We start from the raw sequence: 57671 nt of genomic DNA on the forward strand, positions 1-57671 counted from the left end.
AATGCCTGAAGTGTTACCACTTATATGAATGAATCTGGAAATCAAGAAATCAGGAATGCATTTTTCTTCATGAGTTCCTGAGTTCCTGATTAAAACGTCTTCCTGAATTCTTTCAAACTCTCTTCTTCCTGATTTGATATGTTTCTTTGCATTTTTTATCATGCATTTTCAAAACGCTAAATTATTACGATTGTTAAGCGTTATCTCAAAACTGGTTATAATGTCCCTTAATGCCGTATATTTCTCCAAGAAATTGTGCGCGAGCTCAGGGAAATTACAAGGCTCCATTTCCGCCATATAGTACTCATGCATCTCTTTCAGGATGGAAAGCGGGCATTCTAAATCTCTTACCCTTTCCTCAATCTGCCTTAAGGATTCGATCATAACCTGGACAAGCGGGATATCCGGTTTGTCCCTTCGAAATTGATCGATTATCTTCTGACATAAAGTCCTTCCGTCTTCATAGATCTTTTTATAGGATGAACAAGCTGTTTTAATGGCGGCTAAGATTTCTTCTGTCCGTGGGTCCTTACCTTTCACTTCAACATCAACAGAGTCCGAGCGCAGGCCAAGCCAGTCATTCCAGAGGCTTTGGCTGACTGATGCTTTTAGATAGTGGAACGACCTCAGCCAGGGCAAAAAGCCGTCTGTATTGGGGCTGATCAACCGGTATCTCAATGTTCCGTCGGTATGGAAGGAAGATTTGTATAGGCTGGCTTCCGGCCCCGAAGCCGCTATCCCCTCATCCAGACCCAAACAAAGCCTCACCCCATGCTCCACGGTTTCAGGTTTTATGTTTTCTCTGCATAAGGGATAATAACACGCCGTTGAGCCTAGGCACGGCGCACATGGATAATTCGACTGGACGGCTACATGTCCGGCCCCATAAGGACCTGTCACCCCAAAATGGGCCGTACTAACGAAGATCCCGACCACTTTGGTTTCCACCGCAGCCGCGATGTGGATCGGACCTGTATCATTACCTATTAATAGATCGATCCCCTTAAAAAATGAACCCAGTTCCGAAAGTCTCGTCTTCCCGATAAGGCTTGTAAAGGGATAGGTCGCCTGTTCATGGAATCTATCGGCAAGAGTCAGGTCTCTTTCAGATCCGAAAAGAACGATTTGTGCATCCAGGTGCTGGAAAAGGAGTTCTCCCAATTTGATAAAATTTTTCAACGGCCACGCCCTGTTGGGCTTGCTTGCTCCAAGCTGAAAACCAATGGATAACTTTCCACCTCGAACTCCGAGATCGGATAGTTGAGAGGCGCATTTTTGATCTAACGCCGGATCAGTAGGCAAAAACTGCCCTGCCGGCCTGTTTTTTACACCAGCCATTCCCATGTAAATATCAACTAAATTTAGTAAGTTGTCTTTCTGATTTCTTGTCATAGCAAAAAGATATTTTCCCCATTTGCCGGAAACGACAATCTCATCTTTGTCCGAAAATATCCTGCCTCTCTTCTGCCTGGCCCTCACCCTCCCGGACAAGTAACTGCTGCCCCAATTATGGGTCAAATTGACTAATAGGTCATATTCTTCGGCCAACTCAGGAACCCTGTTCCATAATTGGTCGAGCGCATCCAGACTTCCTTCGCTTAACTCCCCCACAATAGAACCGATCTCCTGCCACGGAAGTGTCACTAAATTATCGATCCACGGAACATCAGAAAGAATATGGCAAAAATCCTCAATGCCAAGATAAGTGATTACGCTGTGAGGCTGCTCCTCTTTCAATAACTTTAATGCTGGAAGACTCTGAACCATGTCACCCAGACGACTGAGATGGATTATCAAAATTTTTCCATCGTCCATATAAATCCCCTTTCCGGGCTTCCCGTATCGTCAAAAGATTAACCACAGAGCACATAGACCTACGGTCTGCCGTAGGCAGAGAAAATAATAATATCAAGAACACCTTGGGTGTTAAACAGTCCTACATTCAGAAAGGGCTATCAATCTGGAACTCACGAACTCATGAAAGAACAGAGCAACCAGAAGCCGAACTGCTGAAAATCAATTTCTCAAAAATACTTTCCTGGTAACAATTTATATGAATGAATCTGGAAATCAAAAAATCAGGAATGGAACAGCATTTTTCCTGAGTTCATGAGTTCCTGATTATCAGCCTTATTTTCCTGGTTTCCTGAATTCCTGATTAAAACGTCTTCCTGAATTCTTTCAAACTCTCTTCTTCCTGATTTCCTGATTTGATATGTTTCTTTGCACTTTTTATCATGTATTTTCAAAACGCTAAATTGTTACGAACAGTCTCTTATGATAAAACACTCAAAACTTCCTCTGCGCGGTGTTTATATGTATGCTTTTTTAACACAAGCTCCTGAGCCCTTTCTACAATTGCCTCGCGCTCAGCTTCATGCTCAAGAAAATAGTCTATGGCCCGTTCCATATCCTCCCAGGTGTTCAAGGAAACCACCTCTTCCGCCGGATCAAAATGAAGTGTCAGAGGCTTTCGCATGTCGGTCAGCTGAAAAGCACCCAGTCCGGCTAATTCAAATGTTCTCGGATTTAAAAAGTCCCCTCCCTCAAATGTGTGCGGAAACGGGGATGAATGCAGATTAATATTTATGACCGAACGTTGATATATATCCCGCGCTTCACATTCCGTGATCCTACGATCGCCAACAACCACCGATGAGTTAGGATGTTTGTTCCATCCTTCGCCATATATCTGAAAGTCCGTCCTTCGCAGCTTACCAAAAAAATGAATGCGATTTGGATATGGGGCCCCCACAAAAGAAACGGATATTTTTGGCTTCTTTTCGCGGACCGGACATTCCAAATTGGAGTCGAACGCAGCAGGCAAGTAATAATAGTTATTGCAGCCGATCTGGTTTAACTGGTCCCAAAAGGTTTCTTTTTGTATTGTGAAAAAGTGATCAAAATGGGGTGCTATGGCCCTCCAGTACTCAAAAATACGATAGTCTTCCATAAACCAGTAGCACAGCCGTATGCCCGCCTTTTTGAATTCCCGCAAGATTTCGGAATCGTTAAGGGGAGACTGGGCAACGCCGAAAATGACATCGGGTTTGAAATTACTAACCCTTTCCAATAGCCTTATTCTAACTTTCAAATAAAACTGATATGATTTCTGCTCATCCCGTACGCTTCTTATCTCCAGCAGTTCTTTCTGAAGGTCTGCATAATCAAGAAAATCGGCCTCAAGCTTGATTTCATTAAAAGCCTGATAAATGGCCCGTCCCATGGGTACGGTACCGCCATAAATTGCCCCAACAACCAGGATACGCATCTATTGCCTCCGACAATATTCGTTCACCGTTGACCGCTATTGATCGTTCACCGTTCACCGTTGACCGACCGGATAATACACGGTCAACTGCTTATTAAATGCCTCAACCACTTCGTCCAGCCGCAACGCCTCAAAACAAGGACTCACTTCGGTCGGGGTAAAATCAACCTCCTTGCAGCCGCGGTGTGTTTCCAAACAAGGGCCCTTACACGTTTTGCCCTCGTACGTCGCCCTGATGCCAACGACAGAAGGATAATCGGCTACATGCGTTTCCGGGGGAAATGGCCCGAAAAGGGCTATGCCGGGTATGCCCATAGCCCCCGCCGCATGAACAATACCGGTATCAACAGATATGAAGGCATCGATCAATGACAGAGCCGCAACCGTGTCATGGTAGTCGTGAACAAGATGTGAAAGATTTATTATCGGCGCGCTTGAGGCATCAATTTCTTTTTGCATAAGCCTTGAAGCCTCTTTATCCTTAATAAGCAAGGCCTGGTATCTATCCTGTAGTTTGCTCGCTATCCTGGCAAAAAGGACCGGCGAGGCATTCTTATGTTGAAATCTCGATTTCCAATTAAGGCAAAGCAGCTTTTTGCCCGTTTCCTTTCGAATCTGGTCCAGTACAGGCTTAACCTTTTCTACCCTCTCGGTATCAGGTCTAATATAAGGTAAATCGATCCTTTCATGTGGATTCAGTTTAAGTATCTCAAGGCATGAGTCCTTCATCGATTTGTGCAGAGACCTCTGGTAGTTTACCGGAATAAAACTGACAAGAAAATCAAACACACTTAATTCTCGCAGGCTCAAGATATTCGGCCGCACGTCGGTCACATAAGGCACCCCGGGATAAGGAAAGTTACGAATCCAATTGCAGCCCAGGGTGATATACGGGGGATCGCCCTTCGCGATAGTCGTTTTGTATAAGGCCCTTAATGCAGGCTGGATCAGGATCATATCACCCCAGCCGTTCAGCATGAGAATCAAAACTCGCTTACCCCCAAGGTACTGGGTACCATCATAGATTTGGGGAAATTTAATGTTCTCAGGAGCCCCTATTGAGTTATAGAGCGAAACCCCGGGGATAGACCGCAAGCCAAAAAGCTTGACATGCATATCTGTCAAAACCAACACACGCTCCGGATCAAAATCATGGTGAGCCGAGGGCTGAATCGACGTCGTGCAGCCATCTGTATCAAACTCTAACGGAACAGATGAAGTAAGAAAACATACGCCTGGAATATTTAAAGTTGCCATAGGAGCTTAAGAGGCCTCTCTCATTGGCTCGGCCGCATCAGGCTATTGTGACTTATCTTTTATTATATTATAAAGAACCATAATAGTAACCTGACGATATTGTTGTTCTGGCAAGGCATTATTTCTTTTCTTTTCAGTTACCCGCACCCACTGTTCGATACCTGACTCATTTATTATTTTCGTAAACAAAATCGTATTTACTATCTGAAATCCCAGACGCTGATATAAAGAAACAGCCGGTTTATTGTCGGAAAAAACCTCAAGATTGATTTGCTCTAACCCGAGTTCCTGGAAGGCCCATTCCAGAAGCGTTTTGGCCGCAAAGGTCATTATTTCCTTTGGTGATCCCTTTTCACCTCGTATTATCCTCCCGAATTCCGCAGTTCGTTTGTCAAGATTAATATGATATAAGGCCATTTGCCCGACAGAAAAAGCGGAAGGTATATCGATAAAAAATATAATGTCGCTATAATCATGTTGATAACCCTTTAACCAGGCCAGGACATCTTTTTCAGAGGGTTTTATCGAGGTAAAAAAAGAATCATAATTATCACGGCGCCATTTTGAAATTTTCGCAGCATCTTCAATAGTGATCCGAACGGGCCTTAAGTGGCACATTAAACCATCTGGAACCTCAATTTTTAGGCAACCCATAGGATCAAAATTATTTTTTAGATCGCGGATTACATCAATTGATGTCATTTTTGATAGAAGGTTCTTATAGAATCGATGATGTAAGATACATTGTTATCGGATAAATCAGGGTATAATGGTAGTGTTAAGATCCTTGGAAAGACTTTTTCCGCATTAGGAAGTATGGGCCGATTTCCATAACAACGATAGAAATGAATGGGTTTATAATGTACTCCTGTATTTATTTGTTTATCACGCAGGAATACGCTCAGTTCATCTCGATTTTCGGCTTTGATTCCGAATAAGTGCCATGAGGAAATGAAATCACCGCCATCCTCAGGTGGAAGTTCAATTTGAAACAAATCTGTAAGTCCTTCCCGATATAACTTAACGATTTGCCTGCGTCTCTCATTCGCTTTTTCCAGTTTTCCCAACTGAACGAGGCCTATGGCCGCTAAAATATCGTTTAAATGTGATTTCAGGCCGATTTCATCTACGTTATACTCCCACCAGTAGCTTCTATCGAGTTTTGTCCTATCCCAAGTTCCCCTATCTATTCCAAGCCATCTGAGCCTTTTTGCTCGTAACACCATCTCTTCATTATTAAGTGTCAGGGCGCCGCCTTCGCCCATTGCTAAATTTTTCACCGCATGAAAACTAAAACAGCCCATGAAACCAATCCCACCTACGGGGACTCCTTTGTACTTTGATCCGCATGCGTGAGCACAGTCTTCAATAATAGGGATATTCCCCGAAACACTTTTGAGTTTATCCAAATCAACCGGCCTTCCGCCGTAATGGACAGGAATAATAGCCTTGGTTCGCGGCGAAATTTTACGAGCAACATCGTCAATATCAATATTTAATGTAGCCTCATCGATATCGGCAAATATTGGTGTGGCGAGATTGTAAACGACGCAATGAGCTGTTGATACAAAAGTCATTGTAGGCACAATAACTTCATCACCATGGTTTACGCCTAAGAGTTTCAATGCCATATCCAATGCCGCAGTACACGAATTCAATCCCACGCAATATTTTACATGACTGAACCTGGCAAATTCCTCCTCGAATCGGGCGGTCTTGGGTCCTAACCCTACCCATCCGGACAGGATAACTTCGGCCACTGCTTCGACTTCTTTCTGATCATAAGAGGGTTTAAATACCTGGATCATTTCTTATCCTTTGCATCATAAATCAACCTTGACTATTCAAAACATCTTTCAAGAACTCCACTTGACTTAGGCCCTTTATCAGAGAAAATCCTCTTTCTGCTATTTCAGCCCTTAAGTGGTCTTCTTTCAAGTATGATACACAAGCGCTGATAATATTATCATAAGGCGCAAACACAAGACCCCCCTTCAATGGTCCTTCCAATTCTTCATCGTTACCCTTTTCAGAAACCACAAAACGCTTATTTGCCAAGAGATAGTATATACGACCGATTTCCAATACTTTTGATTCATAAAAATGGATATTCAAAACAATTTTAGATCTTGCTATATATTGGTCACGCGCATCACCATATACACCAAAGAGAGAACATACATTTAAACCCATATCCCGGAGTTTTTCTAAGATATATATTCTGCGTTCATTAAGTGAGCCGTACCATAGAATATCTATATCTTCATTATTAGATGGGCGCATTTGCGTCAATTCCGGAACATAACCAATCCCACAATATTTTACATTTGTTATACCCAGCTTTTTCAATTCATCAATATTTCGCCTACTATAGTCCCACACATCATAAGAGCGGAGAAAATCAAGATATTTTTCATTTATCCATGGTGATCCAAGCAGAATTTGTTCTAAATTATAAATAATCGAGGTGTCCGGAATATGAATATTACCAAGAGATGGAAGCAAATTGCTGCCTATGATAACCGGATAGTCTGTAATATTTGCGATATCCCGAACGATTGGGGCTTGATACCCAAGCTCACGAAAAGCGCAATTCAGACTAAGCGCTAAATAGTCAAATGCTTGACTGTGAACATAACCAGGTGGACTTACAACCCAGATGCAATATTTTTTAGCCAATCTATCCCCTGTCTGAAAAGAACTTTGGCCCTAAGTTTAGCAACTTGTGTGCCAGAGGATATAAGATAGACAAATATGCATGATCTCAATGAGTTAGGCAAGCTGGTGATAACCCGGCAGGGGCAAATGACGTGGAAATACGGCCTTGTGGTAGGGGAAATAGTCATAATTTTGACGCTACAATAAGCATTCAGCTATCAGCGGTCAGCTTTCAGCAAATAACGAAACCTAAAGGTTAGTGGACTTTCCCCACATTTTTATGGAAACCATTGTTCCTGAGCGTAACTTGCCGGAGCAGTGGGGCACCCTTCGAGGGCGAGCAGGAAGGGGAAAACCAGCCCTTTAGAGGCTGGACGGGGCAAGCCTTCCCCGCCTGCGAGTCCCGAAAGGGTCACTGCGCAGGCCGTGAAGCGAAGGGATGACGGCTTCCATTTCTAGAATGCAAAAATTGGATAAAAATTAACACGTTGAAATAATCTGCTGAGATTCTTTGAGGAAAGTCCTAAGCATTCTTATCATTGACAAGGGACAGTCGATTTGTTAATCAAATAAAGTTTGTGTATAGGAAATGCCGTGAAGATTATCCTGGGCAACTCACATCCACAGTCACTCTTTGCGCAGAAAATAGAGGCGCTCAGCGGGCAGAAACTCTTTGCCTGCTACCAGTGCGGCAAATGTTCCTCCGGCTGTCCCATGGCTGAATCCATGGACCTTCTGCCCAACCGGGTCATCAGGGAAGCGCAATTGAATAATGGGCCTGTCCTTATGTCCTGCCGCGCGGTATGGTTTTGTTCCTCCTGCTTTGCCTGTTCGGTGCGCTGCCCCAAGGGGATAGATATAGCGAGGATCATGGAGGCAGTGCGTACACTGCAAATGATGGACGGCAAGCCCATCACAGAGCAACCATCCTGTGAGGATACCGGGACTCTGCCTCAGATCGCCCTCGTCAGCCATTTCCGAAAATTTAATGTGTAGTCAGGAGATAACCTTTCTTGCCTGAAGGTTTACGTGTAGGATATTTCCCCGGATGTACATTAAAAACCGACGCCCGTGACTTTGAGTCCTCCGCCCTGGCCGTAGCCGGGGCCCTGGGCATCGAAGTGGCCGAGCTAGGCCGCTGGAACTGCTGCGGTACGGTTTACTCCCTTGATGCCGTAAATCTCATGCCCAGGCTGGCTTCCGTTCACAACCTCATCCGGGCAGAGGAAGAAGGCTTTTCTGAGATAATGACCCTCTGTTCCATGTGCTATAACACCCTTAAGCGGACAAACAACCTTTTTACTTCAAAAAATAATGGTCTTGCGGCCATCAATGACTTCCTCTGTCTGAAGCCCGGCTACAGCGGCCGGGTAAAGATTTATCACTTCCTTGAATTCCTGCGGGAAAAGATAAAACCGGAACAGGTCAAAGACCTGGTGGTACGTCCCCTGGATAGCTTGGCCGTGGCCCCCTATTACGGGTGCCTGCTTCTCCGGCCAAAAGAGATGGCTATCGACGATCCCGAGAAACCGGAGATATTAACACCCTTCCTCTCGGCGCTCGGGGCGAAGGTAATAGATTTCCCTCTTAATAACGAATGCTGCGGCGCTTACCAGACTGCCATGCATCCGGAGGCCGTAGCCCGGCGGGCCTGCCGGATAATCAGTTCCGCGCAGTCCGAAGGCGCGGATATGATAGCCGTAAGCTGTCCCCTCTGTCACTATAACCTGTCCGCATTGCAAGGCATGGTGCGATCAACACATCCCGGTCTAAAGGCCATGCCCATTGTGTATTTTACCGAAATTATGGCCCAGGCTATGGAATTGGATTATAAAACAGAGGTAGAGGCAATTCCACGGGACGCGGAACCGGGACGGGAGGCCGTAAAATGACCCGCCTCGGCGTTTTTATATGTCACTGCGGAAAGAATATCGCCCGCACCGTGAATATAGAGGCCTTAAGGGAAAAGGTGTCAACCCTGCCCGATGTAGTTCTGGCCAAAGACTACCTCTATCTATGCAGCAAGCCCGGCCAGACCATGATTGCCGATGACATCCGCGAACACCGTCTGGACGGGGCGCTGGTTGCCGCCTGCAGCCCCAGGCTCCACGGGAAAACCTTTGCGCAAACCGCACAGCGGGCCGGCCTGAACCCTTATCTATTGGATATGGCCAACATACGGGAGCACTGTAGCTGGGTGCATATAGACGGGGCGGAAGGCACAGAGAAGGCCTTTTCTATCATCAAAGGAAGTCTGGGCCGACTGCGCTATGCCGAACCGCTGGAGCCTTTCCAGAGCCCAGTAACTAAAAGGGTGCTCGTGATCGGGGGCGGCGTCGCCGGCATACAGGCCGCCCTGGATATAGCCAACAGCGGCCACGAGGTCTATCTCGTGGAGAAATCGCCATCTCTGGGGGGACACATGGCCCAGTTGGGAGAGACCTTTCCCACGCTTGATTGTTCCTCCTGTATCCTTACGCCCAGGATGGTAGAGGTAAGCCAGAACGAGTACGTCCATCTTTTCAGTTATGCCGAGGCAACCCGCGTCGAAGGTAACATCGGCCAGTTCCAGGTCACCGTGCGGCTGAGGCCCCGCTACGTGGATGAGACGCTCTGCACCGGTTGCGGCGACTGTGTGCCAACCTGCCCGGTGGTCGTACCCAATGAATTCGACCAGGGGCTGGGGGCCCGAAAGGCCGTTTATCTGCCCTTTCCGCAGGCCGTGCCCGCGGTCTATACCATTGACTGGGACGCCTGCCTCAACACCGATAAATTAATTATCTGTGAGAACTGCTATAAGAGCTGCGAGGCCAGGGCCATAAATTTCCTCATGGAGCCCCGGGAAATAACCTTCGAGGTGGGGGCCATCATCCTGTCCACCGGCTATGAACTGATGCCCGTGGCCCATATCGGCGAATACGGAGGCGATGGGTATGAAGATGTGATCGACGGCCTGCAATTCGAACGCATGCTCTCGGCCTCCGGCCCCACCGGGGGCGTGGTGCGCCGGCCTTCCGACGGCCGCATCCCCCAAAACGTGGTCTTTGTCCAGTGTGCGGGTTCGCGCGACCCTGAACACGGAGTCCCCTACTGTTCAAAGGTCTGCTGCATGTACACGGCCAAGCAAGCCTTGCTGTATAAGCATGCAGTGCCGGACGGTCAGGCCTACGTATTTTATATCGATATCCGTGCCGCCGGAAAGGGACACGAAGAATTTGTGCAAAAGGTCATGAGCGAGGAAAGAATTCTCTATCTGCGGGGTAAGGTCTCAAAGATCTTTAAGTCCGGCGATAAAATAGTGGTCTGGGGAGCAGACACCCTGTCCGGCCGTCAGGTAGAGATCGAGGCCGATCTGGTAGTGCTGGCCATGGCTGTTATCCCGTCGTCCGGCAGTCAGAAGCTGGCCCGTACCTTACACATAGCCAGCGACCTCGGCGGATTTTTTAGCGAGGCGCACCCCAAATTAGGACCGCTGGAAAGCAATACTGATGGCATATTTCTGGCCGGAGCAGCGCAGTTTGCCAAGGATATTACCGACACCGTTTCCCAGGCCACCGGTGCGGCGGGCAAGGCCCTGTCTCTCCTGGCCAATGATTTTATAAGACTCGAGCCCACGGTATCCGGGGTGGAAGAAGGACTCTGCCGCGGTTGCGGGCTTTGCGCCTCCATCTGTCCCTTCGGCGCGGTAACGATGTCTCCGTCAGAAAAGACCGGCGCAATGGTGGCCGGTATCAACCCCGTCTTGTGTAAAGGGTGCGGCCTGTGCGCGGCCGGTTGCCTTTCCGGGGCCATAACCCTTAAGGGTTCTTCTTTCAGACAGATATTTGCCCAACTGGAGGAGATGGTCTGATGGACCCGGTAAAACGCAAATTATTCAATCTGGATCAATATCAGGTCCCCCGCGGCAAGGTGCAGATCATTTCCGAACGCTGCAAGGGCTGTGGCCTCTGCCTTGAGTACTGTCCGAATAAGGTCCTGGCCTGGTCAACGGACTACAACTTCAAAGGCTACCGTTATCCGGTGATCGAAGAGACAGAAGAGAAATATTGCATATCCTGCCGTTTCTGCGAAGAGGTATGCCCGGATTTCGCTATCTATGTGACTACAGAACCAGAACTCACCGCAAAGCCGCAAAGTACGCAGAGGAAGTAAGTGAGGAGACAGGAGTCAGAAGTCGGGGAAAGTGAGAGGATAGAGAAGGGAGAAGAAAAACAAGAGACAAGGGATGTCTAACATCTCGCGCCAGACGTTTAATGGCTGACTGCTGAGAGCTGATGTCTGGTTAGGAGGCCACAGAGGAGAGATATTCGATCTTTTCTCATTTATTGATATTCTTATTTTCTCTGTGTGCTCTGTGGTTAATTTTAATACGCAAAAAGGAGCAGGGATAACATGGGGAAGGATGTACTTACAGGGACTTATTTTCTGACCGGGAATGAGGCCTGCGCGGCCGGGGCGCTGGCCGCCGGTTGCCGTTTCTTCGCCGGTTATCCCATCACGCCATCCAGTGAGATAGCGGAACGGATGTCCATCCGCCTTCCCCAGGTAGGGGGAGTCTATATCCAGATGGAAGACGAGATCGCCTCTATGGCCGCCATACTGGGCGCATCCTGGGCCGGGGCCAAGAGTATGACCGCCACCTCCGGGCCGGGCATCAGCCTCATGCTGGAAAATATCGGTCTCGGGGTAATGACGGAAACACCCTGCGTCGTGGTCAACGTTATGCGCGGCGGGCCTTCCACCGGCCTTCCCACCCTGGTTGGACAGGCCGACGTCATGCAGGCCAGATGGGGAAGCCACGGCGACTACGAGATTATAGCCCTTTCTCCTTCCTCACCGCAGGAGGCCTTCGACTACACCATAAGGGCCTTTAACCTGGCGGAGACTTGGCGCGTACCGGTAATCCTGCTCATGGACGAAGTAGTGGGACACATGCGCGAGCGCGTGGTCATCCCTGAGAAAAAGGATATAAAGGTGGCGAACAGACGGGGGCCGAGCGAACCCCCCGGCAAATTTAAGATATTTAAGTCTAAAAAGGATCTCATCCCGGAGATGCCCGTGGCCGGACAGGGATATGCCGTTCATGTCACCGGCCTTACCCATGATGAACGGGGCTACCCGGCGATAGAATGGGAGGCGCAGGAAAAGCTGGTATCCCGTCTCGTGCAAAAGATCCGCCTCAATTCCGACAAGATTGCGGCATGGGAAGAAACCGGCGTGGAGGGGGCTGAGATTGTCCTTGTCTCTTATGGCATCTCCACCCGGATATGCCGCGCCGTTCGGGAAATGGCCCGTGAGAAGGGCCTGAATCTTGGCCTGCTCCGATTAGAAGTAATCTGGCCCTTCCCGGAAAAACGGGTACGAGAGCTGGCCGGCCGCATCAAGGCCTTTCTCACCGTGGAAATCAACTACGGCCAGATCGCTTTGGAGGTAGAGCGTTGCGCTGCCGGTAAATGTATAACGCGCCTCGTTGGACATGGCGGCGGAACGGTCCATGACCCCAAAAAAGTCTTTGAGGCCGTTGAGGAGATAGCGTCATGATCGAACCACAGACTTTAGACCATCCCAAGGATCTGCTCCTGCGTAAAGAGAGGATCCCACATATCTGGTGCCCCGGCTGCGGCCTGGGATCGGTGCTTTCGGCCCTGATGGATGCCTTAGGGAGTTCCGGCCTGGACCTTAAAAAAGTGGCGGTCGTCTCCGGTATCGGCTGCACCGGCCGCGCCGCCGGTTATCTCAACTTAGACGGTTTTCACACCACCCATGGCCGCGCTATTCCTTATGCCACCGGGCTGAAACTGGCCAACCCGGATCTGACGGTCATCGTCTTCAGCGGAGATGGCGATCTGGCCGCTATCGGCGGCAACCACCTTATCCACGCAGCCCGCCGCAATGTGGACATAAAGGTGATCTGCGTTAATAACTTCAACTACGGCATGACCGGCGGCCAGGGCGGCCCAACCACTCCCCGGCTGGCCCGGACTACAACGACCGGTTACGGTAACCCGGAAAGGCCATTTAACCTCATCCATCTGATAGCGGCCTGCGGCGCGCCTTATGTGGCCCGCTGGACATCCGCCCATCCTCATTATATGAAGATCGCCATGGGCGAAATGCTGAAAAAGGATGGTTTTTCTTTCCTGGAGGTTATTGCTCCCTGCCCGACCAATTTTGGGCGCCGGAACAAGATGCGCGAGATCAAGCTCCTCCAGCGTTTTCTGGAGCAGGCCGTCCTCGAGTCCCAACCCGACATCGCAAAGGCGGATATAGAACTGGATTCACCCATCCTGTGTGGTAAGTTCGTGGACCTGGAACGGCCTTCGTACCTGACGGCCCTCAGAGAGGTAATATCCGCCAAGGTCAAGGTCTATGACTTCCGGGGGGACGGACGGGTGCCGCTGGAGGAAGCGCCGGTGAAACCCGCAGCAGCCAAGGCTCCCGGGAAACCAGCGGAAGTTCCTGCGGAAAGACCCATAATCCAGCGCCCCGTACAGATCAAGCTGGCCGGTCTGGGTGGCCAAGGTATAGGGCTCTGCGGTCTTATCATGGGCCGGGCTGCCGCAATTTTTGACCACAACCAGGCCGTCTATACCCAGGAATACAGCCCGGAGGCGCGTGGCGGGGCATCGGCTTCCAGTATAATCATCGCCTCGGACAAGATCCATGCGCCCTACGTTACAGAGCCGGATATAATGGTTGTTATGGCCCAGGGGGCCTACAACAAATACCAGAAGGACGTGCGGCCGGGAAGCCGTCTCATCATAGATAAAGACTTGGTAAGGCCCAAAGACCTGCCTGATTCCGTCCAGGTACAGGCCATACCGGCCACGCGGCTGGCCGAGGAAATAGGACAAAAGGTAGTGGCCAACATCGTCATCCTCGGCTTTTTTACGGCGCTTGTTCCACACATCAGTTTAACGGCTATGCAGAAGGCCTTGAAGGGTTCAATCCCCAAAGGGACGGAAGAACTCAATCTGCGCGCCTTTGAAACAGGCTATGACTACGGCAAGAAAATGCAGGAAGAGGAGGCAGTGTAGAGATCATGGCTACTAAAGCCAGGGGGAAAGCGTCCGGTAAAAAGTCTTCAGAGACCCGGATGATCCCGATATACATAATGGGTAAAAAGTATGAGGTGCCTGAGACCTTAACTATCCTTACGGCTATGGAATACGCAGGCTACCGGCATATCCGGGGCTGCGGATGCCGTGGCGGTATCTGTGGGGCCTGTGCCACGGTCTATCGTCTCTCCGGGGATCATCGTCTCAAATTCGGATTGGCCTGCCAGACCGTGGTGGCCCCGGATATGTACCTGGCACAGATACCGTTTGTCCCGGCAAACAAGGCCATATACGATATTGAAAAACTCACACCGGACATAAACGGCATTGGCCGGATTTATCCTGATCTCTACCGGTGTCTGGCCTGCAATACCTGCAGCAAGGCCTGCCCCATGGGTATCAGTGTGATGGACTATGTGCAGGCCCTCCTCAAAGGCGATATCGCCGGGTGCGCCCGCCTTTCGCATAGCTGCACCATGTGCGGTATCTGCGCCCTCCGTTGTCCCGCCGAGTTGCAGCAATTCCACATGGCCATGCTGGCCCGCCGGCTCTATGGCCGTTACCTCCAGCCGCGAGCCAGGCACCTGGAACAACGGGTTAAGCAGATAAAAGAAGGAAAATTTGATTCCATGATGGACGAGATCATGTCTTTGAGTAACGATGAATTGAAACAACGCTACGCCCGGCGGGAATGGGAGCCGGAGTCCTATGAAAACCCGGACTGGCAGCCGGAAGAAACGAAATATCTGATATTAGATTAAACGGTGATGTCGGTTGATTGTTGTCTGTTGTCCGTTGCAACTGACCACTGACATTACTAAGAAAGCGCTTTGCGCAAATTCCAAATGTCAAAATCCAAAGTTCAAATAAAGTTCAAATGACAAATGTCATCCGCCTCCGGCGGACCATTTGAGCTTTGGGATTTGTCATTGATTTGAACTTTGAGCTTTGAATTTTGAACTTATTAATACTTTATTGTTTCTCTGTGTCCTCTGTGGTTAATCTTTTGACAATACGGTATGCTGACAAAGGAGTCCAAAATGGCAGAAGGGCAGGCCAGCGGTTATCCCCCGGAGCTGAAAAAATTTATCCGGGCAGTAGAAAAAACGAGACCTGAGCGCCTGGCGCGGGTAAAGGCCAACCAACATTTCCCCAGGCTAACCCGGGAAGAAGGCGAAAAAGTGCTCAAGTCTTACCACCCGGACTACAGGCCGGGTGGACGCCGCAGACTCAAGGTCGGCGCCAATAAAGGCGAAATTCTGGCTGATGAAGTAGCCGACCTCCTGGAATCATATAGCCGGATCGATCCGGATGCCTTCGATGACCGGCTGAAAAAACCTGATTACGAGACTGACGTCCTGATCCTCGGTGGTGGCGGCGCGGGTGCGGTAGCCGCCCTCTTCGCCCGTCAGAACGGCCTACGGGTCGTTATTGCCACAAAGCTTCGCCATGGTGACTCAAACACCATTATGGCCGAAGGTGGAATACAGGCGGCAGACCGGCCGGCTGACTCGCCATACTACCATTACCTGGATACCATGGGCGGTGGCCATTTTACCAATAACCCCCGGCTGGTAAAGGCCCTGACCATGGATGCCCCGCTTATCATCCAATGGCTGGAAGATTTGGGCGTTATGTTTGATAAGGATAACGAGGGTAATATGATCGAGCTTAAAGGCGGGGGTATCTGCCGGAGGCGTATGCACTCTTCCGCGGATATGATCGGGGCCGAGATAATGCGTGTTCAGAGGGATGAAATACGCAATCACCCGGAGGAAATACAGGTACTGGAATTCTCGCCGGCCGTTGAACTGCTCATTGACGAGACAAAGGCCGTAAGCGGAGCCGTACTCTATAATCTTGAAACCAGTGAGTACAGTGTGGTCAAGGCCAAGGCAGTTATTATGGCCACCGGTGGTTTTGGCCGCCTCCATATTCAGGGGTTTCCCACAACCAACCACTATGGGGCAACCGGCGATGGGTTAGCGCTGGCCTATCGTGCAGGCGTGCCGCTGGTCAATATGCGTTACGCACAATACCACCCTACAGGCACGGTATTTCCGGAACAGAACTTCGGCCTGCTCATTACAGAGAAAGTGCGCACCCTTGGCGCGCAGTTTATAAACGCGCACGGCAGGGAATTTGCCCATCCTCTCGAACCCCGGGACATTGCCTCCTCATGTATTATCCGGGAATGTACAGAGAAAAACAGTGGAGTTGTGGCTCCAACCGGCCACTATGGAGTCTGGCTGGATACCCCGATGATTGACCTGCTGCGGGGCAAAGGGACAGTGGAGAAGGAACTGAGCGCCAAGTATCTACAGTTCAAACGATATGGCATAGATATTTCCACCGAGCCTATTATCGTTTATCCGACTCTTCACTATCAGAACGGGGGATTAGAAATTGATGAATGGGGAGCGACCAGAATTTCCGGGCTCTTTGCCGCCGGGGAAGTAACCGGAGGCATACATGGCGACAACCGTCTTATGGGGAATTCCCTTCTGGACATACATGTCTTTGGGCGGCGGGTCGGGGTGAAGGTCAGCGAATTCATCAAGGCCGTAAAAAAGGGCAACCGGCTTTCTCTTGGTCATGTCAGGAGTTACCACGCCGGTTTAATAAAAACAGGCGTAAAGACAAAACGGGTTGCCCCTATTTTGCTTCCTGATTACGTCCGCCGCTCTGCGCCAGTTTATCCTCATAAATCGTGACATTCATCTCCTTGAAAAGCCTGGTGCGCAGGGCGCCAAGCACCTTCTCCTCCCGTTCCGCGCGGAGCCTTTGGATGATAGCCGGTTCTACCTTGCTATAGTCCACCGGTATGGCGGCCTTTTTATCTTCAATCAATATAATCACATAACCCTTTGCCGTAGGCATAGGCGCGCTAAACTCTCCCTTGCCTAACTTAAAGATAGTTTCGGCAAAATCAGGTTTCATCCGGTCGCGGCCTACCCATCCGATATAGCCGCCGTTTGCCTTCGAGGGATCGACAGACTTTTCTTTAGCCATCTGGACAAAATCATGCCCTTCCCGCAAGGCCTTTATAATGTCCTGCCCTTCCTCGGCCGTCCGGACAACAATCTGCCTCATCCTGACCTTTTCCGGCTCAGTAAACTGTTCCTTATGCGATTCATAATATTGCCTGGACTCCTTTTGCCCTGGAACAGGCTCTTTGGCCATCTCAGCCCTGAGCAGCCCTGCCGATAAGATTCGTTTTTTAATACCTTCTAACTGTTCCTTTATCTCCGGCTTCTGGTCGAGTTTAAGGCGCTCGGCCTCCCGGCTGAGAAGGACGGTAGTAATAAGATCGTCAAGGACATACTTCCGGCCTTCTTCAGTCTTAAACCTCTCCTGATAAGGCAACGGAAGGCGTTCAATAGCCCGGTCAAGCTGATTCAAGGTAATCTTCTCTTCCCCTATCTCGGCCAGCACCGGCGAGGCATCCGGTTGCGCAGGCCCTTCAGTAACCACAACATCTTCCGGCTGCTTCGGCTCTTCCTTGGTACAGGACAAGAACGTGACACACAACATAAGCATGAGAACCATATAACCTGATTTTTTCAGCATAAGGGACTCCTTCTCTGGATTTGTGGCATCATTTAGCACAACCCGGTGAAGTAAGCAAGGAAATCTTCATTCGGGCTTTCAGCTATCAGCTCTCAGCCGTCAGCATGTTTGTTATCCGTTATCCGTTAACCGTTGTCCGACATTTTCTTTCGGTAAACGGTCAACAGTGAACGGTGGACCGGCTTCATGCCGATAGCTGACTGCTGACCGCTCCATCCGGAAAACTAGTTGGCATAATCTCCTGAGATTTTTCGGGAAAGTCCTGAATAAAAAGCTTGACATAAATCCGCCCTCTCAGATAGTATTCATTTTCAACAGTAAAGGGGAGTAGCTGAATCGGTGGCTGTCGTCAGCACGTTCGCCTGAGGCGAGCCGGTACCGCCGGTTAGGTAAACCTAACAAGCGAGACCTTTACCACGATGATTATTCAATCGTGGTAAAGGTTTTTTTGTTTAATGAATAAATAACCACAGAGGACACAGAGACGAATAAATAATTTTCAAAAAAACATAATACAGAAATCAGAAGGCGGGGCTCTGTGCGCTCTGTGGTTAATCTTTTGACAATACGACGAGTCTAAGAGGAGGCTTATGCGCTGGCACCAGAAGAAGACAGGCGAGGTTATTGAAGACCTGGGTTCATCCCTTAAGGGCCTTTCTCCAGATGAAGCGGAGAAACGGCTCCGGGAATATGGGCCTAATGAATTAAAGGAAAAAAAGAAGAAGACCCCCTTCATGATGCTCCTTGACCAGTTCAAGGACTTCATGATCCTTGTCCTCATGGCTGCCGCAGTTATATCGGGAATCATTGGTGAGCCTTCAGATACCATCGCCATAGTGGTAATCGTCATTCTTAACGCCATCCTTGGATTCACCCAGGAATACCGGGCAGAAAAGGCCATGGCGGCCCTTAAAAAAATGGCGGCCCCGACGGCAACGGTCATAAGAAACGGAACGCCTGAAAATATCCCCGCATCCCGGCTCGTCCCTGGTGATGTGGTGCTCCTTGAGGCCGGGAAGGTTGTACCGGCAGACCTGAGACTTACTGAAGCCGCCCAGTTGAAGGTGGACGAGGCGGCGCTTACCGGAGAATCCGTGCCCGTTGAAAAACACACAAAGGCGCTCCATGACGAGCTTTTACCCATCGGTGACCGTAAGAACATGGCCTATAAAGGCACATTTGTAACCTATGGACGCGGCGTGGGTATTATTGCGGCCACAGGCATGGAGACCGAGCTCGGTAAGATTGCCACCATGCTACAGGAGGAGGAAGAGGTAAAAACGCCTCTGCAAAAAAGGTTGACGACCTTTGGCCGGAAACTGGCCATTGCCGTCCTGGCTATATGCGCTATTGTCTTTACCGTAGGCATTATGAGGGGAGAGCCGGTCTTTTTAATGCTCCTTACCGCTATATCCCTGGCCGTGGCGGCCATCCCGGAGGCGCTTCCGGCGGTAATAACCATATCCCTTGCCCTTGGCGCGAAGAAGATGGTCAGGCAGAACGCCCTCATAAGAAAACTACCGGCCGTGGAGACCCTCGGCTCTGTTACATACATCTGCTCTGATAAGACGGGCACACTCACCCTCAACAAAATGACAGTGGAGGAGATTTATGTAGATGGGAAGGTAGTAACGAGTGACGGGTTACGGGTTATGAGTCAAGACATCAGACAAACTCCGGAACCTGCCGCTCATCACTCATCACTCATCACTCTCTTCCGGGCCCTGGCCTTAAGCAATGACTCCCGGCCGGATTCCGGCGGGAATATAATCGGAGACCCGACCGAGATTGCGCTGTATAACATCGCCAGGGACAACGGCTTTGATAAAAAGGAACTGGAAGGGGATTTTCCGCGGGTTGCCGAGATTCCTTTTGACTCTGATAGAAAGTGCATGACCACCTTTCATGCAGTCAGCGGTCAGGAGACGGGAAAAAAGCCTGGATATATTTCCTTCACAAAGGGCGCTATAGATGTCCTGCTGGAAAAGTCAAAGGATATTTTGACATCAGAAGGGCTAAGATCAATAAACAGAGAAGAGATTCTCAGGGTAAATGAAAAGATGGCTGCCGATGGACTGAGGGTACTTGGCATGGCTATGAGAGAGTGGGATAGCCTGCCCGAGGATCTGTCCCCTGAGAGCGTGGAGACCGGGCTTACTATTTTAGGTCTTATAGGCATGATGGACCCGCCCCGGGAAGAGGCCAGGGAGGCGGTAGCATTATGTAAGACAGCCGGGATACGGCCGGTAATGATAACCGGGGATCACCCCCTTACGGCAAAGGCCATAGCCAAGAGGCTCGGCATTATTGAGGATGGCTCAAAAGCAATAATCACAGGGCGGGAACTGGAGAAATTATCGCTGGAAGACTTTGAAAAAAGGGTTGAGCATATCCGTGTTTATGCAAGGGTGGCCCCCGAACAGAAACTGAAGATAGTCAAGGCCCTCCAGGATAAAGGCCAATTCGCTGCCATGACCGGAGACGGCGTTAATGATGCGCCTGCCCTAAAAAGGGCGGATATCGGTATCGCCATGGGCATTACAGGAACCGACGTCTCCAAAGAGGCCGCCCACATGATCCTTCTCGACGACAACTTTGCCACCATTGTAAAGGCCGTCAAGGAAGGACGGCGCATCTTTGACAACATCCGCAAGTTTATAAAATATACCATGACCAGCAACTCCGGAGAGATATGGACCATATTCCTTGCCCCCTTTCTGGGACTCCCCATCCCCCTTTTGCCGATTCACATCCTCTGGATCAACTTGGTCACAGATGGACTTCCCGGCCTGGCCCTGGCCGCCGAACCGGCAGAAAAAGGAGTGATGAACAGGCCGCCGCGACACCCCCGGGAAAGCATTTTTGCCCACGGTCTTGGCGTCCATATAATCTGGGTAGGGCTCCTCATGGGCTTTGCATCCATCTTTACCCAGGCCTGGTCTATCCGGACCGGTCACGCCCACTGGCAGACCATGGTCTTTACCGTCCTCTGCCTTTCGCAGATGGGGCACGTCCTGGCTATCCGGTCGGAAACCGAGTCGATCTTTAAGCAGGGGATATTTACCAACCGTCCCTTGCTCGGAGCCTTTCTGCTCACCTTCGGGCTCCAGATGGCGACCATTTACATACCGCCGCTTAATGGTATATTCAAGACGCAGGCGTTGAGTTTCCCGGAGCTTATGGCCTGCCTCCTCCTGTCATCCGTGGTCTTCTGGGCAGTGGAGATAGAAAAATGGTATAAGCGCCGGAATATACAACAAAACCTTCTAACGTGAAAACGTGTTAATCCTGGCAAGATGAACGACTGGAAACACAAATTAATCCTCCGCCTCGGGCCGCCCCTCTTTACCTCCTTGTTGTCCGCCCTCTATAAGACTTGCCGCATTGAGGTATTCGGCAAGGAATATGATGAAGCCTTTGCCCGAAAAGGCCAACCCATGCTCTGCGCCCTCTGGCATTTCAGCCTATTCTACTGTACCTATCATTTCCGGCATCGGCAGGGTTTCGCCCTGGTCAGCGCCAGCAAAGATGGCGAACTAATGGCCCGCGCCATGCAGCGCCTCGGTTATACAACCGTACGGGGGTCAAGGACCAAAGGGGGGTTGAATGCCGTTAAGGAAATCATTAATCTGGTAAAAGCAGGACATGGAGGCGGAATCGTAGCCGACGGTTCGCAAGGCCCGGCCCGCGTAGTACAAAAGGGCGTAATGGTTATCGCCCGCGAGACCGGCGCCCCCATCGTCCCGGTCACCCATGCCGTGAAGGGGGCCATCCGGTTTAATAGCTGGGACAACACCGTCCTGTCCCTCCCCTTTTCACGCCTGGCCTTCTTTTACGGCGAACCGCTCTTCGTCCCACCCACCGCACGGGGCGCCGAACTGGAGAAATACCGCAAGGAACTGGAAGACAGACTGAACGCCCTGGTACAGAAGGCAGAGGATTATTTGAGGTAACCCATCCCGATAGTCCGCCAAAGCGCTGCCTTTGGGGACTGCAATTTCATTGACATTTAATCACCCCCTGCCCTACAATCCACAACCATATGTAATTGTTTAAACTGCTCAAACTGTTCAAGCGGTTTAAACTGCTAACCAGTTCAAACGGTTTCAACGGCTTGAACAGCTTAAACAGTTTCACCGGCTTAACCGGCTTAAACATTCATGGAGAGTATAGTCATGCCTACCAAGTATTTCGAAGACCTCGAAATCTGGAAATCAGCCAGGGAGTTAACCAACAAAATTTATGAAATAACCACCGATGGCGCTTTTTCAAGAGATTATGGACTGAGAGATCAGATAAGAAGAGCGGCAGTTTCTGTCATGTCCAATATCGCTGAAGGATATGAGCGAGGCGGCAATCAAGAACTGATCCAGTTTTTATCCATTGCCAAAGGCTCAAGCGGTGAAGTAAGGAGTCAGCTCTATATAGCCATGGATCAGGGATATGTGGACAAAAAGAAAGGCGAGATATTGATTGACGCCTTTAAAAGGCTTTCCATCATGCTCAATAACTTCATGGAATATCTGAAAGGAAGCCCATACAAGGGTGCGAAATATAAGATGCCGAGACCAAAGAGTATGAAAGAAGAGATGGAAGAAATTATGAAGGAATTTAAATCAGATAAAAACGAACCGGCTTGAACGGCTTAAACGGCTCAAGCTGCTTGAACAGCTTAAACGGTTTAATCGGCTTGAACTGTTTAATTAAAGGAAGGCCTTGCGGGAATGCGTTGTGTTGTGGTGGATGTTGAAACCACCGGTTTATCCCCGGGAAATGGGGATCGGGTCATAGAAGTCGGGGCGGTGGAAAACGGCGTGCCGTTCAACGAGAAATGAACAATGCGAGAAAAACCTTGCGTTTTTCCACCACATAATGCATAATAGCGACATGAAAGTAGTGGAAAAAGACATAGTCATCAGCGGCATGCTCCGCGACGAGCTGAAGCGATGCCATGAGATGCTCGACAGCCTTGAGAAGTCCATATCCGGGCTTCCGAAGGGCGTGATAAATCTGAGAAAGAAACGATATAAGGACAGAGTGTATTCCTATTACTACTTGAAATACCGTAGCGGTGAAAGGGTGGTCAATAAACACCTTCGGAATGACGACGTGCAGGAGATTGAGAAAAAGCTTGAGCAAAGGAAAAATTACGAGAAGGAAATGCAGGCCTATAAGAAAAAAATCGCCTATCTGAATAAAATTCTGGGAGCAGGCAAAAGACGAGGGCATGCAACAGCCGGTCAGAAATAAGAACATTGTGCAGCGATTGATTTTTCGCCACAGGCGATGGGATTGCGGTAGTCGTGTGGTGGAAAGAAAAGCAAAAAGCCCATCAACAAGGCAAAGCGGGAAATGAACCATGATGAACCCATAGCCCACGTGTCTGAAGACGGACGCGTTCATTCGCTCCGTGACCATCTGACCGGCACTGCGGAAAACGCTGCCCGATTCGCCGCTGAATTCGGATGCACAGAGTGGGGCTATCTGGCAGGGCTATTGTAAGACTAGATTACTTGGGTGGACGCGAATAGTGTTTTATGCCCATAGCGGAAACAAGGCTAACAAGAAACATCTCGTGAAAGACCACTTGATGTCGGTCGGCGATCTTGTACGTTCTTTCGCCGGGCAGTGGCCTTTTGCGGAGGAAGCCGTCCTTGCCGGCCTGCTTCACGATCTCGGCAAGTACGCTGATCTCTTTCAGGCGCGTTTGCGGGGAGAAGCGAGCGGGTTGGACCATTGGTCGCCAGGGGCGTGGGTCGCCTTGCGGGACTATCGGTGCGTCGCAGCAGCTTTGGCGGTACAAGGGCATCACGTCGGTCTGCAACAGGGTAGTCTGCAAGCTCTTCGCAACTTGGAGCCAGCAGTCCTTTCCCAAAGGCACCCGCAGAAATTGAAGCTCAGTGACGCCGATGTCGCACGCCTTACAACCCGTCTTGCCGGGGATAGGATGATTATCTCGAAACCGGAAAATTGCATCATTGATACGCAAGAGATATTCAAGAATCCCGTCGCTTCCATGCTGAACGTAAGAATGCTCTTCTCGTGTCTGACAGATGCCGATTTTCTGGACACTGAGGCCCATTTCGAGGGGGACGAACAGGGCAAAATATATCGTGAGAGCAGTCCGGTACTGGACGCGATGGAGGCCCTTCAAGCATTGGAGCATTTCATGACCGTCGAGGTGCACAGAAAAAACGAAGCGGACAGATGTGTGCGTGAAGCAAGAAATGCGCTATGGGAGACGGTCACAGTCGCAGCGGATAATAAACCGGGTCTTTTCACTCTAACTGCGCCGACCGGTAGCGGCAAGACTCTGGCCATGCTGAAGTTCGCATTAGAGCATGCTGCCCGCAACAAAAGCATGAAACGGATAATTCTTGCTGTGCCGTTTCTGTCTATCATCGAACAGACGGCAAATATCTATCGGGATGTCTTTAAGGAATTTCCGGACAACTACGTGCTTGAGCATCACAGTCTGGCGGGGCTGGGCAGCGAAAAGGCAAAGACCGATGCCGAGGCTGCAAGTGAGCGCTCCCGCAGGCTACTGGCTGAGAATTGGGATGCGCCGATCATTATCACCACTAATGTGCAACTGCTCGAATCGCTCTTCTCCAACCGCCCTTCGGCCTGCCGGAAACTGCATAATCTGATGGAGTCGGTCATCATGTTTGACGAGGCTCAGACGTTGCCGCAGTCTCTTGCCGTGCATACGCTGGCGGCGCTATCCCATCTGTCGCAAGCATACGGAACAACAATTCTCTTTGCCACGGCGACCCAGCCGGCCTTCGATGCCCTGGACGGTGCTGTTACGAAACTTGTTAATGTCGGGTGGCGACCTGTCGAGGCTGCACCCGAGCACGCCCGTCTATATGATGCGCTTCGCCGTTATAAGGTTAAATGGCCGAAGCGAGAGGAAACGTCAGATTGGGCAACATTATCTGAGGAGATCAGAAATGAGGAGCAAGTGCTCTGCGTCGTGAACCTCAAGAGCCACGCGGCCGCGCTCCTTGAAGAGTTGAAGAATGATGATGCTGTCTTTCATCTCTCCACTAACCTTTGCGCTCTACATCGCCGCGAGGTTCTGGACGAGGTACGTACCAGATTAAAGAAAGGGCAGGTCTGCCGACTGATCTCAACTCAATGCGTTGAGGCTGGTGTTGATATTGATTTTCCCGTTGTCTATCGTGCCCTCGCTCCGTTGGATGCCATCGCTCAAGCCGCTGGCCGCTGTAACCGGGAAGGACGACTTGCCGACGCTGACGGTAAAAAAATGATGGGACATGTGCGGGTGTTCGAGCCGACTGTCGAGGGCGACTATCGGAAACGCTACCCGACTCGCGCCTACTTTCAAGCAGCGGAAGTCACACGAAGCATGCTAACACTGACAGGTGTTGCGGGCCTTGACTTGAACGATCCGGCTGTGTTCCGAGATTACTACCACCGGCTTTATGATCTGAGCAAGCCGGAAACTCAGAGCAAAGAACTTGGGAATGCCGTGATTGCCGTTGATTTCGTTCGAGTGGCGAAGGAATACCGATTGATTGACCAGTCGGCCATTCAGGTTTTAGTCCCTTACGGAAAGTGCATTGACCGGTTCAATGAATTGCGTAGCCAGCAGGACAAGGAAGGGATCAATTCCCAATGGATACGACAAGCTCAGGGACTGGCGGTCAGTGTGTATCGCCCATTAAACAACCATCCTAATCTTATCCCGGCAAAGTTGAGATATGGAAAGGGAACATCGGATGAATGGTTCATCTTTCAAGAAACCGAGGATGGAAAATACGACGACATAAAGGGTTTGATACTTCCGAAGACACTACAGATTTACATAGCCTGATGAAAGGAGGAGAAACGTGAGCAAACGAACGCATACAATTGAAGTCTGGGGCGATTTTGCCTGCTTCACGCGCCCAGAAATGAAGGTCGAGCGTTTCAGCTATCCGGTCATCACACCATCCGCCGCGCGGGGGATCTTCGACGCCATCTACTGGGACTGCGATCTCAGGAAGGATGACGGAGTGATTCGCCCGTACTTCCACTGGCAGGTGGAGCGGATCGAGGTGCTGGAAATGCCGCGCTACATTGCCTTGCGAAGGAATGAGGTGAAAGGAACTGGTCCTGGAAAGGCCGCCATAAATAAATGGATAAGCGGCAAAGAAAATCCTGAACCGCTCTGGGCAGATGGAGAGGATGCCACAACAGGCCGCACTCAACGGCAGACAATGGCCCTAAAGAACGTCCACTACCGACTGACTGCAAGGATCATCCCCAAGGCTCAGTTCGCGGCACCGGAACAGATTAACAAGTTTGATAACATGTTTGAGCGGCGGGCTAAACATGGTAAGTGTTTTCAGCAGCCATTTTTCGGGTGCAGCGAGTTTCCGGCTTTCTTCGAATATGTGGAGTCGGGTGAAGAAAGAAAGCCGCCAGCATCATTCGACCAACACATCGGCTGGATGCTCTACGATGTTTTCGATCTTCGGCGTGATGTCGTTAAAGACGATCAACCGTTTATCTCTCTCTTCGATGCTTCCGTGAAATTCGGCGTTCTTGAGGTCCCACCTTTTGAGAGCGAAAAGGTCCGGAAGCCGGAAAGGGGGCGCGTCTGATGTTACAGCATATTGTTGAATATGCCACAAAGAACATACCTCATTTGCAGCCGGGTTTCGGACCTAAAAAAGTCAAATGGAGAATCACAATTAACCAAACCGGAACCGCTGTCGTTGAACCTTATGGCAGTAGTGAAGATGGTAGCGAGTTGGAGAGATGTCCTGAGTATCCCGCAAACCTTCTACAAAGTGGTGGACGCTGCCATTTTTTGGTAGAGACTTTGCAAGTGGTACTTCTCCTACTTGGTACTAATGACGATTTGGAAAAGTATCAAGGGAAACACCAGTATTTCATCGAACTGTTGAAGATGGCTGCAACTGTAACCCCGGAGTTGATTAAGGCGGCAGATTTATTCAACGATAGTCACAGAATTCAATCGTTAAGTGAGTATCTACGGAATGCAGGGGCAAAACCCACCGATAAAGTATTCTTTACAGTTGCTGGACTTGATCCACTCAAACACGAGCCTTGCCTTGAATGGTGGTCAGAATTCAGAAAATCTCTGACAATCAAAGAGGGAAATGCTGCGCTTATGCTCTGCTTTATGAGTGGCGAGAAAGTTGTTCCGAAAGCGACTCACCCCAAAATATCCGGTCTCAAAGCTGTAGGGGGAAGAGGCCAAGACATCCTGATAGGGTTTGACAAAAAAGCTTTTGAATCGCTTGGATTGGAACAGTCATCGAACTGCGCCATGTCTGAAGATGCAGTGAATCGGTACTCTAAAGGCCTTGACCATCTCATTGCCAAACACTCGCGAATGTTAGCCGGTGCGAAGGTTGTTCACTGGTTCAAAGAGGCTGTCAAACCAGAAGATGATCCGTTGTCCTTTTTGTATGAGCCGCCGGAACTGACCGAAGCGGCAGCCCAGGCTTCAGCCCGCCAGATTCTTGAGTCGTTGCGCAGTGGTCAACGGCCAGCTCCTTCCGACAACCATTATTTCGCGCTGACAATATCTGGCGCATCGGGGCGCGTCATGGTGCGCGACTGGATGGAGGGAAGCTTCGAGGAACTTGTCAGCAGGATCGAGAAGTGGTTCGCGGATTTAGAAATCGTTGCAAGAGATAGCGGCAAGCTTGCTCCTGATCCTAAGTTTATGGCCGTCTGCGGCGCAATCATGCGGGATTTGAAGGACCTTCCAGCGCCAACGGCAACGGCCCTCTGGCGCGTCGCACTTGCCGGATTACCGATTCCGCAGCCGTTTATCGCCCAGGCTCTAGCCCGATTCCGCGCCGATCTCATTGACGACAAGCCATTCAACCATGCCCGAATGGGCTTAATCAAAGCATACTTCATTCGCAAAGGAGGAGATCATAACATGAGTGCTTATCTGAACAAGGAACATCCCGATCCGGCTTATCACTGCGGACGTCTTCTGGCCGTTCTGGCAAGTCTGCAACGTGCAGCTTTGGGAGATGTCGGAGCCGGCGTCGTGCAACGCTACTATGTTGCGGCCAGCCAGACACCGGGCTTGACTATTGGCAGGCTTGTAGCCAATGCACAAAATCACTTAAACAAGCTAGATGGGGGGTTGGCCTTCCGGTACCAGGAGCAGCTTGCCGAGGTTCATTCACGTCTTGGGGATAGAATCCCCCGTACCCTTGGCCTTGAAGGACAGAGCCTCTTCGCCCTTGGCTACTACCAGCAGATCGCAGCTAATCGGGCGGGCAAAAATACCAAAACCAATGAAACCAACGAAGGAGGCAACTAATGAATATCCAGAACCGCTACGAATTCCTCTATCTGTTCGATTGTGAAAACGGCAACCCTAATGGCGATCCGGATGCCGGCAACAGTCCTCGCGTCGATCCGGAGGATATGCATGGCCTTGTTTCCGACGTGCATCTCAAACGCAGGGTGAGGAACTTTATCATGCAACGCTTTGATAATTCCTCGCCAAATGCAATTTATATTGAGCACTCCACCAACCTGAACAAACCGATTGCCCTTGCCCATGAGAAGGCCAATGGCGCCGTACCCAAAGAAAGCAAGTCGACAAAAACTCAGTCTCTCAACGCGCGACAGTGGATGTGCGGCAATTTTTATGATGTCAGGACCTTTGGTGCGGTTCTCAGCACGGGTGCAAATGCAGGCCAGGTCCGGGGGCCGGTGCAGATTTCCTTCGCTCGTTCAGTCGATCCGATTATGCCGCTTGATCTTTCCATTACAAGGGGTGCAAAGACTCCTACGGAAAAAGATATTAAAAGTGATGCCAGCTACCAGCAGCATGTGGAGTGGGAGGCGAAGGCTCCGGAAGATTCCCTTCGCACTATGGGACGCAAAGCGCTGATCCCTTACGGCCTGTATGTGGCGAAGGGTTTTGTCAGTGCAAATCTGGCCAAAGGCACTGGCTTTTCCGATGACGACTTAAAGAGCCTTTGGGAGGCGCTCCTCAATATGTATGACCACGATCGTTCCGCCAGCAAGGGGATGATGTCGTGCCGCGGTCTTTATGTGTTCAAGCATGTAGGTACCGACAGCGACCAGAATCAGCGAATCAAGCAGGCGATGCTCGGCTGTGCTCCAGCACACAAGCTTCTGGATTTTTCAAGCGACCGGCGCGAGATTGAAAATACTATAATGGAAATAAAAAAGCGCAAAACAGTTACCGGTTCGACCCGCAGCTTTTCGGATTATGAGATTAAGGTGCATCGTGACCGGCTGCCGGCGGGTGTAGAACTGTTGGCTATGTGATTGCTGAATTGACAATTCGTCCAAGGGCTGAGGTATGGATGATTTCGCCATAGAAACAAGCGCCGAACGCGAACCTGTTCACGTTTCGGCGCTTAATCAGTATATCTACTGCCCTCGCAGATGTGCGCTGATCTATGTTGAGCAAACTTGGGATGAAAATATCTACACCATGCGTGGACGGAATCTTCACGAGAATGTGGACATCGATTCATCCCACATAATAGCTGGAATTCGCTACGAAACGGCTTTGCCGATCTGGTCTAACCGGCTGAATCTTGTCGGGAAAGCTGATTTAGTGGAGTTTCATGGAGACATCCCCTATCCTGTGGAATATAAAGTTGGAAGACGAAAATCGTTTGAAAATGATGCCCTGCAGCTCTGCGCCCAGGCGGTCTGTCTGGAAGAGATGCTTGGAGTTCCGGTACCGAAAGGCGCGCTATACTGGCATGGTTCACGGAAGCGTAAGGAAATAACCTTCACCCCGGCCATGCGGGTGCGGCTTGAGGAAGTGGTTTCTGCTGTGCATAAAATGATCGCTGAAAGGTATGTCCCGCCGCCGGTTAACGACAAGCGCTGTAAAGACTGTTCGCTCAAGGAGTCGTGTCTCCCACATGTAGTAGGGAATCAGGCATTGAGCAGGAAGGCGGAGCGGGAGTTGTTTGTTATATCAGTCATGAAAGAGGGATGACTATGGAAAAGAGTATAGCTGTTTTTAAGGGTAAGGAAATCAAGAGAACTCTGTATAAAGATGAGTGGTGGTTTGTTATTGCGGATGTTGTGTCAGTGCTTACTGATTCAGTTGATCCGTCGGGTTACATAAAGGATATGCGACGCCGGGATGAAGATCTTTCCAAAGGGTGGGGGCAAATTGCCACCCCCCTTTCAATTCAGACAGAAGGTGGGCCTCAAAAGATTAATTGTGCCAATACGGAAGGCATATTCCGCATTATCCAGTCCATCCCGTCTCCTAAGGCCGAACCTTTCAAACGGTGGCTGGCAAAGGTAGGGTATGAGCGGGTGCAGGAGATCGAGAACCCCGAACTGGCGACGAAAAGGACACGCGCGTTATATAAGGCGAAGGGATATTCCGACGACTGGATAGAGAAGCGTATGCGGGGTATTGCCATCCGCGAAGAGCTTACTGATGAGTGGAAGAAAAGGGATGTAAAACATGAGAAGAAATACGCGATCCTCACTGCTGAAATTGCTCAAGCTGCATTCGGGATAACACCGGACAAACACAAAAAGCTAAAAGGGTTGAAACGTGAAAACCTCAGGGACCATATGACCGACCTGGAATTGATCTTCTCAATGCTTGGAGAAGCGGCAACAACCGAAATTACAAGAGTGGATGATGCACGTGGATTTGACGAAAATAAAAAAGCAGCGCGCAAGGGTGGCGAAGTTGCCGGGAAGGCCCGGAACGACCTTGAACAAAAGACCGGCAGAAAGGTGGTTTCAAAGGCAAACTATCTCGCTGTTCCGGAAGCAAGGAAGAAATTAGGGAGAAAATAGACCGACATGAAACAACTCCTGAACACCCTCTATGTCATGACCCAGGGCGCGTATGTCTGTCTGGATCACGAGACAGTCAAGGTTGAGGTCGAGGGCAAGGTGCAACTACAGGTGCCGCTTCACCATCTGGGGGCTATTGTCACGATGGGCAATGTGATGTTGAGCCCGTTTATCATGGCGCGATGCGCGGATGATGGCCGGGCGGTGGTGATCCTGGACAGAAACGGCCGATTCAAATGCCGGGTGGTCGGCAAGACCAGCGGCAATGTCCTGTTGCGCCAGGCCCAGTATGAGGCAGTCCGAGATACGGATCGGGCTTCGGCTATTGCCAGAAATATCGTGGCCGGCAAAGTGAAAAATGCCAGACAGGTGCTCTTGCGCGGCGCACGTGAGAGCGACGATCAGGATGAGGCCGCGGCCCTGAGAAACGCCGGTGATATCCTTTCCACCGCCCTGCTTCATCTGAAAGATACTAATGATATCGATAAAGTGAGAGGATTTGAAGGAGAATCGGCCAGTGTCTATTTTCGTGTCTTTGATCGGATGATAAAGGAGGACGCCAGGGAAACCTTCAAAATGAACGGACGGAGCAGAAGGCCACCCCTCGATCCCGTGAATGGTCTCCTGTCGTTCCTTTATACGCTGTTGCTTGGTGATTGCGTCTCAGCCGTGGAAGGGGTTGGGCTGGATTCACAAATGGGGTTTCTCCATGCCCTGCGCCCTGGCAGACCTTCTCTGGGTCTGGACCTGATGGAAGAATTTCGTCCGGTACTGGCTGACCGCCTTGCCCTCACCCTCATCAATCGCAAACAGATTACCGGCAAGCATTTCGAGGTGCGAACCGGCGGCGCCACATATCTGAACGATGAGGGGCGGAAAACGGTAGTGGTGGCCTACCAGAAAAGAAAACAAGATGAGGTCCGTCATCCTATGCTGGGCGAGAATGCCCCGTTTGGCCTTTTGCCTCATATTCAGGCAAGACTCCTGGCCAGGCACCTGCGCGGCGATCTGGAGGCATATACGCCTGTCTTATACTCATAAGGAGAGAATGCATGTGGGTTATTGTGGCCTACGATGTAAGCACTGATACAAAACCCGGCCGCAGACGCCTGCGGCGTGTAGCCCAGGTCTGCAAAGACTACGGCCAACGGGTGCAAAAGTCTGTCTTTGAATGCCAGGTCAATGAGATGAAATTTGAAGAATTACGCAGGAACCTATTAAAAGAAATCAATAAGGAGGAAGACAATCTCCGGCTCTATCGGTTGGTAGAACCCCGTGACAATTATGTAGAAGAATATGGACAGGCACGAACGATTTTCTTTGATGATCCTCTGATAATTTAGTGCGAACCTGGTGCGATGTCGGAAATGCCGGGGAGTTCGCAGACGTGGAGCGGCATGATTTTAGCGCCTTTGAGAAAGGTATTGGTTCTGATTGAAAGTTTTTGTGATATTCGTTTAGCAGATTCGCAAAAGTGGATATGTAACCACTTGTTTTTAGTCATCAAAAAATGGTGACTGTAGCGCCCGCCCGCAAGGGCGGGTGAGGATTGAAACACGGTAGCCGCTCTTGCAATTCACTTGTTGTGACCGTGTAGCGCCCGCCCGCAAGGGCGGGTGAGGATTGAAACCCTGGGCGACTACGCTAATATCCACTGTAATACTGGTAGCGCCCGCCCGCAAGGGCGGGTGAGGATTGAAACTTCGACGGCTAAAGACTTGGCCGGTCAGTATATAGGGTAGCGCCCGCCCGCAAGGGCGGGTGAGGATTGAAACTCAAGGACTGATGGGCATCAGCCTGGCTAACATAGGTAGCGCCCGCCCGCAAGGGCGGGTGAGGATTGAAACGGTTGCAATGGACATTAACAAGGGCCTATGTCCGTGTAGCGCCCGCCCGCAAGGGCGGGTGAGGATTGAAACCCTGGATAAAAAGGGCAAGCCTTATATGGTCTGTGGTAGCGCCCGCCCGCAAGGGCGGGTGAGGATTGAAACTTTCTTGAGATCGGCCAGGGGAGCGCCGCGCTGCGTAGCGCCCGCCCGCAAGGGCGGGTGAGGATTGAAACGTTTTTTTCTATGAGGCAGAAATGAGCAACCTGGGTAGCGCCCGCCCGCAAGGGCGGGTGAGGATTGAAACACTGGACAAGAAGGGAAAGCCTTACATGGTCTGTGGTAGCGCCCGCCCGCAAGGGCGGGTGAGGATTGAAACACTCAGTTTCGTCGCCTGGCCCGGTGTCCGGCAAGTGTAGCGCCCGCCCGCAAGGGCGGGTGAGGATTGAAACAGGATTGGCCGCCTCGACCTGGTTGATGTCCGTGTAGCGCCCGCCCGCAAGGGCGGGTGAGGATTGAAACTTCTGACCCTTACCTATAGCCCGGAGAATTTGCCGTAGCGCCCGCCCGCAAGGGCGGGTGAGGATTGAAACCCGATGACATGGCCAGTTATGGCCTTATGCGTCGTGGGTAGCGCCCGCCCGCAAGGGCGGGTGAGGATTGAAACTTTCGTGGAGCCGCTTCTGCGTATCCTGATCTTTCGTAGCGCCCGCCCGCAAGGGCGGGTGAGGATTGAAACGATGAAAAGGATGAGGTCGCTATTCGCTGTAGAAATGCGGTTTCAATTCTGTTTCGGGGATGTATCGTGATGCCTGACGGAAGATGGCCTTGAGGGTTCCTTTGTCCAACTCGGAATGATCGGGGATCGTAAGTGCCTGTTTCTCACCATCCGCGAGAGTACGAACCAGTTTGATATGACTACCCTTCCGGGCAGCGACGGCGAAGTCAAACAAAGCGAGTATTTTTATGACATCCCGGCCGGATAGTGTTTTTAGCTTAGGCATGGACGAGGGAGTCGATTTCGAGGTTGGCGAGGATGGAGGGCTGGGGCGCCAGGTCGTAATCCGCAAGATTTTCGCCTTCGAGGTGAAGCTCTACGGCCTCTTTCAGGTTCACCGCCAGTTCGTCGAGCGTTTTACCCTGCGTAACCACTGGGAGGTCAATGCATTCAGCGATGTAATATTTCTCGCCTTTATAAACATGAAACTGAATAATCTTTTTCATATTGTGACGTTAACACACATGCTGAAAGAAGTCAAATATTCGAGCGGGCCATTTTTCCGATATTAATATTGCAGACGCCGGTTGGGCCGTACACCGACAACCGGCTGCCGGACGCCGCAGCCCGTACGGGGGACCGTAGGCTCTTATCTCCCATAGAGCATCCTGTCTTTTCGCAGATTGTTACTCGCGCTCATCCCTCCCCTGAACATATCCTGACCGGAATTAGAGGACATTCCATTAAAACAAGGATTGAGACCAGATTTCCGGTGGGCATAGCCCACCCTACGTAGCTATATGCTGACAAAGGCAGTGGTGGACAAGAACGGCCCGCGTATGCGTTACGCCACTTCCCGGAGCACCTCCGGATGCCTGGCCGCGATGCGGAGGAGTGTGCGGGACGTCGTCGGAAAACAGCGCGTCTCTCAATTCTGCGAACGACTGTGAGGTGATTGGTCATAAAAAAAGCCCTTTCACTTTGACGTGAAGGGCTTTTGATTTCTCAAATTTTCTCTGTTGTATTTCTTTGGCTACCGATACGCTTCTCGCCTGTGTCTGATGCGCATAATCTTTAGGGTTTTTGCGTTCTCATCTATCTCATAAATGACCCGGTAGGTCCCGATTCGAATTCTCCAGTCACTTTTTGCACCTGTTATTTTTCGACTCCCCGGAGGTCTCGGATTGCCTGACAACTCTTTGAGTTTGGCAACGACTTTGCGAAAAACTTCCTCGTTCAGCTTTCTCAAATCTTTTTCGGCATTGCGTTCAAGGTATATGTCATACATTAGGGGCGTACTCGGCTAGAAACTCACCCAGTTTTCTGAACTTAAGTGGTTTTTCCCGCATTTTTTGCAACATTTCCATATCTTGTTTATCTTCCAGCCTCTCCAGCAGCTCCTGGTACTCGTTGATATCAAGTATAACCGCTTTAGGCTCACCATCCTTTAAAATGATCTGGGGCTTTGTTCGGCCGAGTTTAACCTTTCCACTCCGGAGTTTTTCTCCTTTGGTCTTTGCCTTCACGCTCTCCCTCCTTGCTTTTTTTGCTATTATAGCAGAAACTCCTTTATAATCAAACTTTCCTTGCCAGACGCATCTCGTATTAGAGGACATTCCATTAAAACAAGGATTGAAACTTCAACTATTAGGAATTCCCGAATAGTTACAGATAGTGTAGCGCCCGCCCGCAAGGGCGGGTGAGGATTGAAACTCGCTCTCCCGCTTGGTGGGCAAGACCCACCCTACGTAGCTGGCCGCCCCATAACAAACAAGACGGGGTGCGGAAAGAAAATGATTCCTTGAGCGGCATCTGCTGAGGTATAATAATTAGTGTTCATCCGAAAACTACCGTTTCCGGCTTCACGCTTTCAGCGATCAGCGATTGGCTGTCAGCATGTTTGTTATCCGTTAACCGTTGTCCGGCATTTTCTTTCGGTAAACGGTCAACAGTGGACCGGCTTCATGCCGATAAGGGAAGTCTTTCATGTGTGAATTTTGCATAAAACACGGGGAAGGTAAGAAGTGGTATGAAAATATCACCAATTATACCGAGGAGATGTTTCATCAGGTAAACTCCGAAAAAAAACTGAAGGCATATCTCAAGAATTTCTTTCATTCTCTGAGCATAGATGTACAAAGGGCATATACATGGAAAAAACGTCTTCCCCGTATTTACCGTCTTCTTGTCTATCCCCTGGTTACGAGGCATTTAAAGAAAACACACTTCGGACAGATTGTGCCTGTCGAAGATATCGAAAATATCCTGGATAAGTTCCCATCCGTGGTAAGACTGCCGTGTATTTGCCGGAAGGTGACCACAGGCGAAAACAAAAGGTATTGCTTTGGCATCGGCATGGATCTGACCCCGGTATTTAAAGATATCCCTGATTTCAGCGACTTTGACCGGTTATCAAGCAAAGAAGCAAAACAATACATCAGACATCTTGATGCCGAGGGGCAAACACACAGCGTCTGGACGTTCAATACGCCGTTTATCGGCACCCTGTGTAACTGCGACAGGGATTGCATGGCGTACAGGTTCCAGTTGAAAATGCAGATCGGTAAAGCCATGTGGAAAGGTGAATATGTCGCAGGTATCGATCCCCTTCTGTGCAACGGATGCAAGGAGTGTTTAAAAAGGTGTTACTTTGATGCGATCACGTATGACCGGCAAAATGCAAAATGCTCTGTTCAATCGATGAACTGTTACGGATGCGGTATATGCAGGGCTGTCTGTAAGAATAACGCCATCAGTTTGATGAACAGAAGCAGTGTCCCGCAAGAAGCACATGACTGGTAAAATTGCACCTGCGGCCTGGTGATTTAGTGGAAAAGGGTTTTGGGTGATACTTACCCTTTTAATGCCCACCCGGCCCTACTGTGTACGGGGCTATGCGGACAGAGACCTTCATGGACCCGGCCTCGCCGCCGACATATTTCACGCTGAAGCCGCTATCTAAATAAAACATCCGCATCTCTTTATTATTAACGGAAAAAGCATCAATCTTCTTGTCTCCGGCATAGACTTCGATGTCTCCCTTCGCGCCTTCAGGCTGGGCAACACAATCCACCCAGTAGTATGTCTTATGGTCTTGTCCCTCATGTCCCGTATACGCAGAGACATTGAGAGTCTCTCCCACCCGCAGCGACCCACCGGCTATTTCTGTTAATTTCCCCAGTTGGGCAGAGGCATTACCCGCAAAAACCAGGCTGATAACCGTTACCAGAATTAAAGCAACCACCGTCTTTTTCTGAAACATGATCCGGCCCTCCCTGTGTGATTTAATTGAAGCTCCCCGCAGCAAGCTGCGAGGAATCTCCGTATGTAAGGTAAAAAGCATAGTATTCGCTCGCTAACCCCGCCGCAAGCAGCGGGGAATGCGCTCGCTATGCATGTTCATGTCAAGTTCAGAATGAAACGCATATCTGTAGATATTTCGCACCAAACCCCGCCAGTTGTCAACAGATTATTTTATCCCACAGCAGTTAACGAAAATGCTATTTACTGTTCATCCGGAAACTACCGTTTCCGGCCTCACGCTTTCAGCGATCAGCGATTAGCTGTCAGCAAAAACCTAAGACAAACGATACATTAAGCTGAACGCTGAACGCTGATAGCTGAGTGCCCCATCCGGAATTTTTGGATTTTCGGATGGGAACTATTTAAGTTGAAGCTCTATTTCGCCGCCGGCAGGGCGCTGCCAGATACGAATCAGGCCCAAACGGGCTATTTCAAGTAAGGCGATAAAGGTAAGGATCATCCCGCGGCGGGTCAATGTACCGGTAAAAAGGGTATGAAAAAAAACAGGCTTACCCGGCGAAAGACGGTTTAATATCTCATCAATCTTTTCACTTAGACTAATCCGGGTCAGGGTAATATCCATGAAATGCTCAACGTCCTCTTTTTCCATCAGGCGGCGAAAGGCGTCTATCAAGTCAAAGATCCCCACGGCAAATGTGGCCGGCTCCTTTTCCTCATCTCCTTCCTTTACTTCATCCGGCACAAAATCGCGGCAAAAGACATCCCTGTCCAGCAGGGGGCGTTTCACCAGTTCCTCGGCGACGTCCTGTATCTCCAAAAGTTCCAGCAAGGGACGTAGAATTTCCAGACGGGGGTCTTCTTCATCTTCTGCCTGAGGTTGGGGGAGGAGCATGCGCGATTTGATATGGGCAAGGGTGGCCGCCATAACCAGAAACTCTCCGGCCACCTCAATGTTGAGAACACGCATGAGGTCGAGATATTCCAGGTATTGCCGGGTTATTACAGCAATGGGGATATCGTAGATATTGACTTTGTTCTTTTTAATGAGATGGAGGAGTAAATCCAGCGGGCCCTCAAAGGCATCTAATTTGACTTGATATTCCATCTCTGAGTACCCCAGACGGCGCCACGCACCTCTTCCATGGTGGTTGTGGCCTGCTGCCGGGCCTTGTGTGATCCTTTCTCCAGAATCTCTATAACCCACTCCGTTTTTTTGAGAAGAGACTGCCGCTTCTCCCGGATTGGCTCCATAGCGGAAACGACGGCAGATGCCAGTCTTTTTTTGCACTCCACACAGCCTATAGTCGCTTTTTTGCAGGCATCCGTGATCTCGTCCAGAACCACAGACGGAAAGTAAAGGCGGTGCAGGGCAAAGGCAAAGCATCTTTCCGGGTCGCCCGGGTCTTTGCGTCGCATACGGTTGGTATCCGTCACCATCTGACTTATCTTGTGTGACATTTCTTCCGGCGTATCCGAGAGAAATATGGAATTGCCATAGCTTTTGCTCATCTTGCGGCCATCAATGCCCGGCAGCTTCGGAACCTCGGCAAGCATGGGTTCCGGTATGGGGAAGACCTCTTTGTAAAGAAAATTAAAACGCCTTGCTATCTCGCGGGTCAGCTCCACATGGGGCAGTTGATCGACGCCTACCGGCACACCGTTTGCCTTGTACATGATAATATCAGCCGCCTGCAACACCGGATAACCTAAAAATCCATAGGTGTTTAAATCCTTATTGATAAGCTGCTCCTGCTGTTCCTTGTAAGTCGGGTTTCTCTCCAGCCAGGGCAGCGGGGTAATCATGGACAGCAGCAGGTGCAGTTCAGCGTGCTCCTTGATTTCTGACTGGATAAAAAGAGTGCTTTTCATCGGATCAATGCCTACACTCAGCCAGTCAATAACCATATTGACAATATTGCCCTGAATTTCTCCGGCATTATTGTATTCTGTGGTCAGCGAGTGCCAGTCGGCCACGAAGAAAAAACAATCATATTTTTTTTGCAGGGATAACCAGTTCTTAAGTACACCATGCAGGTGTCCGAGATGGAGGCGGCCTGAAGGCCGCATACCGCTTAGGATCCTCTTCGGTTCCGCCATGAATATCTCCTTACCGGTCACGATTGCTCTGTTAACAGCAGGCGAAAACCATATCACTTTGCAACAGCAACCCGGTCAGCATTCTTATCACAGGAAAAACCAGACGGTCAATAATGCCCGTGAAAAGTAATAAAAGTAAAATCAAAAAACCAAAACGCTCTATGCGGGCGTAACTATCGGCCAGTGTGGCCGGGAGAATACCGGCCAGAATTTTGCTGCCGTCTAAAGGTGGGATGGGAATAATATTGAAAATAGCCAACCCCACATTAATGCGCACCGCGGCATAACTCATCAATAGAAGCGGCTCCGCTATAAAGGCCAGCGGAGTGGAAAGACCCCCGCCGCCCAAACTGAAACCGGCAGCCAGTAAATGGTACAGAATCGCACTGCAGACCGCCAGGATAAGGTTGGAAAGGGGACCGGCCAGAGATACCCAGACCATGTCCCTCCGGGGATTCTGAAAATTATACGGGTTAACGGGCACCGGTTTTGCCCAGCCGATCATCTGCGTCAGAAAAAAGACCACCGTACCCACCAAATCGAGATGTTTTATGGGATTAAGCGTCAGCCGCCCCTGCAGACGCGCCGTCTTATCCCCCAGGCGGTCGGCCACCCAACCATGCGCGACCTCATGCACCGTGACAGCCAGCAATACAGCCGGAACCAGTATCACCAGACGTTGTATGGTCTCTTCCAATCTGTAATTATCCCTTCTTTATATAGTTTTCCCGTACAAATCTTAGTTCATCAGGCTTAGACTTCACCGAGCCGTCTAATTTTACCTTTAATACAGCCTCAAGGATGGCCTTGAATTGCGGCCCCGGCTCAAGCCCCAGGGCGATGAGATCATCCCCGGTGATCTGCGGTTTTACGCTGCTGAGCTTTGTAATATACAAAGAAATGGCTTTTTGACCAGTCTTTTTTGCAGCCTTGGCCATCATATACAACATGAATTCAGCGCTAAGCGGCCTTAATAGCGCGCAAATTTCACTAGGCAGTATGTGCTCCCGTTGATTCAGGTGAGCCAGGCCCTTATTCGCCAGCTCCCGCTCCTGCATCCAAACTGATTTCTGACGGGACGAAATGGCCAACCGGTCGCAGAGGGCCCCGAATTCTTCGTTAGAGAGGCGCTCCGCCAGGACTAAAAGATAAGACACCCAGCTCCCGACCGGTTTATCGATGAAAGACAGGTGATACCAGGAAAGGGCGGCCTTCAGATTGTTAAACAGATTCACTATTTCACCGGGGCACGAGATGGCCGGATGAATAAATTTCAGAAGATCAAACCCGGCCAGCCTTTTGACAGCAGGCAATGGGTTCTCTTCAGATAGTATAAGCCTCAGTTCACTCGTAAGCCTTTTGCCGGAAAGCCGGTCGAATAAATTCATCCGAACCGCATTCTGAATAAGGTTTGCCGTATGTTTTCCTATCTCCAGGCCGTATCTCTGTTCAAATCGTATGGCCCGGAAGACACGGGTAGGGTCTTCCACGAAGCTTAGATTATGCAGGACGCGAATGCGCCTGTCCTTTAGGTCTCGCTGGCTTCCAAAAAAATCAACCAGGGTGCCAAAACGCGGTCGATTAAGCCTTATGGCCAGGGTGTTAATAGTAAAATCCCTCCGGTAAAGATCCAGTTTAATGGAACTTAACTCAACGGTGGGCATGGCCGCCGGATATTCATAATATTCCAGGCGGGCGGTGGCCACGTCTAATTTAAAACCGTCCGGGAAAACAACCACAGCCGTGCCGAACTTTTTATGGCTTTTGACCCGGGCCGAAAAATTTTCCGCCAGCCGCTGGGCAAACCTGATGCCGTCGCCTTCAATAACCAGGTCCATATCCAGATTAGGCACGCGCAGGAGGAGATCCCGGGCAAATCCTCCCACGACATACGCATTGCAATTAACTTCATCTGCTATCTTACCAATGGCCTCCAGTAAGGATATTATATGCGCCGGAAGCCGCTCACGGAGAATAGCGGTGATGTTCCTTTCCCTTGCATAATATCCTTTTTCCTGTTCTTCTATTATATGGTGGGGAATACGTGACTCATCGGCTACCAGGATATTCAGAAGGTCTGTGCGGGTAATAACCCCCACTACCCGGCCGGCCTCTACGACCGGGAGGAAACGCTGTTTGTGATCTATAATGATGGCCTGTATCTCGTAGAAACTGGCCTCCGGACCAACCACCGCAAATTCGGTAGTCATGTATTCGCTGACCGGCAGATTCTCTAATCCATGGAAAATGGCCTTTTCAATGACCCGGCGGGAAATAAGCCCCGCGATCTTGCCGTCTTCTATTACCGGCAGGACAGTTATGTTATAGCGGGTCAGCATCTCATTGGCCTGTTTCATGGGGAGATCCGGGGCGACATAGATAACCGGGCCGGACATAATCTGCCGCGCCGTCTTCTGCGGGCTTATTTCCCGATGTAGAATGCCAATAAGTTTTTCTTCCGCCTCCAGTATGGTTAGTTCCTTTACCGTGGCAGAAGCCGCGGTGGGATGCCCCCCGCCGCCAAAGTCAGCCAGAATCGTAGCCACGTTAACTTCCGGATTGCGGCTGCGGGCAATAATAAAAATGCGATCTTCCATGGAAGCCAGACAAAAAAGGACCTCCAGATTCTCCATGTCCATAAGTTTGTGCACCAGCACGGCCAGATCACCCACATACTTGTTGGCTGTGACCTTGCTGATGACGATATCTATCCCCCGGATGGTATAGGTTGAAGCCGATTGAATCAGGTCATTAAGTATGGAGACCTGCTCAGCCGTAAGCTCCCGTGCCAGCATATCTGAAATAATGTTGAGGTCCGCCCCCTTTTCGAGCAGAAGGGATGCGGCTTTCAGGTCTTCGGCAGTAGTGGAAGTGAAGGTGAAGGAGCCGGTGTCTTCATATATACCCAGGGCCATGATAGTGGCCTCTTCCGGGGTGATTTCTATTCCTTTCTCCTGTAATAACCCCGTCAGAATAGTAACCGCAGCGCCTACCGGACGTATGATTTCCACGTTACCTTTAATATCCTCAGCGGAAGAAGGATGGTGATCATAAATATGGACCTCTATGCCCGGGTTTTGCAATGCCTCCGCAAACCGGCCAATACGCCCCGGCTGTCTGGTATCCACCAGAATGAGCCGGCGTATGTCCGCTATGGGGACATTTTTTATGCGGGTAAAATCATAAAGATAGGCCGTCGATTGTACAAAAAAATCCCTGATAGTCCTTTCCGTGGAGCCGGGAAAAGATAATATGGCGCCGGGATAGAGTTTCTTGGCGGCCAGCATAGAAGCCAAGGCGTCAAAATCAGCATTGAGATGCGTGGTGATAAGCTCTATCTTCCTATGATCCCCGGCCGACCTTCTATCAACGCCTTTTTTTGATCCGGGAGAATGTTTCACGTTCATAGGCAAGACTGTTAACCACGGGGATGGTATTTTTTATGGATGGCCTTGAGGCGTTCGCCGGTCACATGGGTATAAATCTGTGTGGTAGATATATCGGCATGGCCCAGCATTAATTGTACGGAACGCAGGTCCGCCCCACGCTCCAGGAGGTGGCTGGCAAAGGAATGCCGCAGGGTGTGAGGGGTAATCTTTTTCGTGATCCCTGCCGTACCGGCATATTTGCGGATTATCTTCCAGAACCCCTGACGCGACAATCTGTTGCCGGAACGGTTGACAAAGAGAAAGGGGCTTTTTCTCCCTTTTAAAAGGCGGAGACGGGGAGTATTCAAGTAAGTTGTAAGCCGCTCTCTGGCTGCTTCACCCACCGGTACAATGCGTTCCTTCGCCCCCTTCCCCATAGTCCTTAAATAACCCACAGTAAGGTTCACATCACCGGCTTTAACCGCGACCAATTCTGATACCCGAAGTCCGGTGGCATAGAGCAGATGGAGCATCGCGGCATCTCTTTGTCCCAAAACATCCTGTAAGGAAGGCTGGTTGAGGAGGCTGTCCACTTCTTCCACACTTAACGTATCCGGGAGTCTGGACCGGAAGCGCGGGGATTCTATGGAACACGCCGGGTTGGCGCTGATTATTTTTTCGCTCAGCAAAAACCGGAAAAAGGAACGGACCACCACCAACGTCCTGGCCACACTGCGGGACGAAAGGCCATTATCCCGTAAGTAACGGAGAAAGGAGAAGACGTGTAGCTCCAGGACATCTTCAACCTGCCTGACCCCCTCAACAGAAAGAAATTGCCGGAATTCCTGCAGGTCATGGCTGTAGGCCGACAGTGTATTCCTGGCCAACCCCTTCTCTACGGTTAAAAAATGCATAAAGCGGTCTAAGCGCTCTTCCATCGTGGCCATAGCCAAAAATCCAGATTGTACACATACTTATACCGGAGTTTCCGTGACAAAACAACTGTTTTATGGCTTTATTTTGTCTGAGTCGCCTCCCTCACTTTCCCTTTGCAAACCGCTAAAAGAATGGCATAGTATTTAATCAGCAATCAGCTTTCAGCCTTCAGCATTCAGCTCGTCGGACAAAAAAGTAACAGTTTAGCTCCTTGAAAGTTGTTATAAGTGAGGTTTTTGCAAAACTCAAGAAGCACGTCGCCCCCTCGAAGGCGGAGGTCCAGAATCTATTGAAAACACTGGATTCCTGCTCCCCGAGCGGTGTCGGGGACGGGTTTCGCGGGAATGACGCCGGAAGACTTTTGCAAAAGGTTCAAGTGTTACAAATAAAAACATATGCGCCTGTTTTTTTTGCTGAAAGCTGACTGCTGATTGCTGACGGCTAAGGAATAACATTATGACAAACGACATTTCCGCCGCCCTCCTCTATCAGGTCAAAAAGGAGATAGCCGAGCGCTACTTTGGAACCCGTAAGGCTATTGAAGAGGAGAAGGAATCCTTAAAGAAACACATCCAGGCCCATCGGGATACCATAGGGAAGATGGTCTATGAGGATTTCTGCCAGATTTATCAGTTGCTCGGGACGGAAAAACTGGTTGAAGAGTTTTGGGAAACAGTTGGACTGGAGGCCAGGCCGTTTTATGACCGTTATCTTCAGGAAACCGGGGACATAAAGTCATGTCTTTTAGCGCCTGTAAGGGCACACGGCCTGACAGAAGCGGGGAGATATAAAAATCTCCTCATGGACTGCTATAAACGCCTTCTGGATGATCTGAAACAATACCGGGAAGGGTATCAGGATTTAATGGAAGAGTGTCAGATAATCAATGAGGAAATCAAACAATTAACCGCAAATTACAATCTCAACGAGATATTAACTTTCGTTCGTAGCATAGAATACGCCGGTTCTGTGGCCGGGGTGCTGGGAGAGACCATAGTGCCCACTCAACGGGAGGATTTAGAAAAAAAACTGGCCATTTCCAAGCTGAATTGTCCGGGGAAAGATATAGTGGAAATCCCGCCGCTGCCCAAGTTGATTCAGGTAAAAACCAAACTCAAACACCTGGCAGAAGGGGCCTGCCGGCATCGGAAAAACACCTAAAAAAGGGGATGGGCCTGTATAACCCATCCCCTCGATGCGGCAGTTCCAATCTAACCCTTTCACCGCTGAACGCGCAGAGCCCGCAGAGAAAAACTATAACCCATTCACTATGTTATCTCAGCGTTCTCAGCGATCTCTGCGGTAAAATCTTACTTTTTACGAGACCCTTAAAATTCATACCAGGTAGATACAGTAAAGCGGTTGCCGCTGTTAGTATCGCTGAGGCGTTCCGTCTTTAAATGGATAAGCTCAGCCCCGACCTTTATAGCCTTGGTTAACTGATACCATGTGTTAAAAAACAACTGGCTGTTCATGGTGAATTGGCGATCACGCGCCGCGTTGCTATCATTAAAGTTAATTCCGGCCAGGTCTTCGTCCCTGGGATCATCAACGCCGTAACCCACAGTGAAGCTCAGCCTGGGATCGACTTTATACGTCAGATCTACAAATCCACCTATAGCCCAGATGGCCTCCGGATCAGCCGCATCGCTGGCGTGTGAATTGACGCCCAGGTCATAGCGCAGGAATTCATCTCCAATACCCTGACCAATCCAGGGCTCTGCGCGAAGCGACCACGGCCCACGCGCCAGTTTAAACTCGGCCGCCAGGAGATAACGCTCTATCCGGTGGCCATCAGCACTTGTGGTTGTCTTATATACGGACTCGGTTTGGTAACCACCGCCCAGGGCTATGGAGTTGCCTTTGCCAAGAAAGTCCCCATTGTAGGCAATACGGCCCAACACCCAAGGCATACGACCTTCCTCCGTAGTTTCTATGCGACGATGTTTCATTGCAGAGGCGAGGACCTCAAAATCACCGATCTGTTTTCGAACAGTGATCTGGGGCACACGCCACCAGAGGTTGCCGGCCGCAGTCAGGATACCGAAGTCCACCGTGTTCGGGTTCAACTGGGCCACCGGTATCCAGTCCTGCCCGACCAGGATGCTGGTATCACATGGATTATAGACCATTTTCACATAAGCCAGACGCATCCGAGGGATAAGGTTGTTCACGCTATTGGTCCCGTAGAAATCCACCTCAAAACGCCCAAGCCCGGTCCAATCGCCGTCCGTGTGACTGGACTCAAAACCGAACCTGGTGTCTCTCGGGTTGAAGTTGGTAGAGTCATTGGTATAACTGGACCCCGCCTTAACCGCGCCTATGAAGTCATTATATTTCTCGAATTGGGCCGTATCATAATTAACATCAACCTTCACCCGGCCATAGAGCCGCATATTGTACTTGGTCCAGACATCACCTTCGACAGGTTTTGCCGGAGAGGCCACAGCGAGCGGGGCGGCCTTAGCCGCGGCCTTAATTTCAGCCAGCTCAGCCTCTCTTTGCGCCGCCTGGGTCTTCAGGCCTTGGATCTCTTTCTCGAGACGGTTCAACCGCTCTTCGAGGGTCTCGCTGAATGCAGAAGCACATGTCATACATAAGAAAAATATTAATAAGAATCCTATAGTCGCTGCTCTTTTCACCCTCAGTTCTCCTTTCACCTTTTTAAGCTTACTGCGATGTGAAATGGCTATGTCCAGACATCAACCTTCCCGGTAGCCAATGAATAATAGGCCCCCACGATCTTGAGCTCGCCCTTCTTTTGCATCCCGCCCAGGGCCTGGCTCTCTTCCGCAATCTGTTTGACCGTCATGCGCACATTCTCTTTAGCCGCGGCCTCTACCAGATCTTTACCATGCGCCCCCGTCTTTTTGGCTTCCATGACCGCAGGCATAAGGCGGTTAACAATGTCGCCGAGGGCGGGAGTTTCCGCAGGGCCGGGATGTTCGGCCGCATTCACCGCAGCGCCCACTGCCCCGCAGGAGTCGTGTCCCATGACCATGATGAGCCGGCTTGTAGAATGAAGGGAGATGTATTCCAAGCTGCCTAACAACTCTGGAGTTATCATATTACCGGCCACACGCACCACAAACAGCCTGCCTAGGCCCTCGTCAAAGATTATTTCCGGGGGGGTCCGGGAATCTGCGCAACAAAGGATACTCGCATACGGCCACTGGCCCTTGGTGAGTTTTTCACGCACCTTCGGCCCAACACCGGGGTCAGATTTTCTCTTCATGGTCACGAAACGCTCATTGCCGGCCCTTAAAAGCTTTAGGGCCTCTTCCGGTGAAACCAGCTTCTCCGCGCCATGGTGCCCATGACCTCCGACTTCAGATGCCCAGGACAGCATGCCATCCACCCTGGAAACTGCCAGACCGACTGCTGCCGCACCAAAACCTTTGAGTAATTCACGACGGGAAATCATTGTCTTGTCCTCCTTTGATATTAATTGTTGTTTGTAAAGGGTATCAAAATACCTGGAATAATGAATGGATATTCACTTGCGGATTTGAGTATATGAAAAAGAGCGGCTATGTGTCAATAAAAATATGCTTACCCCATATATCGTGAAAACGTTCCCATTGATATACGGAAAAAGAAACGCGCGAGAACCAGGAATAGCTACGATCCTGGTTTTCCTGATACTATTAGGTAACGTCACTGGTCATTGGTTAAGCGGGGGAGATTGATCACTTTTACCAGTGACAACTGACTAATGACATTCACTATAGTGGATGATTGCCTGATTTAATGCGTCGGCTTTATCTTATGGAGTTCAGTCCGGATATCTTCGATAAGTGTTTCGGTTGGCCTGGCTGGGTCTAAGATGGTCAATATCTTATAAGGACGTGATCTTTTATCGAGCAGGATAACCAGAGGGGTCCTGGCCTTCTTTAAGGCTTCGTGGACCTTAAAATCCGGGTCAGCAATAAGGGGAAACATAACATCATAGTATTTCCTGAAGTGTGCAACCTCTTTATTATTGTTGCCGGTGCCTATCCCGATCATTTTCATATTCCCGCTCATAAAATCATCCTTTTGGACAAGCTCATACAACCGGTTAAACTTGGCGGCCTGCTTCTGACAGACGGCGCAATAGATGCTAAAAACCTCTATCCATAGAACCTTTGGCCGGATGTCACTTAAAGAAAATGCCCTTCGACCCAAAAGCCCAAGATATTTTTCGTCATTCGAAGATAATGAACCGGACAGCGGGATATCCGGGAAAGAGTCGCCGGCCTTGATAACCGCAGGATATTGGCTGGCAAAGCTGGGTTGGGAAAGCAGACAGGATAACAGAGTAAGAAGACAAAGGAGATAAGGTACGGCCCGGCATCTACCGGGCTTTATGTCACCTTGCTGCGTTATGTGTGAAAAGAAAACGATGGCTAACCCGCCTCCTTTCTAAAATAAAAAGGGCTCCGGCCATTAATAGCCAAAATACATTAAACATGATGTGCCAATAGCTTATGCCGCCGGCTATGGTGTCCTCGGCAAAACAACCGCAATAAAATTCCATGCCCCGGGCGATGTTAAGGCCGGTAACCAGGATGAATAATACCAGCAAACTACCCTGTATAACTATACAGGCCCTGACAAGGATACCTATCAAAAGCAGGGCTCCTGTCCAAAACTCGAGCCAGGGCAATACCGCCGCCGTTATATTTACCATCCAATAGGGCAGCACCTCATAATTGACAACTATGTTTTTAAATCGAATGGGGTCCCGGATTTTACTAAGGCTCGCATATATAAACAATCCACTCAGGCCCAATCTTAATATCAATATGATAATACCCCGGCAAGGAATCGACTGTTTGCTGAGTGATCTCTTATCCCTTTCGACATTTGCCATATCTTAAAAACTCATTAGAAAATCACGGTCACGTTTTTATGCCCTTTTAAAGCCAAAAGATAGGCCAGTTCCCGGTCACAGGCCCGGCTGATGGTCCGGCCGTAAACAAAAATAGGGGCATCAGGAGGCGCATCAGCCAGATAAAGACCGTGAAAAAAGTCGAACTGCACAGGTGGGAAATTAACCGCACCCATTAAATGATCTTTCTCATAAAACTCATGGGGACGGGCGTCAAAGATAAGGCAGCAGGAATTTTTACATTTTTCTCTCTTGAATGCATTTAAACCTATTTCACGATGAAAACTGCTATCCATATAGCCGGGTAACAATGGAATCCCATCTGCCCGAAGCTCATTTACTATAATACCGCTAAGGATACCCACGCACATAATTATCATCAGCTCAAAAAGGACTCTTCTCCACATGATTATTATCACCTCTAGGTTGTTTCCGGATGAGCGCCAAGTAAGAAACAAAGACTTACTAAATTATCATCGGCAAAAGCGCAAGACAAATATAACTATGTGAACTTTTTATCAATTTTCAAATTAACCGCAGGCCCGCCTTGCATAAAGCAATATCTGTGCCGGAAATTCACCGATGCCTTGAGTGGAAACAAATATATTCATTTATATCATTATGTTATGTTTTATTTAATAAAAATAGGCAGTGGGGAATGGCAGGAAAATGGAAAACATTTCTACTTTTTTGTGGGTAATTTTTTATCCATAATATGTGGAAATATTATTCCTATTCTGGTGTTCATTCGGAAACTACCGTTTCCGAGTGAAAGCTCTCAGCGATCAGCTTTCAGCCGTCAGCTCGTGCCACAGGCACAGATTCGCCGGGGCGAAAGAAATCCAAGATAAACAACGTATTAAGCTGACTGCTGACCGCTCCATCCGGAAAACCTGGGTTTCCGGATGAACATTAATTGGGTCTAAAAGGTGGAAAGGGCCGGGGTAAACGCTCAGGGTGCCCAGACGGAAGACACAGGCCTTTGAAAACCTTGCTGTGAGGCCAGGATATCCAGATGGAGGGTTACCAGGTCTTCCAGCGCCAGTACCGGTTCATACTCAAGACTCCTTGAATCCACGGTCTTAATGTACCGATGACACTGGTCACATAAATCCACCCGGTAGACTTCATTGCCATCCGCAAAGAAATAACGCAAGGTATTATGGTCGTTATTCCCGCAGAAAGGACAGATCAAACGTTGCATACGCCATTCGTGACCGCAGAAGGAGCATAGAACATACCTCTTGCCGCCATCTTTTCCGAAAAGGGCCATATATGGCGCAGAACCACAGATCGGGCAATAGCCCTTCGACCAGATATCCAGGGGTATAGGTTCTTTAAACTGCCTGACATTTCGAAGATACGCCGAGGCATTGGCCTTGATGGATGATTCAACGCTGGTTCTAACCAGAAAAGAAAACGCAGGGTAGTCTATTTTTAGTTGATAAGCGGTGTCCTGAAGAAATTTTTCATCAAGATAATCGGACAATACGGCCTCAATATCCAGGGCCTTCTGCAAAACGGCCCGGTTAATTTTCCCCATCTCTTTTCTCAGCCTGGGCGGGGCCTTTTCGCCAAGCCGTAATACCGATTCAAAGATTTTTTGAGCAGTCAAGACGTCCACGTGAAAATCTTCTTTATTTAATAAGGGAACTCCCTCACGAAACTTGTTCTTCTTCAGATTTCTCTCTATTTCTATTGGCGGGATATCAATGGTTGTTTTTATTTCATTTTGTGCCTCCCGGATGCCCTCATAGAAATCCAGAAGTTGCCTGTAAACAGGCATCTTCTCCCTAAACCATGCAATCCTTTCTTTAAGTTGGGCCAGCTCGTCATCCATATATATAACCATTTGCTACGCGGGATTTTGGTAAAACATAGGTGTCGCAACTAGTCATTAGTTAACTGCGGAAGATTGACCGCTTTTACCAGTGACAAATGACCGTTGACTAATGACATAATGGGGGGGTGACACTAACCGTGTCACCCCCCATTATGCTTGATTCCTAACCCGGCCAATTCGCCAAATTGGTCAGCGGCCGTATCAGTTTCTTGATGGCTGCCAGCCTGGTAACGCCAAAGGCGTCATCAGCCGCAGCGAACTTGTGATATTTTACAGGATCATCAACTACCAGGAAGATAGTCCGCACATCATCCGCATTAAGGAGCTGTGCCTTAGGATACTTTTTCTTAAGTTCTTCCAGCCTCTTATTGGCTAAAGCCAGCATCTTATCCCGATCCCCGAAATTCATGGCGCCGGAAGGACAGGTCTTGACGCAGGCCGGCAACAGGCCGTTAGTGATCCGGTCTAAACACATGGTGCATTTAGCCATAGTCCCGGTCTTTTCATTCCGGCGCGGGACGTCATAGGGGCAGGCTGAACGGATCTCCTCGAAATCAGCCTTACTGACTTTTACTTTAGAGTTGAACAAGACAGCGCCGGTAGCCGCATCCCGGGTAATAGCCTTGGACCCAAGCCCCTGGGCCATTTCCATACAGGGCGCATCAATACAATGCCGGCACTGGTCAGGAAAGAAATACCATTTTACCGTGCCACCCTCTTCCAACTCATTAAACCGCACCAGTTTAAAGGTATTAGAGGTGAAATCCGGCGGGTTCTGATGATTACCCCAGTTTCGCTGGGTAGTCACCTCCGCCTTGTTTTTATTCCACTGCTTGCAGGCTATCTGGCAGCCCCGGCAGGCCGTACATAAACTTGTATCTATGAAAAATGATTTACCAGCCATTCAGATCACCTCCTCGCCTTTCTTGCGACCTTGCGGACGTTAGCCATGAAGGCCTTGGATTCCGGAATCATGGTATTGGGATCGCCTACCGTGGGAGTCAACAGGTTAGCGCTGTCTCCTCCCCGTGAGAAATCCTTACTCTCCGGCCATCTCCAGCCAAAATGCCAGGGAATGCCTATCTGGTGTACAGTCTGGTCCGCGATCTGGAAGGGTTTAAGACGGTGGGTTACGATAGCCACAGCCTCTACACTGCCTCTCTGCGTCTCCACGACCACCGGCTCTCCATTTTGGATACCCTTAAGCTCCGCCAGCTCATAACTCATTTCGCAGAACATCTGCGGCTCGGCTTCGAGTAACCAAGGGAGCCACCGGGTCAGCACACCCGTCTGCCAGTGTTCCGGAACCCTATAAGTGCTACAGACTAATGGGTATTTGGGGTCGCAAGTGGCAAACTTATCTAAATCTCCCGCATAAATCTTAATAGCCGGGTTAATGCGCTGGCCGGACATCAGGTTCCGCTCAACCGGGCATTCCAGCGGCTCATAATGCTCGGGGAACGGCCCATCCTTTAATCCCGGTCCGAAGACAGAAGCCACTCCATCGGGTTTCATGATAAAGGGATAGACGCCGTTGGCTCCCATAGGAGGCGCCGGACCATCCGGTACGTCACCGAGCCACTTCTTGGCCTCCATATCCCACTTAAGTAACGGCCGGTTGGGATCACGCGGATTTCCCTCCAGATCCACGGAGGCGCGGTTGTATATGATCCTCCGGTTGACCGGCCAGGTCCAGCTCCACTCCGGATATAGTCCCAGGCCAGTCGGATCGGCCTTTTTTCTGCGTGCAGCCATGTTGCCGGCCTCGGTGTAACTGGCGGAATAGATCCAGTTGCCGCATGATGTCCGACCGTCATCCAGCAGAAAGACAAAGCTTGGCACCAGGGTACCCTTTTTGTAAGCCTTCTTGTCCACCGGATGTTCCGGTACGTCTTCCAGGAAATAACCGTTGATTTCTTTGGCTACCTTATGGACATCAAAGTGTCCGTTAGTTTCATAATCCCATTTCAAACTCAGGATCGGTGCGGGGAAGGCGCCCTTTTCTTTCTCATACAGGCCCCGGACCTTTTTAAAGAGCTCATAAATGATATCCCCATCCGGCATTGCCTCCCCCGGTGGATTAACGGCCTTATAGCGCCATTGCATCCAGCGACCGCTGTTTGAGATACTGCCTTCCTTTTCCAGGAAAGCAGCACAGGGCAACTGAAACACCTCTGTCTTGATCTTCTTGGGATTCATCCCCGGCCCCTGCCAGAAGGACCCTGTCTCGCTGTCAAAGACGTTGACATTAACCATCCAGTCCAGTTTGGACATGGCCTGACGGATCTTGCCCGCGTTGGCGCTGGAACACGCCGGGTTCATGCCCCAGGCAAAAAATCCCGTAAAAGTTCCTTTGTACATCTCGTCAAAGAGATTTAGCCAGGAGGCATCCTGGGCGGGATCGAGTTTAGGCAACCATGTATATCCAAAATCGTTCTCTTTGGTGGCCTTATCCCCATAAAAAGACTTTAAAAGGCTGGCCACATACTTTGGCCGGTTTTTCCACCAGTTGACGCTCCGGGTATCCTTGGAAGAAGGCGTAGTCTTATTATAATCGGTAAGCGTTGCCCACTGAGCCCGTGGGTTCGGCAAATACCCGGGTATGATATGATAGAGCAGGGCCTGATCGGTTGAACCCTGGACGTTGGATTCTCCGCGCAGGGCATTGACCCCGCCGCCTGCAATTCCCATATTTCCGAGAAGGGTTTGGATCATGGACATCGCCCGGATGTTCTGTACACCCACCGTGTGTTGAGTCCAACCCATGGCGTATAATTCTGTACCCGCCTTGTCAGGAGCGCCGGTCGCACCATAGACCTTATAAACCTTTTCTAAGTCCTTGGTAGGGGTTCCGGTGATCTGCGAAACCTTCTCCGATGTGTAACGGGAATAATGTTTCTTCAGAAGCTGGAAGACACATCTGGGATCTTGTAGGGTCACGTCTCTCTTGGGAATCCCATTTTCATCTTTTTCCAAGGCCCAGGTTGATGCATCATAGGCCCTTTTTTTCGGATCATAGCCTGAGAAAAGGCCATCGTCGAACCCATACTTGGAGTTTACAATAAAAGAGGCGTTGGTATAGTTTTTGACGTAAAATTCATCGTAAAGATTTTTGTCCAGGATGTATTTGATCATGCCGCCCAAAAAGGCGATATCCGTTCCTGAACGGAGTCGGACGTAGATATCGGCCTTGGTCGAAGTGCGGGTGAAACGGGGATCAACATGGATAAATACCGCCCCCTTATCCTGAGCTGCCTTTATCCACTTGTAAGACACAGGGTGATTTTCGCAGACATTACTGCCCATGTTCAAAATGACATCGGCATTTCTGAAATCTATGTAATGGTTTGTCATAGCACCGCGTCCGAACGACTCTGCCAGAGCCGCCACAGTGGCGCTGTGTCAGATACGGGCCTGGTGCTCGATATAAACCAGCCCCAGGGACCGGAGGAACTTCGAATATAGCCAACATTCCTCATTGTCCAGGGCAGCGCTACCCACCGAGGCAATGCGGTTGGTTCGGTTGACCACCTTTCCTTCGGCATTCTTCTCTGTAAAACTGGCGTCTCGGTCTTTTTTTATGTTCCTGGCTATCTTTTCCAGGGCCCAATCCCAACTCACCTCTTTCCACTTGGCGCTGTAAGGGGCGCGATAGCGTACTTTCTGAAGGCGATTCTCATTAACGGCAATCTGATAACTTGCCGCCCCTTTAGCGCATAAGGCGCCTTCGTTAATAGGATGGTCAGGGTCTCCCTCAAAATTGATTAACTTTCCCCCTGATACATGGGAGATCTGGCCGCAGCCCACCGAACAATAGCAGCAGACATGGGTGGTTTCCTTGGCGCCTTTGATCTTGAGTTCAGCCGCATAACTCTCTATCGGGGAGAGGTCAAAGCCGAGCTGGCTCAGTCCCAGCCCTGCTGCGGCCACGCCGGAGGCCTTGATAAAGTTACGACGTGAGATTTTCACAATAGAGTCCCCCTTTCGTTAAAAGTTTTCACCTTAACCTTAAACTTATCGGCGACATGCAAGCTAATCTTTAACCCACCCCCCTTCTCTCTTCATAATTATATCAACTTTCATACAAACTCTCCAGAAGTTATCTACCGTATAAGGAAGAGATGCTTACACGTTCTGTCCAACCGCTAGTCAGCGAACCTCAACAAAGAACAGCCCTTCAAAATTAATTTGTGATATGTTTCACTTAATTTACCACAAGTTTCTTTTGCAGTTCTTTGGGGCTCAACCAAAATTCATTTATTTCATAACCAAAATTTATTTATTTCGTAATAGGCTATCATTAAAGACCTAAAAAGGTCAACAATTATTTCCGGTCTCCAAATAGACATTTAAGTCTCCGGCATAGATAGTTCCCATCCGGAAACCCAAGGATTCCGGATGGAGCAATCAGCACTCAGCTATCAGCGTTCAGCTTAATGTGTTGCTTGTCTTAGATTTTTTTCTCCCCGGCGAATCTGCCTATGGCACGACCGGAAACGGTAGTTTCCGGATAAACACTAGATAGGCAAATCCCAACAGCCTCTAATTGTAAGATTTTTAAGGAGAATCTTTTTGACAACGACCTACTTTTAGACTATGTTGCACGCCGTGAACGGCAATCATTTCTTATCCCTGGTAAAAGATGATCTCCAACGTATTGAGGCGGCTATAGCCCATAATCTGTCCTCCCATGTGCCGTTTATCTCGAACGTCAGCCGCTATATATTATTTAGCGGAGGCAAACGCATTCGTCCGCTCCTGATGATCCTATCGGCCCGGATGTGCGACTGTCACGGTGACCACAAGTTTGACCTGTCCGCCATTTTTGAATATCTCCATGCGGCCACGCTATTACACGATGACGTGGTAGATAATGCGGAAATCCGCAGGGGAAAGGCCCCGGCCAAAGATGTTTATGGAAATCAAGCGGTTATCCTGGTAGGCGATTTCCTTTATTCAAAATCCCTGTTCATTTCTGCCCTCCAGGGCAATATCCGCATCATGGAGGCACTCTTAAAGGCCACCACCCTCATGGCCGAGGGAGAAGTCCTGCAATTACTCAATGCCGAAAACCTTGAAATTACCGAAGATGAATACATGCAGGTTATACATCGCAAGACTGCTGTTCTCATGGCCGCCGCCTGTGAGGTAGGCGCCATCCTGGGCAATGTGCCTGCTGAAAAAGAAGAGGCCATGCGTTCCTATGGTGAAAATCTGGGGATAGCCTTCCAGTTGACCGACGATGTCCTGGACTATACGGCAGACATAAAGGAGTTTGGCAAAAAAGTGGGAAATGATCTGTGTGAGGGCAAGGTCACCCTGCCTCTTATCTCTGCCCTAGATAAGAGCACAAAGGCTGACTATGATAAGCTGAGAGAACTGTTCATGCAGGAGCACATCAGTCAGGATGATTTCATCACCGCACGAGGACTGATTGAAAAATATGGTGGTTTTGACTATGCTTATGCCCGGGCGCAGAAATCGATCGAAAGGGCGAGGGATAGCCTCTCCGTCTTCCCTCACTCCCCGACCAAAGATATACTTCTGGGACTGGCTGATTACATAATTACCCGCCGCAAGTAAGATTAAGCTTTCAGCGGTCAGCAGTCAGCCATCAGCTATCAAATAACAAGCCTGAGAAGGTCTTCGGCTATAATTAATTCACCATCATAATGGCGGCGGCAGGGTTCGATTAAATTACTATCATCGCAGATTGGATAAAGATGCGTCAGCATCAGCCGCTTGCAACCGGCTTCCGCAGCCATCCGGCCGGCCAGAGAGGGGGTCAGATGTCCTTCCACCTTCATACCTTCAGGACACGAGCACTCGCAGATAAACAGATCCGCCCGCCTGACTAACTGAACCAAACCGGCTGAATAATCCGTATCCCCGGAATAGACTATTGACCGGCCATCCTCTGTATCGATACGGACGGCCAGACTCTCAGGGGTGTGCGGCACTGGAGAAAAACTCAGTTTCAGACCTCCCAGAGAAACGGTCTTTTCTGTAGCTGTCTCCAATTCTTGAATCTGCATGAGGCCTGACGGCGGCATCACCCAATGGCCGAAGGCGCTCTTCATGTCTTCATACAGGCTGGTAACCCGGCCATGCGCTAATATAGTAAATGGTACGGTGCGCTGGTAGCCGAGGTTATATTTGGTCACAAAAAGAAAGGGGACCAAGTCTCCCACATGATCGGGATGAAAATGGCTCAAGAAAATAGCGTCGATTTGTTCAGGGGAAATCCCAACCTTTAGTAGCTGACGCAGCATACCCGAGCCACAATCGAGAAGCAGTATATAATTGTTGTACCGAACACAGGTAGCGGGCGCGGCCCGGCGCAGAGACGGGACACCGGTACCGGAACCAAGTACGATAACCTCGATCATTCCCGGCAAAGCCTCTTTCCAGCCTTAAAGGCCTCGGCCAGAGCGGCGGGATGTTCCAGTATGGCCCCTTTGTGGTCAATCTGGCGATAACCAAGGTATCCCTCAAAGGTGATGCCGATGGATTCAAAAAAGACACGCACCGTGGTGACCGAGCAATCAAAAAGATTTTTGCCCTTGGTGCCGCCCACAGACAGGAAAAAACCCTTGCGGCCACTCACCTCCAGCGCTGGAATCTGGCGGAGATAGGCCTTCTTGCACCACAGGGCCTGACAGCGGTCGATCATAGCCTTAAGCTGGGCCGTAACACTGTAGAAAAATACCGGTGAAGCAATAATTACGCGGTCTGCCGATTCCAGCCCGGGATAGATCAACTGCATATCATCCTGGACCACGCATTCGCCGGTCTCGTTGCAGGAACTACATTCCATACAGGGAGCAAAGTGTAACTCCCGGAGAAATATTTCTTCAACTGATGCCCCAACCTCAGCAGCCCCGCGCAGCATCTCCTTAAGGAGCAGATCCGAATTGCCGCCGGTCCGCGGGCTGGAATAGATGCCGATTACTTTCAAAGTGTCCTTACCGGGTCCTGTCAAAGTCAACGTAACTAAAGTTCAAATGCCAAAATCAAAATGTCAAATGAAATCCAAATGATTCAATGCCAAATTTTGAGCGATCAGCTGTCAGCTATCAGCGCTCAGCAAGACCGAAGAGAAAGGCGTATCCCCTTTTCTCCTGGCTGAAAGTTGATGTCTGAATGCTCGCCCATTTGATATTTATTTGAGCTTTGAACTTTGAACTTTTCTCCCTCACCTGCCCATTTTTTTCTTCATATCAGCCAACAATTCATAAGGAATGCGCAGACTCCCCCGCCCCCGGCCCAGTTCAATGCCCGGCTTATAGGCCCCATGATAGTCCGTACCTCCGGTAGGTATAAGATGATGCCTGCCGGCGATCCTTTGATAGCCCCGCGTCTGTTCCGGTGCATGTTCGGTATAGAAGACCTCCAATCCCTTGAGACCGGCAGCTTCCAACTCGCCTACTACCTTCTCCACCTCTTCCAGGGATTTATTTAAAGAGCCGGGATGGGCCAGCGCCGCCATCCCACCGGCCCGGGTAATGAGTTTAATGGCCTCTGCCGGCGTAAGACGAAATTTCTCTGCATAAGCCGGCCGCCCCTTTTTGAGATAAATATCAAAGGCCTCTTTTAAACTGCGGACAAACCCCTTCTGGACAAGGAGTTCGGCAATATGCGGCCGGCCCACCTGTCCGCCTCCGGCTACCCGCAAAAGCTCCGCGTAGCTTACCTCTATATGCAGGGAATGGAGTTTTTCTATTATTCGCTGATTACGGGTCTCCCGGGAATCCTGCAGTTTCCGGAGCACCGCAAGCAGATCTGCAGAGGTATGGTCGATAAAATAACCCAGTATGTGCATGGAACCGGATGGGATCTCCGCGCTGATTTCGATACCGGGTATAACCTCAAAATCAAGGCTCTGCCCCTCGGCCAAGGCCTCACCCACGCCTTCCACCGTATCATGATCGGTGATGGCCACGGCCTTGAGGCCGCATTCCTTCGCCTTGCGTACCAGTTCGGCCGGGGTCAGACTTCCATCCGAGGCCGTGGTATGACAATGAAGATCGATCAGATCAGGCATGCCGACCTTTCCGCCGACCGGAACCTTTCTCAGCAAAGGCTATGGGGATAACCTCTTCCATTCTTGTCA

General features: G+C 50.0%; 55 protein-coding genes and 1 CRISPR repeat array (1 of these 56 only partly in view). Of the genes, 26 read left to right on the forward strand and 29 right to left on the reverse strand.

Annotated elements, in window-relative coordinates; genetic code table 11:
• Positions 1-168: 168 nt before the first annotated feature.
• The 6 genes from RDU59_05430 to RDU59_05455 all read right to left on the reverse strand — a co-directional run bounded on the left by RDU59_05430 (position 169) and on the right by RDU59_05455 (position 7207).
• The gene (locus tag RDU59_05430) at positions 169-1815 is read right to left on the reverse strand and encodes a glycosyltransferase family 9 protein (protein MDQ7837914.1); all 1647 of its coding nucleotides are present in this window, start codon (positions 1813-1815) and stop codon (positions 169-171) included.
• A gap of 460 nt (positions 1816-2275) precedes the next feature.
• Complete coding sequence (locus tag RDU59_05435) at positions 2276-3271, reverse strand: glycosyltransferase (protein ID MDQ7837915.1); 996 nt, start codon at positions 3269-3271, stop codon at positions 2276-2278.
• 54 nt (positions 3272-3325) lie between these two features.
• A complete protein-coding gene (locus tag RDU59_05440; GenBank protein MDQ7837916.1) occupies positions 3326-4528 on the reverse strand; it encodes a glycosyltransferase family 9 protein in 1203 nt (400 codons plus the stop codon).
• A gap of 42 nt (positions 4529-4570) precedes the next feature.
• Positions 4571-5230 (reverse strand): GNAT family N-acetyltransferase, encoded by a 660-nt coding sequence (locus RDU59_05445; GenBank protein ID MDQ7837917.1) that lies wholly within the window; start codon positions 5228-5230, stop codon positions 4571-4573.
• The gene (locus tag RDU59_05450) at positions 5227-6336 is read right to left on the reverse strand and encodes a DegT/DnrJ/EryC1/StrS family aminotransferase (protein ID MDQ7837918.1); all 1110 of its coding nucleotides are present in this window, start codon (positions 6334-6336) and stop codon (positions 5227-5229) included. The genes RDU59_05445 and RDU59_05450 overlap by 4 nt, the downstream gene beginning before the upstream one ends.
• 22 nt (positions 6337-6358) lie before the next feature.
• On the reverse strand, positions 6359-7207 hold the full coding sequence (locus RDU59_05455; GenBank protein ID MDQ7837919.1) for a hypothetical protein: 849 nt from the start codon (positions 7205-7207) through the stop codon (positions 6359-6361).
• Between the two features lie 573 nt (positions 7208-7780).
• On the opposite strand from RDU59_05455, the gene RDU59_05460 reads away from it, so the two are divergent.
• From RDU59_05460 to RDU59_05495, 8 genes are all read left to right on the forward strand, one after another.
• Complete coding sequence (locus tag RDU59_05460; protein ID MDQ7837920.1) at positions 7781-8182, forward strand: 4Fe-4S dicluster domain-containing protein; 402 nt, start codon at positions 7781-7783, stop codon at positions 8180-8182.
• A 17-nt stretch (positions 8183-8199) separates the two neighbouring features.
• Positions 8200-9078, forward strand: a complete 879-nt coding sequence (locus RDU59_05465; protein MDQ7837921.1) for a CoB--CoM heterodisulfide reductase iron-sulfur subunit B family protein — start codon at positions 8200-8202, stop codon at positions 9076-9078.
• The gene (locus RDU59_05470) at positions 9075-11036 is read left to right on the forward strand and encodes a CoB--CoM heterodisulfide reductase iron-sulfur subunit A family protein (protein MDQ7837922.1); all 1962 of its coding nucleotides are present in this window, start codon (positions 9075-9077) and stop codon (positions 11034-11036) included. Before RDU59_05465 ends, RDU59_05470 begins: the two co-directional genes overlap by 4 nt.
• Complete coding sequence (locus RDU59_05475) at positions 11036-11338, forward strand: 4Fe-4S dicluster domain-containing protein (GenBank protein MDQ7837923.1); 303 nt, start codon at positions 11036-11038, stop codon at positions 11336-11338. The genes RDU59_05470 and RDU59_05475 overlap by 1 nt, the downstream gene beginning before the upstream one ends.
• A gap of 240 nt (positions 11339-11578) precedes the next feature.
• A complete protein-coding gene (locus RDU59_05480; protein MDQ7837924.1) occupies positions 11579-12727 on the forward strand; it encodes a 2-oxoacid:acceptor oxidoreductase subunit alpha in 1149 nt (382 codons plus the stop codon).
• Positions 12724-14223, forward strand: a complete 1500-nt coding sequence (locus RDU59_05485) for a thiamine pyrophosphate-dependent enzyme (GenBank protein ID MDQ7837925.1) — start codon at positions 12724-12726, stop codon at positions 14221-14223. The genes RDU59_05480 and RDU59_05485 overlap by 4 nt, the downstream gene beginning before the upstream one ends.
• A gap of 5 nt (positions 14224-14228) precedes the next feature.
• Positions 14229-15005: a 4Fe-4S dicluster domain-containing protein gene (locus RDU59_05490; protein MDQ7837926.1), complete on the forward strand. Its 777-nt coding sequence runs from the start codon at positions 14229-14231 to the stop codon at positions 15003-15005.
• A 279-nt stretch (positions 15006-15284) separates the two neighbouring features.
• Positions 15285-16958 carry an FAD-binding protein gene (locus RDU59_05495; protein ID MDQ7837927.1) on the forward strand — a complete coding sequence of 558 codons (1674 nt, stop codon included), beginning with the start codon at positions 15285-15287 and terminating at the stop codon, positions 16956-16958.
• Here the strand turns inward: RDU59_05495 and RDU59_05500 are convergent.
• Positions 16900-17814 carry a peptidylprolyl isomerase gene (locus RDU59_05500; GenBank protein MDQ7837928.1) on the reverse strand — a complete coding sequence of 305 codons (915 nt, stop codon included), beginning with the start codon at positions 17812-17814 and terminating at the stop codon, positions 16900-16902. The two genes, RDU59_05495 and RDU59_05500, sit on opposite strands and share 59 nt — an antisense overlap.
• A 590-nt stretch (positions 17815-18404) precedes the next feature.
• Here RDU59_05500 and RDU59_05505 point away from each other — a divergent pair.
• The 14 genes from RDU59_05505 to cas2 all read left to right on the forward strand — a co-directional run bounded on the left by RDU59_05505 (position 18405) and on the right by cas2 (position 31976).
• On the forward strand, positions 18405-21089 hold the full coding sequence (locus RDU59_05505; protein MDQ7837929.1) for a cation-translocating P-type ATPase: 2685 nt from the start codon (positions 18405-18407) through the stop codon (positions 21087-21089).
• A 21-nt stretch (positions 21090-21110) separates the two neighbouring features.
• Positions 21111-21767, forward strand: coding sequence for a lysophospholipid acyltransferase family protein (locus RDU59_05510; GenBank protein MDQ7837930.1), 657 nt, complete (start codon positions 21111-21113; stop codon positions 21765-21767).
• 222 nt (positions 21768-21989) lie between these two features.
• Positions 21990-22454 (forward strand): four helix bundle protein, encoded by a 465-nt coding sequence (locus tag RDU59_05515; GenBank protein ID MDQ7837931.1) that lies wholly within the window; start codon positions 21990-21992, stop codon positions 22452-22454.
• Between the two features lie 84 nt (positions 22455-22538).
• Positions 22539-22649, forward strand: a complete 111-nt coding sequence (locus tag RDU59_05520; GenBank protein MDQ7837932.1) for an exonuclease domain-containing protein — start codon at positions 22539-22541, stop codon at positions 22647-22649.
• Between the two features lie 52 nt (positions 22650-22701).
• The gene (locus tag RDU59_05525; protein MDQ7837933.1) at positions 22702-23064 is read left to right on the forward strand and encodes a hypothetical protein; all 363 of its coding nucleotides are present in this window, start codon (positions 22702-22704) and stop codon (positions 23062-23064) included.
• A gap of 102 nt (positions 23065-23166) precedes the next feature.
• A complete protein-coding gene (locus RDU59_05530) occupies positions 23167-23316 on the forward strand; it encodes a hypothetical protein (GenBank protein ID MDQ7837934.1) in 150 nt (49 codons plus the stop codon).
• Positions 23317-23389: 73 nt separating this feature from the next.
• Positions 23390-25654: a CRISPR-associated helicase Cas3' gene (cas3, locus tag RDU59_05535; GenBank protein MDQ7837935.1), complete on the forward strand. Its 2265-nt coding sequence runs from the start codon at positions 23390-23392 to the stop codon at positions 25652-25654.
• A 16-nt stretch (positions 25655-25670) separates the two neighbouring features.
• Positions 25671-26426 carry a type I-C CRISPR-associated protein Cas5c gene (cas5c, locus tag RDU59_05540; GenBank protein MDQ7837936.1) on the forward strand — a complete coding sequence of 252 codons (756 nt, stop codon included), beginning with the start codon at positions 25671-25673 and terminating at the stop codon, positions 26424-26426.
• Positions 26426-28135, forward strand: coding sequence for a type I-C CRISPR-associated protein Cas8c/Csd1 (gene cas8c / locus RDU59_05545; GenBank protein ID MDQ7837937.1), 1710 nt, complete (start codon positions 26426-26428; stop codon positions 28133-28135). Before cas5c ends, cas8c begins: the two co-directional genes overlap by 1 nt.
• Positions 28135-29118 carry a type I-C CRISPR-associated protein Cas7/Csd2 gene (cas7c, locus tag RDU59_05550; protein ID MDQ7837938.1) on the forward strand — a complete coding sequence of 328 codons (984 nt, stop codon included), beginning with the start codon at positions 28135-28137 and terminating at the stop codon, positions 29116-29118. The genes cas8c and cas7c overlap by 1 nt, the downstream gene beginning before the upstream one ends.
• Positions 29119-29152: 34 nt before the next feature.
• Complete coding sequence (gene cas4 / locus RDU59_05555) at positions 29153-29806, forward strand: CRISPR-associated protein Cas4 (GenBank protein ID MDQ7837939.1); 654 nt, start codon at positions 29153-29155, stop codon at positions 29804-29806.
• A gap of 2 nt (positions 29807-29808) precedes the next feature.
• Complete coding sequence (locus RDU59_05560; protein ID MDQ7837940.1) at positions 29809-30633, forward strand: Bro-N domain-containing protein; 825 nt, start codon at positions 29809-29811, stop codon at positions 30631-30633.
• Positions 30634-30639: 6 nt separating this feature from the next.
• A complete protein-coding gene (gene cas1c, locus RDU59_05565) occupies positions 30640-31674 on the forward strand; it encodes a type I-C CRISPR-associated endonuclease Cas1c (protein MDQ7837941.1) in 1035 nt (344 codons plus the stop codon).
• An 11-nt stretch (positions 31675-31685) separates the two neighbouring features.
• Positions 31686-31976: a CRISPR-associated endonuclease Cas2 gene (gene cas2 / locus RDU59_05570; GenBank protein ID MDQ7837942.1), complete on the forward strand. Its 291-nt coding sequence runs from the start codon at positions 31686-31688 to the stop codon at positions 31974-31976.
• Positions 31977-32152: 176 nt separating this feature from the next.
• A CRISPR array of direct repeats spans positions 32153-33198; the repeat unit is 37 nt; unit sequence GTAGCGCCCGCCCGCAAGGGCGGGTGAGGATTGAAAC.
• Between the two features lie 19 nt (positions 33199-33217).
• Here the strand turns inward: cas2 and RDU59_05575 are convergent.
• A complete protein-coding gene (locus RDU59_05575; GenBank protein MDQ7837943.1) occupies positions 33218-33463 on the reverse strand; it encodes a type II toxin-antitoxin system HicA family toxin in 246 nt (81 codons plus the stop codon).
• Positions 33456-33683, reverse strand: a complete 228-nt coding sequence (locus RDU59_05580; GenBank protein ID MDQ7837944.1) for a type II toxin-antitoxin system HicB family antitoxin — start codon at positions 33681-33683, stop codon at positions 33456-33458. The genes RDU59_05575 and RDU59_05580 overlap by 8 nt, the downstream gene beginning before the upstream one ends.
• A gap of 294 nt (positions 33684-33977) precedes the next feature.
• On the opposite strand from RDU59_05580, the gene RDU59_05585 reads away from it, so the two are divergent.
• Positions 33978-34127 carry a hypothetical protein gene (locus tag RDU59_05585; GenBank protein MDQ7837945.1) on the forward strand — a complete coding sequence of 50 codons (150 nt, stop codon included), beginning with the start codon at positions 33978-33980 and terminating at the stop codon, positions 34125-34127.
• 83 nt (positions 34128-34210) lie between these two features.
• Here the strand turns inward: RDU59_05585 and RDU59_05590 are convergent, their stop codons facing one another.
• Positions 34211-34465 (reverse strand): type II toxin-antitoxin system RelE/ParE family toxin, encoded by a 255-nt coding sequence (locus RDU59_05590; GenBank protein ID MDQ7837946.1) that lies wholly within the window; start codon positions 34463-34465, stop codon positions 34211-34213.
• Positions 34458-34703, reverse strand: a complete 246-nt coding sequence (locus RDU59_05595) for a type II toxin-antitoxin system Phd/YefM family antitoxin (GenBank protein MDQ7837947.1) — start codon at positions 34701-34703, stop codon at positions 34458-34460. Before RDU59_05595 ends, RDU59_05590 begins: the two co-directional genes overlap by 8 nt.
• A gap of 460 nt (positions 34704-35163) precedes the next feature.
• Here RDU59_05595 and RDU59_05600 point away from each other — a divergent pair, with 460 nt between their 5' ends.
• Positions 35164-35979, forward strand: a complete 816-nt coding sequence (locus RDU59_05600) for a 4Fe-4S ferredoxin (GenBank protein ID MDQ7837948.1) — start codon at positions 35164-35166, stop codon at positions 35977-35979.
• A 58-nt stretch (positions 35980-36037) separates the two neighbouring features.
• Here RDU59_05600 and RDU59_05605 read toward each other — a convergent pair whose 3' ends face one another.
• The 6 genes from RDU59_05605 to xerD form a co-directional block, all read right to left on the reverse strand.
• Positions 36038-36439: a hypothetical protein gene (locus RDU59_05605; GenBank protein ID MDQ7837949.1), complete on the reverse strand. Its 402-nt coding sequence runs from the start codon at positions 36437-36439 to the stop codon at positions 36038-36040.
• A gap of 399 nt (positions 36440-36838) precedes the next feature.
• On the reverse strand, positions 36839-37546 hold the full coding sequence (locus RDU59_05610; protein MDQ7837950.1) for a segregation/condensation protein A: 708 nt from the start codon (positions 37544-37546) through the stop codon (positions 36839-36841).
• The gene (gene trpS, locus RDU59_05615; GenBank protein ID MDQ7837951.1) at positions 37525-38538 is read right to left on the reverse strand and encodes a tryptophan--tRNA ligase; all 1014 of its coding nucleotides are present in this window, start codon (positions 38536-38538) and stop codon (positions 37525-37527) included. Before trpS ends, RDU59_05610 begins: the two co-directional genes overlap by 22 nt.
• Positions 38539-38569: 31 nt before the next feature.
• Positions 38570-39235: a site-2 protease family protein gene (locus RDU59_05620; protein MDQ7837952.1), complete on the reverse strand. Its 666-nt coding sequence runs from the start codon at positions 39233-39235 to the stop codon at positions 38570-38572.
• A 7-nt stretch (positions 39236-39242) separates the two neighbouring features.
• Positions 39243-41945, reverse strand: coding sequence for a CBS domain-containing protein (locus RDU59_05625; GenBank protein ID MDQ7837953.1), 2703 nt, complete (start codon positions 41943-41945; stop codon positions 39243-39245).
• 11 nt (positions 41946-41956) lie between these two features.
• Positions 41957-42853, reverse strand: coding sequence for a site-specific tyrosine recombinase XerD (xerD, locus tag RDU59_05630; protein MDQ7837954.1), 897 nt, complete (start codon positions 42851-42853; stop codon positions 41957-41959).
• A 445-nt stretch (positions 42854-43298) separates the two neighbouring features.
• Between xerD and RDU59_05635 the strand changes: the two genes are divergently transcribed.
• Complete coding sequence (locus RDU59_05635; GenBank protein MDQ7837955.1) at positions 43299-44003, forward strand: hypothetical protein; 705 nt, start codon at positions 43299-43301, stop codon at positions 44001-44003.
• A 167-nt stretch (positions 44004-44170) separates the two neighbouring features.
• On the opposite strand, the gene RDU59_05640 is transcribed toward RDU59_05635, so the two are convergent.
• The 8 genes from RDU59_05640 to fdnG all read right to left on the reverse strand — a co-directional run bounded on the left by RDU59_05640 (position 44171) and on the right by fdnG (position 53527).
• Positions 44171-45484 carry a hypothetical protein gene (locus tag RDU59_05640; GenBank protein MDQ7837956.1) on the reverse strand — a complete coding sequence of 438 codons (1314 nt, stop codon included), beginning with the start codon at positions 45482-45484 and terminating at the stop codon, positions 44171-44173.
• A 47-nt stretch (positions 45485-45531) separates the two neighbouring features.
• Complete coding sequence (locus RDU59_05645) at positions 45532-46266, reverse strand: carbonic anhydrase (GenBank protein ID MDQ7837957.1); 735 nt, start codon at positions 46264-46266, stop codon at positions 45532-45534.
• A gap of 323 nt (positions 46267-46589) precedes the next feature.
• Positions 46590-47009, reverse strand: a complete 420-nt coding sequence (locus RDU59_05650) for a TlpA disulfide reductase family protein (protein MDQ7837958.1) — start codon at positions 47007-47009, stop codon at positions 46590-46592.
• Between the two features lie 184 nt (positions 47010-47193).
• Positions 47194-47697, reverse strand: coding sequence for a MauE/DoxX family redox-associated membrane protein (locus RDU59_05655; GenBank protein MDQ7837959.1), 504 nt, complete (start codon positions 47695-47697; stop codon positions 47194-47196).
• Positions 47698-47711: 14 nt separating this feature from the next.
• A complete protein-coding gene (locus RDU59_05660; GenBank protein MDQ7837960.1) occupies positions 47712-48122 on the reverse strand; it encodes a rhodanese-like domain-containing protein in 411 nt (136 codons plus the stop codon).
• A 545-nt stretch (positions 48123-48667) separates the two neighbouring features.
• The gene (locus RDU59_05665; protein MDQ7837961.1) at positions 48668-49555 is read right to left on the reverse strand and encodes a formate dehydrogenase accessory protein FdhE; all 888 of its coding nucleotides are present in this window, start codon (positions 49553-49555) and stop codon (positions 48668-48670) included.
• 166 nt (positions 49556-49721) lie between these two features.
• Complete coding sequence (locus tag RDU59_05670) at positions 49722-50462, reverse strand: 4Fe-4S dicluster domain-containing protein (protein MDQ7837962.1); 741 nt, start codon at positions 50460-50462, stop codon at positions 49722-49724.
• 5 nt (positions 50463-50467) lie between these two features.
• Positions 50468-53527, reverse strand: coding sequence for a formate dehydrogenase-N subunit alpha (gene fdnG, locus RDU59_05675; GenBank protein ID MDQ7837963.1), 3060 nt, complete (start codon positions 53525-53527; stop codon positions 50468-50470).
• Between the two features lie 639 nt (positions 53528-54166).
• Between fdnG and RDU59_05680 the strand changes: the two genes are divergently transcribed.
• Entirely contained in the window at positions 54167-55141 is a 975-nt protein-coding gene (locus RDU59_05680; GenBank protein MDQ7837964.1) for a polyprenyl synthetase family protein, read from the forward strand.
• Positions 55142-55179: 38 nt separating this feature from the next.
• Here RDU59_05680 and RDU59_05685 read toward each other — a convergent pair whose 3' ends face one another.
• The 4 genes from RDU59_05685 to lon all read right to left on the reverse strand — a co-directional run.
• On the reverse strand, positions 55180-55947 hold the full coding sequence (locus RDU59_05685) for an MBL fold metallo-hydrolase (GenBank protein ID MDQ7837965.1): 768 nt from the start codon (positions 55945-55947) through the stop codon (positions 55180-55182).
• Positions 55944-56516, reverse strand: a complete 573-nt coding sequence (locus RDU59_05690) for a flavodoxin family protein (protein ID MDQ7837966.1) — start codon at positions 56514-56516, stop codon at positions 55944-55946. Before RDU59_05690 ends, RDU59_05685 begins: the two co-directional genes overlap by 4 nt.
• Before the next feature lie 237 nt (positions 56517-56753).
• Positions 56754-57602: a PHP domain-containing protein gene (locus RDU59_05695; GenBank protein MDQ7837967.1), complete on the reverse strand. Its 849-nt coding sequence runs from the start codon at positions 57600-57602 to the stop codon at positions 56754-56756.
• Positions 57595-57671, reverse strand: the 3' portion of a protein-coding gene (gene lon, locus RDU59_05700; protein MDQ7837968.1) for an endopeptidase La. It continues 2302 nt past the right edge of the window; the window shows 77 of its 2379 coding nt (coding positions 2303-2379); its start codon lies off the right edge, out of view; it ends in the stop codon at positions 57595-57597. The genes RDU59_05695 and lon overlap by 8 nt, the downstream gene beginning before the upstream one ends.

It is taken from the genome of Thermodesulfobacteriota bacterium (assembly GCA_031082315.1).
GTDB lineage: Bacteria > Desulfobacterota > QYQD01 > QYQD01 > QYQD01 > QYQD01.

Excerpts from the sequence above, each read along its gene's own strand:
- RDU59_05430 (MDQ7837914.1), bottom strand. The coding sequence starts at position 1,815 with ATGGACGATGGAAAAATTTTGATAATCCATCTCAGTCGTCTGGGTGAC.
- RDU59_05435 (MDQ7837915.1), bottom strand. The coding sequence starts at position 3,271 with ATGCGTATCCTGGTTGTTGGGGCAATTTATGGCGGTACCGTACCCATG.
- RDU59_05440 (MDQ7837916.1), bottom strand. The coding sequence starts at position 4,528 with ATGGCAACTTTAAATATTCCAGGCGTATGTTTTCTTACTTCATCTGTT.
- RDU59_05445 (MDQ7837917.1), bottom strand. The coding sequence starts at position 5,230 with ATGACATCAATTGATGTAATCCGCGATCTAAAAAATAATTTTGATCCT.
- RDU59_05450 (MDQ7837918.1), bottom strand. The coding sequence starts at position 6,336 with ATGATCCAGGTATTTAAACCCTCTTATGATCAGAAAGAAGTCGAAGCA.
- RDU59_05470 (MDQ7837922.1), top strand. The coding sequence starts at position 9,075 with ATGACCCGCCTCGGCGTTTTTATATGTCACTGCGGAAAGAATATCGCC.
- RDU59_05475 (MDQ7837923.1), top strand. The coding sequence starts at position 11,036 with ATGGACCCGGTAAAACGCAAATTATTCAATCTGGATCAATATCAGGTC.
- RDU59_05480 (MDQ7837924.1), top strand. The coding sequence starts at position 11,579 with ATGGGGAAGGATGTACTTACAGGGACTTATTTTCTGACCGGGAATGAG.
- RDU59_05485 (MDQ7837925.1), top strand. The coding sequence starts at position 12,724 with ATGATCGAACCACAGACTTTAGACCATCCCAAGGATCTGCTCCTGCGT.
- RDU59_05490 (MDQ7837926.1), top strand. The coding sequence starts at position 14,229 with ATGGCTACTAAAGCCAGGGGGAAAGCGTCCGGTAAAAAGTCTTCAGAG.
- RDU59_05495 (MDQ7837927.1), top strand. The coding sequence starts at position 15,285 with ATGGCAGAAGGGCAGGCCAGCGGTTATCCCCCGGAGCTGAAAAAATTT.
- RDU59_05500 (MDQ7837928.1), bottom strand. The coding sequence starts at position 17,814 with ATGCTGAAAAAATCAGGTTATATGGTTCTCATGCTTATGTTGTGTGTC.
- RDU59_05505 (MDQ7837929.1), top strand. The coding sequence starts at position 18,405 with ATGCGCTGGCACCAGAAGAAGACAGGCGAGGTTATTGAAGACCTGGGT.
- RDU59_05510 (MDQ7837930.1), top strand. The coding sequence starts at position 21,111 with ATGAACGACTGGAAACACAAATTAATCCTCCGCCTCGGGCCGCCCCTC.
- RDU59_05515 (MDQ7837931.1), top strand. The coding sequence starts at position 21,990 with ATGCCTACCAAGTATTTCGAAGACCTCGAAATCTGGAAATCAGCCAGG.
- RDU59_05520 (MDQ7837932.1), top strand. The coding sequence starts at position 22,539 with ATGCGTTGTGTTGTGGTGGATGTTGAAACCACCGGTTTATCCCCGGGA.
- RDU59_05525 (MDQ7837933.1), top strand. The coding sequence starts at position 22,702 with ATGAAAGTAGTGGAAAAAGACATAGTCATCAGCGGCATGCTCCGCGAC.
- RDU59_05530 (MDQ7837934.1), top strand. The coding sequence starts at position 23,167 with ATGAACCATGATGAACCCATAGCCCACGTGTCTGAAGACGGACGCGTT.
- cas8c (MDQ7837937.1), top strand. The coding sequence starts at position 26,426 with ATGTTACAGCATATTGTTGAATATGCCACAAAGAACATACCTCATTTG.
- cas7c (MDQ7837938.1), top strand. The coding sequence starts at position 28,135 with ATGAATATCCAGAACCGCTACGAATTCCTCTATCTGTTCGATTGTGAA.
- cas4 (MDQ7837939.1), top strand. The coding sequence starts at position 29,153 with ATGGATGATTTCGCCATAGAAACAAGCGCCGAACGCGAACCTGTTCAC.
- RDU59_05560 (MDQ7837940.1), top strand. The coding sequence starts at position 29,809 with ATGGAAAAGAGTATAGCTGTTTTTAAGGGTAAGGAAATCAAGAGAACT.
- cas1c (MDQ7837941.1), top strand. The coding sequence starts at position 30,640 with ATGAAACAACTCCTGAACACCCTCTATGTCATGACCCAGGGCGCGTAT.
- cas2 (MDQ7837942.1), top strand. The coding sequence starts at position 31,686 with ATGTGGGTTATTGTGGCCTACGATGTAAGCACTGATACAAAACCCGGC.
- RDU59_05575 (MDQ7837943.1), bottom strand. The coding sequence starts at position 33,463 with ATGCCTAAGCTAAAAACACTATCCGGCCGGGATGTCATAAAAATACTC.
- RDU59_05580 (MDQ7837944.1), bottom strand. The coding sequence starts at position 33,683 with ATGAAAAAGATTATTCAGTTTCATGTTTATAAAGGCGAGAAATATTAC.
- RDU59_05585 (MDQ7837945.1), top strand. The coding sequence starts at position 33,978 with ATGCTGACAAAGGCAGTGGTGGACAAGAACGGCCCGCGTATGCGTTAC.
- RDU59_05590 (MDQ7837946.1), bottom strand. The coding sequence starts at position 34,465 with ATGTATGACATATACCTTGAACGCAATGCCGAAAAAGATTTGAGAAAG.
- RDU59_05600 (MDQ7837948.1), top strand. The coding sequence starts at position 35,164 with ATGTGTGAATTTTGCATAAAACACGGGGAAGGTAAGAAGTGGTATGAA.
- RDU59_05605 (MDQ7837949.1), bottom strand. The coding sequence starts at position 36,439 with ATGTTTCAGAAAAAGACGGTGGTTGCTTTAATTCTGGTAACGGTTATC.
- RDU59_05610 (MDQ7837950.1), bottom strand. The coding sequence starts at position 37,546 with ATGGAATATCAAGTCAAATTAGATGCCTTTGAGGGCCCGCTGGATTTA.
- trpS (MDQ7837951.1), bottom strand. The coding sequence starts at position 38,538 with ATGGCGGAACCGAAGAGGATCCTAAGCGGTATGCGGCCTTCAGGCCGC.
- RDU59_05625 (MDQ7837953.1), bottom strand. The coding sequence starts at position 41,945 with ATGAACGTGAAACATTCTCCCGGATCAAAAAAAGGCGTTGATAGAAGG.
- xerD (MDQ7837954.1), bottom strand. The coding sequence starts at position 42,853 with ATGGCCACGATGGAAGAGCGCTTAGACCGCTTTATGCATTTTTTAACC.
- RDU59_05635 (MDQ7837955.1), top strand. The coding sequence starts at position 43,299 with ATGACAAACGACATTTCCGCCGCCCTCCTCTATCAGGTCAAAAAGGAG.
- RDU59_05645 (MDQ7837957.1), bottom strand. The coding sequence starts at position 46,266 with ATGATTTCCCGTCGTGAATTACTCAAAGGTTTTGGTGCGGCAGCAGTC.
- RDU59_05655 (MDQ7837959.1), bottom strand. The coding sequence starts at position 47,697 with ATGGCAAATGTCGAAAGGGATAAGAGATCACTCAGCAAACAGTCGATT.
- RDU59_05660 (MDQ7837960.1), bottom strand. The coding sequence starts at position 48,122 with ATGTGGAGAAGAGTCCTTTTTGAGCTGATGATAATTATGTGCGTGGGT.
- RDU59_05665 (MDQ7837961.1), bottom strand. The coding sequence starts at position 49,555 with ATGGATGACGAGCTGGCCCAACTTAAAGAAAGGATTGCATGGTTTAGG.
- RDU59_05670 (MDQ7837962.1), bottom strand. The coding sequence starts at position 50,462 with ATGGCTGGTAAATCATTTTTCATAGATACAAGTTTATGTACGGCCTGC.
- RDU59_05685 (MDQ7837965.1), bottom strand. The coding sequence starts at position 55,947 with ATGATCGAGGTTATCGTACTTGGTTCCGGTACCGGTGTCCCGTCTCTG.
- RDU59_05695 (MDQ7837967.1), bottom strand. The coding sequence starts at position 57,602 with ATGCCTGATCTGATCGATCTTCATTGTCATACCACGGCCTCGGATGGA.